Origin of the sequence: Kitasatospora sp. NPDC091207 (assembly GCF_044768625.1) — a bacterium.
GTDB lineage: Bacteria > Actinomycetota > Actinomycetes > Streptomycetales > Streptomycetaceae > Kitasatospora.
This window is the reverse complement of sequence record NZ_JBIVVS010000020.1, coordinates 54,541-110,222: the sequence shown is the minus strand read 5'-3', so window position 1 is coordinate 110,222 and position 55,682 is coordinate 54,541. Positions and strand designations below refer to the sequence as shown.

General features: G+C 74.7%; 49 protein-coding genes and 1 pseudogene (1 of these 50 running past the window's edge). 24 read left to right on the top strand and 26 right to left on the bottom strand.

Annotated features, from left to right (window positions below; genetic code table 11):
• The 9 genes and pseudogenes from ACIQTO_RS28295 to ACIQTO_RS28255 form a co-directional block, all read right to left on the bottom strand.
• Window positions 1–7 (bottom strand): annotated as a pseudogene (locus ACIQTO_RS28295) ((2Fe-2S)-binding protein) (its annotated part extends 440 nt beyond the left edge of the window); the annotation flags it as partial.
• Window positions 8–91: 84 nt separating this feature from the next.
• On the bottom strand, window positions 92–2,449 hold the full coding sequence (locus ACIQTO_RS28290; protein ID WP_402393605.1) for a molybdopterin cofactor-binding domain-containing protein: 2,358 nt from the start codon (window positions 2,447–2,449) through the stop codon (window positions 92–94).
• A 297-nt stretch (window positions 2,450–2,746) separates the two neighbouring features.
• On the bottom strand, window positions 2,747–3,412 hold the full coding sequence (locus ACIQTO_RS28285) for a cysteine hydrolase family protein (protein WP_402393602.1): 666 nt from the start codon (window positions 3,410–3,412) through the stop codon (window positions 2,747–2,749).
• On the bottom strand, window positions 3,409–3,648 hold the full coding sequence (locus ACIQTO_RS28280; protein ID WP_329491118.1) for an acyl carrier protein: 240 nt from the start codon (window positions 3,646–3,648) through the stop codon (window positions 3,409–3,411). The genes ACIQTO_RS28285 and ACIQTO_RS28280 overlap by 4 nt, the downstream gene beginning before the upstream one ends.
• Window positions 3,649–3,746: 98 nt before the next feature.
• Complete coding sequence (locus ACIQTO_RS28275) at window positions 3,747–4,760, bottom strand: class I SAM-dependent methyltransferase (RefSeq protein WP_402393599.1); 1,014 nt, start codon at window positions 4,758–4,760, stop codon at window positions 3,747–3,749.
• A 4-nt stretch (window positions 4,761–4,764) separates the two neighbouring features.
• Entirely contained in the window at window positions 4,765–5,823 is a 1,059-nt protein-coding gene (locus tag ACIQTO_RS28270) for an NAD(P)H-dependent flavin oxidoreductase (protein ID WP_402393597.1), read from the bottom strand.
• A complete protein-coding gene (locus ACIQTO_RS28265) occupies window positions 5,810–6,664 on the bottom strand; it encodes an aminoacyl--tRNA ligase-related protein (RefSeq protein ID WP_402393594.1) in 855 nt (284 codons plus the stop codon). Before ACIQTO_RS28265 ends, ACIQTO_RS28270 begins: the two co-directional genes overlap by 14 nt.
• A gap of 176 nt (window positions 6,665–6,840) precedes the next feature.
• Window positions 6,841–7,728, bottom strand: a complete 888-nt coding sequence (locus ACIQTO_RS28260; protein ID WP_402393591.1) for a diiron oxygenase — start codon at window positions 7,726–7,728, stop codon at window positions 6,841–6,843.
• A gap of 185 nt (window positions 7,729–7,913) precedes the next feature.
• On the bottom strand, window positions 7,914–9,332 hold the full coding sequence (locus ACIQTO_RS28255; protein ID WP_402393588.1) for a condensation domain-containing protein: 1,419 nt from the start codon (window positions 9,330–9,332) through the stop codon (window positions 7,914–7,916).
• Between the two features lie 886 nt (window positions 9,333–10,218).
• On the opposite strand from ACIQTO_RS28255, the gene ACIQTO_RS28250 reads away from it, so the two are divergent.
• From ACIQTO_RS28250 to ACIQTO_RS28230, 5 genes are all read left to right on the top strand, one after another.
• Window positions 10,219–12,180 carry an ABC transporter ATP-binding protein gene (locus ACIQTO_RS28250; RefSeq protein WP_402393587.1) on the top strand — a complete coding sequence of 654 codons (1,962 nt, stop codon included), beginning with the start codon at window positions 10,219–10,221 and terminating at the stop codon, window positions 12,178–12,180.
• A complete protein-coding gene (locus ACIQTO_RS28245; protein WP_402393584.1) occupies window positions 12,177–13,958 on the top strand; it encodes an ATP-binding cassette domain-containing protein in 1,782 nt (593 codons plus the stop codon). The genes ACIQTO_RS28250 and ACIQTO_RS28245 overlap by 4 nt, the downstream gene beginning before the upstream one ends.
• A gap of 226 nt (window positions 13,959–14,184) precedes the next feature.
• A complete protein-coding gene (locus tag ACIQTO_RS28240; RefSeq protein WP_402393581.1) occupies window positions 14,185–15,453 on the top strand; it encodes an MFS transporter in 1,269 nt (422 codons plus the stop codon).
• Window positions 15,454–15,707: 254 nt separating this feature from the next.
• Window positions 15,708–17,315 carry an alpha/beta hydrolase gene (locus ACIQTO_RS28235; RefSeq protein WP_402393579.1) on the top strand — a complete coding sequence of 536 codons (1,608 nt, stop codon included), beginning with the start codon at window positions 15,708–15,710 and terminating at the stop codon, window positions 17,313–17,315.
• A 148-nt stretch (window positions 17,316–17,463) separates the two neighbouring features.
• On the top strand, window positions 17,464–18,156 hold the full coding sequence (locus ACIQTO_RS28230; protein WP_402393576.1) for an O-methyltransferase: 693 nt from the start codon (window positions 17,464–17,466) through the stop codon (window positions 18,154–18,156).
• A gap of 36 nt (window positions 18,157–18,192) precedes the next feature.
• On the opposite strand, the gene ACIQTO_RS28225 is transcribed toward ACIQTO_RS28230, so the two are convergent.
• From ACIQTO_RS28225 to ACIQTO_RS28205, 5 genes are all read right to left on the bottom strand, one after another.
• Entirely contained in the window at window positions 18,193–19,452 is a 1,260-nt protein-coding gene (locus ACIQTO_RS28225; protein WP_402393573.1) for an NAD(P)/FAD-dependent oxidoreductase, read from the bottom strand.
• A gap of 139 nt (window positions 19,453–19,591) precedes the next feature.
• Window positions 19,592–20,023: a nuclear transport factor 2 family protein gene (locus ACIQTO_RS28220; protein ID WP_402393570.1), complete on the bottom strand. Its 432-nt coding sequence runs from the start codon at window positions 20,021–20,023 to the stop codon at window positions 19,592–19,594.
• Between the two features lie 6 nt (window positions 20,024–20,029).
• On the bottom strand, window positions 20,030–20,833 hold the full coding sequence (locus ACIQTO_RS28215; RefSeq protein ID WP_402393567.1) for an MBL fold metallo-hydrolase: 804 nt from the start codon (window positions 20,831–20,833) through the stop codon (window positions 20,030–20,032).
• Window positions 20,834–21,021: 188 nt separating this feature from the next.
• Window positions 21,022–21,609 (bottom strand): hypothetical protein, encoded by a 588-nt coding sequence (locus ACIQTO_RS28210; protein ID WP_402393565.1) that lies wholly within the window; start codon window positions 21,607–21,609, stop codon window positions 21,022–21,024.
• 27 nt (window positions 21,610–21,636) lie between these two features.
• Window positions 21,637–23,136, bottom strand: coding sequence for an MFS transporter (locus ACIQTO_RS28205; protein WP_402393563.1), 1,500 nt, complete (start codon window positions 23,134–23,136; stop codon window positions 21,637–21,639).
• A gap of 100 nt (window positions 23,137–23,236) precedes the next feature.
• Here ACIQTO_RS28205 and ACIQTO_RS28200 point away from each other — a divergent pair, with 100 nt between their 5' ends.
• The 4 genes from ACIQTO_RS28200 (at window position 23,237) to ACIQTO_RS28185 (ending at window position 27,766) form a co-directional block, all read left to right on the top strand.
• Window positions 23,237–24,331 (top strand): DUF5937 family protein, encoded by a 1,095-nt coding sequence (locus tag ACIQTO_RS28200; RefSeq protein ID WP_402393560.1) that lies wholly within the window; start codon window positions 23,237–23,239, stop codon window positions 24,329–24,331.
• A 184-nt stretch (window positions 24,332–24,515) separates the two neighbouring features.
• Entirely contained in the window at window positions 24,516–25,415 is a 900-nt protein-coding gene (locus ACIQTO_RS28195) for a PhzF family phenazine biosynthesis protein (protein ID WP_402393558.1), read from the top strand.
• 141 nt (window positions 25,416–25,556) lie between these two features.
• The gene (locus tag ACIQTO_RS28190; protein WP_402393556.1) at window positions 25,557–26,303 is read left to right on the top strand and encodes a phosphotransferase family protein; all 747 of its coding nucleotides are present in this window, start codon (window positions 25,557–25,559) and stop codon (window positions 26,301–26,303) included.
• Window positions 26,304–26,404: 101 nt separating this feature from the next.
• On the top strand, window positions 26,405–27,766 hold the full coding sequence (locus ACIQTO_RS28185; RefSeq protein WP_402393554.1) for a phosphotransferase family protein: 1,362 nt from the start codon (window positions 26,405–26,407) through the stop codon (window positions 27,764–27,766).
• Between the two features lie 81 nt (window positions 27,767–27,847).
• Here the strand turns inward: ACIQTO_RS28185 and ACIQTO_RS28180 are convergent, their stop codons facing one another.
• A complete protein-coding gene (locus ACIQTO_RS28180; protein ID WP_402393552.1) occupies window positions 27,848–28,183 on the bottom strand; it encodes a ferredoxin in 336 nt (111 codons plus the stop codon).
• Window positions 28,180–29,475, bottom strand: a complete 1,296-nt coding sequence (locus tag ACIQTO_RS28175; protein ID WP_402393549.1) for a cytochrome P450 — start codon at window positions 29,473–29,475, stop codon at window positions 28,180–28,182. Before ACIQTO_RS28175 ends, ACIQTO_RS28180 begins: the two co-directional genes overlap by 4 nt.
• Window positions 29,476–30,001: 526 nt before the next feature.
• Here ACIQTO_RS28175 and ACIQTO_RS28170 point away from each other — a divergent pair.
• The 4 genes from ACIQTO_RS28170 (at window position 30,002) to ACIQTO_RS28155 (ending at window position 32,538) form a co-directional block, all read left to right on the top strand.
• Window positions 30,002–31,087: an S-(hydroxymethyl)mycothiol dehydrogenase gene (locus ACIQTO_RS28170; protein WP_402393547.1), complete on the top strand. Its 1,086-nt coding sequence runs from the start codon at window positions 30,002–30,004 to the stop codon at window positions 31,085–31,087.
• Window positions 31,084–31,716 carry an MBL fold metallo-hydrolase gene (locus ACIQTO_RS28165; RefSeq protein ID WP_402393545.1) on the top strand — a complete coding sequence of 211 codons (633 nt, stop codon included), beginning with the start codon at window positions 31,084–31,086 and terminating at the stop codon, window positions 31,714–31,716. Before ACIQTO_RS28170 ends, ACIQTO_RS28165 begins: the two co-directional genes overlap by 4 nt.
• A 125-nt stretch (window positions 31,717–31,841) precedes the next feature.
• Window positions 31,842–32,243, top strand: coding sequence for a pyridoxamine 5'-phosphate oxidase family protein (locus ACIQTO_RS28160; protein WP_402393542.1), 402 nt, complete (start codon window positions 31,842–31,844; stop codon window positions 32,241–32,243).
• Window positions 32,244–32,379: 136 nt separating this feature from the next.
• Window positions 32,380–32,538, top strand: a complete 159-nt coding sequence (locus tag ACIQTO_RS28155; protein WP_402393540.1) for a hypothetical protein — start codon at window positions 32,380–32,382, stop codon at window positions 32,536–32,538.
• A gap of 198 nt (window positions 32,539–32,736) precedes the next feature.
• On the opposite strand, the gene ACIQTO_RS28150 is transcribed toward ACIQTO_RS28155, so the two are convergent.
• From ACIQTO_RS28150 to ACIQTO_RS28140, 3 genes are all read right to left on the bottom strand, one after another.
• Window positions 32,737–33,942 (bottom strand): alpha/beta hydrolase family protein, encoded by a 1,206-nt coding sequence (locus ACIQTO_RS28150; protein ID WP_402393537.1) that lies wholly within the window; start codon window positions 33,940–33,942, stop codon window positions 32,737–32,739.
• Between the two features lie 201 nt (window positions 33,943–34,143).
• The gene (locus ACIQTO_RS28145; protein WP_402393683.1) at window positions 34,144–35,490 is read right to left on the bottom strand and encodes a DUF5685 family protein; all 1,347 of its coding nucleotides are present in this window, start codon (window positions 35,488–35,490) and stop codon (window positions 34,144–34,146) included.
• A 228-nt stretch (window positions 35,491–35,718) separates the two neighbouring features.
• Complete coding sequence (locus ACIQTO_RS28140; RefSeq protein ID WP_402393535.1) at window positions 35,719–36,339, bottom strand: hypothetical protein; 621 nt, start codon at window positions 36,337–36,339, stop codon at window positions 35,719–35,721.
• Here ACIQTO_RS28140 and ACIQTO_RS28135 point away from each other — a divergent pair.
• The 4 genes from ACIQTO_RS28135 (at window position 36,329) to ACIQTO_RS28120 (ending at window position 39,907) form a co-directional block, all read left to right on the top strand.
• Window positions 36,329–36,643, top strand: coding sequence for a hypothetical protein (locus tag ACIQTO_RS28135; protein WP_402393533.1), 315 nt, complete (start codon window positions 36,329–36,331; stop codon window positions 36,641–36,643). The genes ACIQTO_RS28140 and ACIQTO_RS28135 overlap by 11 nt on opposite strands.
• 348 nt (window positions 36,644–36,991) lie before the next feature.
• Window positions 36,992–37,555, top strand: a complete 564-nt coding sequence (locus ACIQTO_RS28130; RefSeq protein WP_402393531.1) for a helix-turn-helix domain-containing protein — start codon at window positions 36,992–36,994, stop codon at window positions 37,553–37,555.
• Window positions 37,552–39,117, top strand: coding sequence for an MFS transporter (locus tag ACIQTO_RS28125; RefSeq protein WP_402393528.1), 1,566 nt, complete (start codon window positions 37,552–37,554; stop codon window positions 39,115–39,117). The genes ACIQTO_RS28130 and ACIQTO_RS28125 overlap by 4 nt, the downstream gene beginning before the upstream one ends.
• Before the next feature lie 88 nt (window positions 39,118–39,205).
• A complete protein-coding gene (locus ACIQTO_RS28120; protein WP_402393525.1) occupies window positions 39,206–39,907 on the top strand; it encodes an alpha/beta fold hydrolase in 702 nt (233 codons plus the stop codon).
• A 75-nt stretch (window positions 39,908–39,982) separates the two neighbouring features.
• Here the strand turns inward: ACIQTO_RS28120 and ACIQTO_RS28115 are convergent, their stop codons facing one another.
• Both ACIQTO_RS28115 and ACIQTO_RS28110 read right to left on the bottom strand, forming a co-directional pair.
• Window positions 39,983–41,425 (bottom strand): DUF2252 domain-containing protein, encoded by a 1,443-nt coding sequence (locus ACIQTO_RS28115; protein WP_402393523.1) that lies wholly within the window; start codon window positions 41,423–41,425, stop codon window positions 39,983–39,985.
• Window positions 41,426–41,654: 229 nt separating this feature from the next.
• A complete protein-coding gene (locus tag ACIQTO_RS28110; RefSeq protein ID WP_402393521.1) occupies window positions 41,655–42,164 on the bottom strand; it encodes a hypothetical protein in 510 nt (169 codons plus the stop codon).
• On the opposite strand from ACIQTO_RS28110, the gene ACIQTO_RS28105 reads away from it, so the two are divergent.
• Window positions 42,148–42,435 carry a hypothetical protein gene (locus ACIQTO_RS28105; RefSeq protein WP_402393518.1) on the top strand — a complete coding sequence of 96 codons (288 nt, stop codon included), beginning with the start codon at window positions 42,148–42,150 and terminating at the stop codon, window positions 42,433–42,435. The two genes, ACIQTO_RS28110 and ACIQTO_RS28105, sit on opposite strands and share 17 nt — an antisense overlap.
• A gap of 93 nt (window positions 42,436–42,528) precedes the next feature.
• Window positions 42,529–42,975, top strand: a complete 447-nt coding sequence (locus tag ACIQTO_RS28100) for a DUF2809 domain-containing protein (protein ID WP_402393513.1) — start codon at window positions 42,529–42,531, stop codon at window positions 42,973–42,975.
• Window positions 42,976–42,982: 7 nt separating this feature from the next.
• On the opposite strand, the gene ACIQTO_RS28095 is transcribed toward ACIQTO_RS28100, so the two are convergent.
• Window positions 42,983–43,765: an SGNH/GDSL hydrolase family protein gene (locus ACIQTO_RS28095; RefSeq protein WP_402393510.1), complete on the bottom strand. Its 783-nt coding sequence runs from the start codon at window positions 43,763–43,765 to the stop codon at window positions 42,983–42,985.
• 486 nt (window positions 43,766–44,251) lie between these two features.
• Here ACIQTO_RS28095 and ddaH point away from each other — a divergent pair, with 486 nt between their 5' ends.
• Window positions 44,252–45,079 (top strand): dimethylargininase, encoded by an 828-nt coding sequence (ddaH, locus tag ACIQTO_RS28090; protein WP_402393508.1) that lies wholly within the window; start codon window positions 44,252–44,254, stop codon window positions 45,077–45,079.
• An 84-nt stretch (window positions 45,080–45,163) separates the two neighbouring features.
• Here the strand turns inward: ddaH and ACIQTO_RS28085 are convergent, their stop codons facing one another.
• The 3 genes from ACIQTO_RS28085 to ACIQTO_RS28075 form a co-directional block, all read right to left on the bottom strand.
• Window positions 45,164–46,378 (bottom strand): globin domain-containing protein, encoded by a 1,215-nt coding sequence (locus ACIQTO_RS28085; protein WP_402393505.1) that lies wholly within the window; start codon window positions 46,376–46,378, stop codon window positions 45,164–45,166.
• Between the two features lie 88 nt (window positions 46,379–46,466).
• Complete coding sequence (locus tag ACIQTO_RS28080) at window positions 46,467–46,910, bottom strand: RrF2 family transcriptional regulator (RefSeq protein ID WP_402393503.1); 444 nt, start codon at window positions 46,908–46,910, stop codon at window positions 46,467–46,469.
• Between the two features lie 747 nt (window positions 46,911–47,657).
• Window positions 47,658–49,142 carry an MFS transporter gene (locus ACIQTO_RS28075; protein WP_402393500.1) on the bottom strand — a complete coding sequence of 495 codons (1,485 nt, stop codon included), beginning with the start codon at window positions 49,140–49,142 and terminating at the stop codon, window positions 47,658–47,660.
• A gap of 318 nt (window positions 49,143–49,460) precedes the next feature.
• On the opposite strand from ACIQTO_RS28075, the gene ACIQTO_RS28070 reads away from it, so the two are divergent.
• The 4 genes from ACIQTO_RS28070 (at window position 49,461) to ACIQTO_RS28055 (ending at window position 53,352) form a co-directional block, all read left to right on the top strand.
• Window positions 49,461–50,024: a TetR/AcrR family transcriptional regulator gene (locus ACIQTO_RS28070; RefSeq protein WP_402393680.1), complete on the top strand. Its 564-nt coding sequence runs from the start codon at window positions 49,461–49,463 to the stop codon at window positions 50,022–50,024.
• 85 nt (window positions 50,025–50,109) lie between these two features.
• The gene (locus ACIQTO_RS28065; protein ID WP_402393497.1) at window positions 50,110–51,939 is read left to right on the top strand and encodes a protein kinase; all 1,830 of its coding nucleotides are present in this window, start codon (window positions 50,110–50,112) and stop codon (window positions 51,937–51,939) included.
• Window positions 51,940–52,291: 352 nt separating this feature from the next.
• Window positions 52,292–52,954, top strand: a complete 663-nt coding sequence (locus ACIQTO_RS28060; protein WP_402393494.1) for a hypothetical protein — start codon at window positions 52,292–52,294, stop codon at window positions 52,952–52,954.
• Window positions 52,951–53,352 (top strand): winged helix-turn-helix domain-containing protein, encoded by a 402-nt coding sequence (locus tag ACIQTO_RS28055; RefSeq protein ID WP_402393491.1) that lies wholly within the window; start codon window positions 52,951–52,953, stop codon window positions 53,350–53,352. The genes ACIQTO_RS28060 and ACIQTO_RS28055 overlap by 4 nt, the downstream gene beginning before the upstream one ends.
• Before the next feature lie 55 nt (window positions 53,353–53,407).
• On the opposite strand, the gene ACIQTO_RS28050 is transcribed toward ACIQTO_RS28055, so the two are convergent.
• On the bottom strand, window positions 53,408–55,444 hold the full coding sequence (locus ACIQTO_RS28050; protein ID WP_402393489.1) for a SpoIIE family protein phosphatase: 2,037 nt from the start codon (window positions 55,442–55,444) through the stop codon (window positions 53,408–53,410).
• Window positions 55,445–55,682: the final 238 nt, after the last annotated feature.

Sequence of the window (55,682 nt, the reverse complement as noted above, 5' to 3'; positions counted from 1 at the left end):
TGGGCATGGGGAGTTGGGCCCTTCGAGAATGTCGGGGGAGGTCGGGCGGGGTCAGCGGGGCCGGAGCCGCCGGGGGAGCCGGGCGGCGGGCTCAGAAGTCGAGCGGGAAGGAGCGCGGGGCGGTGCCGGTCGCGCGGGCATAGGCGTTGGCGACCGCGGCCGAGGCCGCCGGGACGCCCAACTCGCCCGCGCCGCCCGGTGGTCCGCTCGGCGGCAGCAGATGGATCTCGACCGAGGGCGGGGTGTGCCGCTGCCGGGCGTAGCGGAAGTCGGCGAAGCTGCCCTCGCGGACGGCGCCGTGGTCGATGTGGTTGCCGGCCTGCAGGATCACCGAGATGCCGTCGATCAGCGCACCGGTCAACTGGGCCTCCAGGCCGCTGGGGTTGATCACGCGGCCGAGGTCGGCGGCGATCACCGCCCGGGTGACCCGCGGCAGGTGGGGGTCGGCGGTGTCGATCTCGACCAGGTAGGCGACCCGCCCGCCGTTCTCGTCGTGGTAGCCGATGCCCTGGGCCTGGCCGGCGGGCATCGGGCGGCCCCACCGGCCGGCCTGGGCGACCTTGTCCAGGACGGCCCGGCCCCCGGCGTCGCGCAGCCGGGCCCGGCGGAAGGCGACCGGGTCCTGGCCGAGGCGCCGGGCCAGTTCGTCCATCATGATCTCGTCGGCCACCCGGACGGTGCCCGAGTAGACCGAGCGCCAGCTGCCGGTGTGCATCTCCAGCGGTACTTCGGAGAGCAGTTGGGTCGGGATGCCGACGTTGTACGGGTTCTTCTCGCTGAGCAGGAAGAAGGCCTGGGCGAGGCTGATCCCGGCCACCGAGAGGCTGAACCCGGCGGCGGTGAGGGCCTCCCCGAGGCCGTGCCGGAAGTCGGTCTGCACGGTGGCGACCCGGTGCTCGTAGCTGAGCACCTGGCCCAGCCCGTAGGTGGCGCGGACCCGGTGGTGGCTGGCGGGGCGCATCCGGCCGTGGCGCATGTCGTCGTTGCGGGTCCACATCAGCTTGACCGGGCGGCCCGCCGCCCGGGAGATCTGGGCGGCCTCCAGCGCGGCGTCGAAGAACAGCCGCCGGCCGAACGAGCCGCCGCCGCGCACCACGTGGACGGTGACGGCGTCCTGCGGCAGGCCGAGTTCGGCGGCGATGCTCTGCTGGGCCACGATCGGGGTCTGCGAGGCGAACCAGATCTCGGCGCGGTTGGGGCGCACGTCGGCGACGGCCGTCAGCACCTCCATGGGCGCGTGGTTGACGAAGGCGAAGTCGAACTCGCCGTCCACGTACTGGGTGAGCAGCGGGGGGACGAGGAACGGGGCGTGGGCGGCGCGCAGCCGGGCCCGGATGTCGGGGTCGGAGAGCGCGGCGACCGGCCCGGGGTTCCAGGAGGTGCGCAGCGCGTCGCGGGCCTTGAGCGCTTGGTCAAAGGTTTCGGCAAGCACCGCCACGCCGGTGGGGATCTGCACCACGCCGAGGACGCCGGGCATGGTGCGGGCGGCGGAGGCGTCCAGCGTCTTCAGGGTGCCGTTGATGGTGGTCGGGCGGGCGACCACGGTCGGTACGGCGCCGGGGACGGCGAGGTCGCCGGCGTAGGTGGCGCGGCCGGTGACGATGTCACGGGCGTCGATCCGTCCGGTCCGCCGGCCCACCAGGCGCTGCTGGTCGGGGGACTTGGGGGTGGCGGGCACGGCCGGGACGGCCACGGTGGCCGCCGCGGCGGCGAGTTCGCCGTAGCCGGCCCGGCGGCCGTCGGGGGCGAGGACGGCGGAGTCGGCGGTGCGCAGCGTGTCGGCCGGCAGTGACCAGCGGCGGGCGGCGGCCGTGACCAGCCGGGCCCGGGCGGCGGCGGCCGCCGCGCGGACCGGGTCGTACAGCGAGCGTACCGAGTTGGAGGCGCCGGTGAGCTGGTTGAACAGCAGGTCGGGGCGGCCGTCGGAGAGCGGGACGTCGACATCGCCGAGCCGGGCGTCGAGTTCGTCGGCGACGAGCATCGCGATGGTGGTGGTCAGGCCCTGGCCGACCTCCAGTCGGGGGAGGTGCAGCGCGGCGCGGCCGTCGGAGCCGATCTCCAGCACCAGCAGGTGGGCGGTGGGCAGGCCGGCCACGATCAGTGCGTCGCCGAGGTCCAGGATGTCGGGGATGCCGGGCAGGCCGAGCAACTGCGGTGCGGCGGACGCCTGTTCGGCGGCGGCCGCGTGGGCGGCGGCGGGTGCGGCGGCGTCCAGGCCGGCCCGCGCGGCGATGGTGAGGGTGGGGGCGGCCAGCAGGTAGGTGAGGAAGCGGCGGCGGTCGGTGGGCGCGGCGGCACGGTCGGGGGCGGCCGGGGCGGTGTCCCGCAGGCGGTCCGAGGGTGCGACGGAGGTGCTGATGGCAGGAGCCCTTCGAGCCGGGGTCGGCTCCGGTCGGGCGGGCCTCGGCAGCCCCGGCCCCGGTGCCGGATCACGAACGCGGTCGAGCATAGGAGGGGGTTACTGGCCGGTCAACACGGGCACTTCGGTCCGGAACGGGCATCTGTGGGGATGTCGGATGGGGCGGATACGGACGGCACCGCACCGTGCGGTGGCCGCTTCGGTACCGCCGACCGGGTGAAGGCCGGTCCGTGCTCGCACGGAGGTTCATCCCTCGGGTGCGGGTGCGGTCCGGGGGCTTCGCGGCCCGGCCGGCGGTGGGTGGGCGGCCCGCTCCGGGGCGTGGGGTGCGCGCGGTCGGAGCGGTCTCGTCCGGGTGGACGGGTCCGCTCCGACCGCGCGCGGGCGTCAGCTCTCCTCGGCCACCGGGAACCCGAACCGCGCGAGCAGTTCGGCGGTGTCGAGCAGTTGGACGCCCAGGCCGGCGACCTCCGCCAGGCCCTGCTCACTGGTGCGGGAGATCGCGTCGGGAACGGCCACCACCCGGTAGTCCCGTTCGCTGGCCTGGATCAGGGTGGCCCGGGGGCAGTTCGGGAAGTTGCAGCCGACGAGGACCACGGTGTCCACGCCGTGCCGCTCCAGCAGCTCCTGCAGCGGCGTCCGGTAGAACGCGCCCCAGCGCGGTTTGAAGATCGCGTACTCGTTCGGCCCCAACTCCTGGGCCTGCCCGGCCAGCAGGAGCTCGGGGTCGAGCGGGGGCGCGTTGTCCGGAGCGAGCGCCGGGGCGAGCCGGCTCCCCTCGGAGCCGGGGGAGACCAGCTCGGTACCGGAGGCCAGCAGCGTACGGCGGACGAGGTCGGCGTTGCCGCCGCCCTTCTCGTACAGCCGGACGATGTGGACGACCGGGCGGCCGGCGGCGCGGAAGGCCTCGACCGTCCGGCGCACCTGCGGCAGGACCTCGGTCGTCCCGGGGATGCCGTAGGGGCTGTCGGAGAGGAAGTCCCGCTGCAGGTCGATGGTGACCAGGGCGGAGGACTCCGGGTGCGGCGCGAGGTGCGGGTCGGGCGTCGTCATGCCGCCTCGATGAGGTCGGCGAGGAAGCGCTGCTCGATCCGCTCGACGGTGCGGAAGTCGTCGACACTGACCTCCTGGAGGTCGATGGTGCGGCCGGAGATGCTCTCCAGCAGGTAGATGAACTCCAGGAAGTCCAGGGAGTCGATGAGGCGGCCCTCGATCAGGTCCTCCTCGCGGTCGATCTCCCGGTCCAGCTCCGGGTTCTTGGCGTTGATCCACTCGATGATCTGCTGCATGACAGCTCCTGGGAGGTTCGAAGGGGTCCGACGGCGGCGTCCGCGGTGAACGTCCGCGGTGCCGACGGCGACGGTGGAGGGACGGGGTGGCGCCGGGCTCAGTCCGCGCCGGGGGCGGTGCGGCCCACCAGCAGGCGGGCCGACTGCTCGGCCGTCGGCAGCACCTCGATGTCCGACAGGCCGGCCGCCGTCATCAGTTCGGCCATCTCGTCGGTGGTGTAGCTGCGGCCGCCGCTCCAGAGGGCGAGGGCGGAGAGGTTGTGCAGGGTGGTGAACACCGGCGCGGTGCGCGACTCCTCCAGGAAGTGGCCGTGCACCAGCACCCGGCCGCCGGGGCGCAGCGCCGCCGCCGAACGCCGGAGGATGGAGAGGCAGTTCTCCGGGCTCTCCTGGTGCAGCACGTTGGAGAGCAGGACGACGTCCGCGTCGGTGCCGAAGGCGTCCCGGTAGTAGTCGCCGGTCCGGGCGGTGACCCGGTCGGCCAGGCCGGCCTCGCCGATCACCTTGCCGGCCAGCTCGACCACCGGCGCGAGGTCGACCACCTCGGCCCGCAGCCCCTCCCAGACCCGGCAGAACGCGATGCTGTAGCTGCCCGCACCGCCGCCGACGTCGATCAGCCGGCGGGCGTCCTCGCTCGGCAGGGCCCGGGCGACGGCCTCCGCGGTACGGGAGTTGTACTCGTGCATGCCGAGGATGAAGTCCTCGACGTACGCCGGGTCGTCGGTCAGCCGCTCGCTGCGGTCCTCGACCGCGTGGCCCTGCTCCAGGGCCTGGCCGAGCCGGCCCCAGGGCTGGTACCAGCGGCCCATCACCCGCACCCAGCGCACCAGCGACTCCGGCGAACCGGTGGTCAGCAGGCGCTCGGCGGTCCGGGTGTTGCCGTACCCGCCGTCGGCGTCACGGGTCAGCAGCCGCAGGGCGGTCGCGGCGTCGAGCAGCCGCAGGGCGGAGTCCGCGGGGACGGCGCAGCGCTCGGCGACCTCCTCGACGCTCAGCGGGCCGTCGGCGAGCGCGTCGAACACCGCGAGCTCGACGGCGGCGATCAGTACCTGGGAGTGCCAGTAGCCGAACGCCAGCTGGCTGACCTGGGTCAGTCCGAGATCCAGGGCCATGAGGTCACGTCCTTTCGGAGGGGTGGGCGGGGCCGGCGGAGGCGGGGACGGCGGGCGGGTCGCCGGCCAGGGCGGCCCGGAACTCGTCGCGGAAGCGGGCGACCACCCGGCCGGCGGGCTCGACGGCGGTGATCCGGCCGGTGCCGAGGCCCGCGTACCGGGCCATGGCGTCGATCTGTCCCTCCGCCTCGACGGTGGGAGCGGCCGCGGAGCCGCGCGGCACCGGCCGGCGCACCCCCATCACGGTGGTCCAGGCGATCAGGGTGGCCGGCGGCGGCTCGGGCGTGTCGGTGACCGGGCCGCGCAGCACCCGGTGCGGGCGGCCGGGCCAGCCGATCGAGAAGCGGTCGGTGATCAGCGTGTCCGCGCCGGTGGCCGCGACGACGGCCCGCTTGTAGTCGTCGTGGGCGGCGGACTCCGCGGTGGTCACGAAGACCGTGCCGCAGAGCGCCCCGCCCGCCCCGGCCCGGAGCGCGGCCAGCAGCCCGGCGCCGTCGGTGACGGCACCGGACACCAGCGCGGGCACCTCCTGGTCGTAGGCGGCCAGCAGCTCGTCCAGCGGCCGGTCACCGAGGTGGTGGCCGCCGGCCTCGGTGCCCTGGAGGACGACGGCGTGGGCGCCCAGCGCCGCGGCGGCGGCCGCGTCGCCGGGGGTGCCGACCTGGACGAGCAGCCGGTGACCGGCGGCGAGCACCCGGCGGGCCTCGGCCTCGGGCGGCAGGCCGTAGCTGTTGAGGACGAGCTGCCGGTCGGCCGCCTCGATCAGCGCGTCGATCTGCTCCCGCAGCAGCCGGCCCGAGACCTCGGGGATCAGGTTGACGCCGAAGGTGCGCGTCGTCCGGCGGGCGGTGTCGCCGATCAGCTCGACGACCAGGGCCCGGTCGCCCTTGTAGAGCGCGACCGTGCCCAGCGCGCCCGCCCCGCTGACGGCGGCGGCCAGGGCCGGCCCGGCGATGCCGCCCATACCGGCCTGTACCAGGGGGAACTCCACCCCGAGCGCGGCGGCCCCGCGCTCGGCCGCGGCGAGCACCCCGGCCCGCTCCCCGGTGTCAGCCGCGGACATCGCGCACCCGGGCCAGGGCCTGGTCGGCGCTGCCGTGGGCGAGCAGCATGGCGTGCACCCAGCGCTCGACGCCGAACGCGGTGCAGCTGCTGTGCGCGGTCTGCCCGCCCGCGGTGATGCCGAGCCGCTCACCGAAGAAGTTGCGGTGGCGGTTGACCGAGGCGATCGCGGTGCCGTCGGTGGCGACGAACTCGTACTTCACCGGGTCCAGGGCCATCAGCTTCGCCCGGGAGCCGGTCCGGTCGTAGAACGGGTCGTTGGCGGGCTGGTAGGACAGCTCGACGCCCAGGCGCTCGGCCAGCTCCTCGATGAAGACCCGGGAGGTGGCCAGGTGGTCGCGGGCGCCGTCGGCCGAGCCGAAGTAGACGACCTCGCGCATGTGGAAGCCCCAGAGCCGGCGCAGGCCGTCGTAGTGGTCCTCGTTGCGGAAGCAGCGGCCGACGGCGGTCAGCCGCAGCTCCTCGCCGACCTCCTGGCCGGCCAGCGAGAGCAGCACGCCGTAGCAGGTGGCCGAGGGCAGTACGTAGCCGGTGGGCTCGACGGGCTGCCGGCCGGCCTCCGCACCGGCCGCCAGCTCGTCGACGGCCTGCTCGGACAGGCGTGCCGCGAGCACCCCGAGGTGGGGGAAGTTACGGAAGTAGTCGAGCTTGGCCAGGCCCTGCACGGGCAGCAGCGGCGGGCCCACCACGGCGGGTGCGGCGACCTGCTCGGCGAGGTCGGTGAAGAGCGCGTCGAGCTCCAGCAGCAGGGCGGCCCGGTCGGGTTCGAGGGCGACCAGGCCGGGGCCGGGGTCGCGCAGCCGGACGGCGGCGGGCGGGGCGGGCTCTACGGTCGATGTCATGCGGGCGGGACCTCGTTCTCGTGGCTGATCCGGTGGGTGTTCCGGTTTCGGGTGTCGCGCGTGCCGTGGCGGTCCGGCGGCCTTCGGCGTTGGGTGGCCTTCGGCGTCCGGACGGTCCTCGGCGTTCGGTGTTCGGTGGTCTTCGGTGTTCGGTGGTTGTTCGGTGGTCTTCGCGTTCAGGCGGTCTTCGGCGCGAGCACGCCGATCCGGCGGTAGAAGGCGGTGGTGCGGCTGACGATGGCGTCGTGGACGGGCCCCCGGGCCGGGTCGGCGAGCAGCCGGGTGCGGAAGGCGAACGGCTCGGGGATGCCGGCGTCGCGGTAGACGTCCACGCTGTACAGCTGCTGGATCGAGGCGTTGATGTACTTCTCGATGTACTGCCGGGCGGCGGCCAGCTCCTGCTCGTCGCCGGCCTCGCGCAGCCGGTCCCAGAGCGCCCGGACCAGCTGGGCGCCGAACGCGATGTGCCGGGACTCGTCCTGGTGGTGGACCCGGTTGATCGCCCGGATCGTCTCCGGCAGCGCGGTGTCGGCGGCCATCTTGCTGTTGAAGTGGTCGACGATCTGCTCGAAGATCAGGATCCGGCTGAAGACGATGAAGTTGTCGAACAGCGCGGAGTGCTTCTGGTCGCCGAAGCTCATCGCCCGGTTGGGGTAGAGCTTGCCGCCGTAGCGCAGGCAGAACTCGGCGAAGAACCACATGTGCTCGTTCTCCTCCCCCAGGAAGTGGTGGAAGAACGGCGTGGGGATCTCGTAGCCCGGGGCGTGGATGCGCGCCACGACCTCCTGCATCAGCTCGCGGATGCCGTGCACGTTCAGGCTGTAGAAGTTGACGCTCTCCCACTGGGCGAGTGCCAGGTACTGCTCCCGGGTGAGCTCGGCGGCGGCGTCGGTGCCGTGGACCGTCATCAGGTCCTCGCTCATCCACAGGGCGCCCTCGGGGATGCCCTCCGGCCAGTCGAAGGTCTGGTACGGGTTGTAGTACTCGTTCTCGGCGGCGGTGGTCAGGCGCTCGACGGCGGCGCTGACCTCCTCGTCCCAGATGGCGGGTGCGGTGCTGCTCATGGGTGCTGCTCCTGTGTGACGGTGGGGCTTCGGACCTTGGGCGGACGTACGCCCGGAGTGCTGCCGGGACCTTCCCGGGGAGTACGGGGAGTACGGGGACGTACGTCGGGCGTACCGGTGACGCGCTTCGGGAGGACCGGGGCGCGCCGCGGTGTGGCTTCGGGAGGAGGGTGGGGAAGGGCGGGTCAGGATCCGGCGACCGGGAGGGTGTCCAGGGCCGGCCGGCCGGCGGCGCTCTCCACGAGCAGTCGCTCGAAGGCGCGCAGCAGCCGTTCGATCTCCGGTCGGGGGATCAGCGCGGTGTCGGCCATCAGATAGAGCAGGCAGGTGTCGGGCTCATAGGTGGTGTGCAGGAAGAAGTCCGCGTCCTGGCGTTCCCAGCTGCCGATCAGCGAGACCTCGGTCTTCCCGGTCAGCGCCCGCAGCTGTTGCGCGGAGCCGTCGGTGGCCGGCAGTTGCTCCCAACGGTCGTGCAGGCGAACGTCGTTGAAGAAGGAGGAGAGTCGCAGGACACCGCCGCTCGCCTCCCGGGCCGCGTCGATCACCCCGTCGACCACCAGCGGGTCGTACTGGGCAAAGCGGTAGGCGTTCATCCCGGCGAGGAAGGTGGCGCGGATGACCTCCTCGAAGGTCGGCCTGGCCACGTCGAGCGAGAACAGCGCGTTGGCGGTCATCGCGGCCACCAGCCGGCGGCTGCGCTCGTCGTGCCGGTTGACGGCGATCAACTGCAGGACGGCGGTGCTGTTCCCGGTGTAGGTGCCGAGCAGCGCGGCGGTCCCGGCGAGCAGCACGGTGCCGGTGCTGACCCCGCAGCGGTCGGCGAGCGCGCTGGCGGCCACGGCGGTGGCGGGCGAGTTCATGCAGAGCCGGACGAAACGCTCGGACCCGCCCTTCTCCCCGCTCCCGCCCTCACTGCCGCTCCCGCCCTCGCTCCCGTCCTCGCGCTGGGCGGGCGGGAACATCGCGGGCGGCACGCTGGCCAGGGTCCGGCGCCAGTACTCGACCGACGCGGTGCCGCGGGCGGCACCTGGGCCCTCGGTCTCGAACCGCGCCTGGTCCAGCGGCTGCCAGGCCGGCGGCTCCGGCTCCTGCCCGGCCAGCAGGTCGCGCAGGTCCTGTTCGACCTGCTGCACGCCCCAGAAGTCGACGCCCAGGTGCGAGAAGACCAGGGCGACCTGGGCCGGTTCGTCCTGCTCCAGCACCAGGGCGCAGCGGAAGGGCCACTCCTCGCGGTGCCGGAAGGGCTCGGCGGCCAGCGCCCGGGAGACCTCGTCGGCGACCGCGGCGCTCTGGCCCGGCGGCGCCTCGTGGACGGGGACGGCCAGCTCGCCGGCGGCCGAGACGTACTGCACCGGCCCCTGCTCGGTCTGCTCGAACCGGGTGCGCAGCGCCTCGTGACGGGAGAGCAGTCGGCCCAGTGCCGCCTCGGCCTGAGCGACCGTCAGTCCGGGTGGCGCGGACACCACTCGGGGGATGTTGTAGTAGTGGGCGCCCTCGTCGAGCCACTGGATGGACTTCCAGATGGCGCGCTGGCCCCAGGTCATCGGGGCGCTCTCGGTCCGGTTCCCCTGGAACCGGAGGGAGCCGACGCGACGTTGTTCCATGCCTTGGCCTCTCGGGGCTGCGCTGCGTCAGGCGGCGCGGTCGGATGACGGCGTGGTGCGGGTGACGGCGTGGTGCGGTCGGGGCTGCCGCGTCCTCGGCCGGGCGCCACGGCAGTGGGGCGCCTCGGGGGTGCGGTGCGTCGTTCGGGGACGTGCGGGCAGGCCGCGCGGCCGCCACGCGCGGCCGGTTCGGCGGAGCGCGAGGCGGGGCTGTGCGGTGGGTGGGGCTGTGCCGCGGTAGGGGGCTGCGGTGCTGGTGCGCTGCGGTGCTGGGACGCTGCGGAGGTGGGGCTGGCTTGTGCGGCCTGGCCCTCGGTCCGGCTTCCAGAGGTGCGGGGCCACCGATCGGGCGGCGGCCCACGTCGACCCCGGTCCGAGGTGAAGGACGGAGGCACCGACCTGCCGGCCGGTTTGCTCCATTCCGCTTCGGACCCTAGCGACCCCCGCTTCCGGTTGTCCAGCATCTTCCGGCGGCCCGGCCGGCCGGGCCGAACCGCCGTGCCCGCCCCGGGCCGGCAGTTCCGCGAATTCCTTGACGTGACTACTGGTCTAGTCCAAGCTGATCGCGGCGCACGATCATGAGCAGCAGCGGAACAAAATCGGATGTCACCCACGCCCGCCCCTTCCGCCGACCGCCCGGGTACCCCGAGGCTCCTGCTCGCGCCGCACCGCACAGCCGCCGGTCCTGCTTCGGGGTGTCTTCCAGCACCGGTACGAACGACCGCGGTCGACGCCGCTTCACGCGTCCGCTCTCCCTGCCCGCCGGCTCGTCGGTTCGCCGGCTCCGTCCGTCCGGTTCGCGTCTCCCAGTTCACCCAGCTCGTCGGTCCAGCGGCACAGCGGCCCGTCGGCTTCGTCAGCACATCTGTCCACGGGGGTTTTCAAGGTGCCGTCTTCCGTTCCGTCTGCCGACGCCGGATGGCTCGGCAGCCGCATCAGGCGCTGGCGCGCCGTTGTCGAGCTGCTGCGCCACGCCGGTGCCGGTCTGCTCGTGCCGGCCGTACTCGTCCACCTCGTGGTCGGACTGCTGCCGATCGCGTTCATCGCCTGGACCAGCCGCGTCATCGCGGAGATCCCGGCCGCCGCGGCGGCCGGGGGCACCGCGGGGGCGGCCTGGGAGAAGGTCGCCTCGGCGCTCGGCATCGCCGTCGGGGCCTTCGTCCTGCAGCAGTTGCTGACCCCGTTCCAGACCGTGATCAGTGAGGTGGTCACCCGCCGGGTCGACGGCGCCTGCATCGGCCGGCTGATGGACGGCGCGCTGAACGACCTGCCCGCGGCGGAGCTGGAACGGCAGGACGTGCTCGACCTGCTCTCGGACGCCCGCAGCGCGTTCGACCGGGCCCGGCCCACCCCGGGCGACGCCGCCGCCGGGGCCCTGGCGCTGGTCGCCCGCTACGCCCAACTGGCCGGTGCCGCCGTCATGGTGACGGTCACGCTCGGTATCGCCCCCGGGGTCATGGTGGCCGTCACCGCGCTGGTCATCCGCTTCGGCCAGCGCGGCTCGCTCGGGCGCTTCGCGACCCTGCTGGGGTCGCTGGCCGGCCCGCGCCGCCGGGTCGGCTACCTGCGCCGCGCCGCCGGCGGGCCCGAACTCGCCAAGGAGACCAGGATGCTGGGGCTGCTGCCCTGGCTGCTGGGCCGCCACGAGCAGGAGGCCCGCGACTACCTGGAGCCGCTCTGGACGGGGCGTCGCCGGCTGCTCTTCTGGCCCTTCGTCGGCCTCGCGGTGGTCGGGCTGCTCGGCGGCGGCGCCGCGCTCGTCGTCCTGGCCCGCAGCGGAGCCGACGGCACGCTGTCGCTGCTCCAGCTCTCGGTGGCCCTCCAGGCCGTCCTGATCCCGATGCGCTTCGGCGTCTACTTCCCGGAGAGCGACGTCCAGACCCAGTACGGGCTGGCGGCCTACGACTCGCTGGTCCGCTTCGAGGCCCTGGCGCGGGCCCGCGTCCCCGTGCCGCGCACCGCCCTGGACGGCCCGGCCGCCGAAGGGCCGCCCGCCGTCGACGGTCCGATCCGCTTCGAGGGCGTGGCCTTCCGCTACCAGGAGGACGGTCCCGATGTGCTGCGCGGGCTGGAGTTGGAGCTGCTGCCCGGCCGGTCCACCGCGATCGTCGGGCTCAACGGCTCCGGCAAGACCACCCTGGTGAAGCTGCTGGCCGGGCTCCACCAGCCCACCGGGGGCCGGATCACCGCCGCCGGCACCGACCTCGCCGGGCTGTCCGCCGCCGACTGGCAGCGCCGGATCGCCGTCATCTTCCAGGACTTCACGCGCTACCAGCTCACCGCCGCCGAGAACATCGGGATGGGCCGCCCGGAGCTGCTCGGCGACCGCGCGGCGCTGCTCGCCGCCGCCGAACGGGCCGGTGCGGCCGAGATCGTCGAGCGGCTCCCGAAGGGTCTGGACACCGTCCTGTCCACCCAGTACGAGGGCGGCAGCGACCTCTCCGGCGGGCAGTGGCAACGCATCGCGCTGTCGCGCGCGCTGCTCGCGGTGGACGCCGGGGCCTCGCTGCTGATCCTCGACGAGCCCACCGCGCAACTCGACGTCCGGGCCGAAGCGGCCTTCTTCGACCGCTTCCTGGAGATGACCGAGGGCATCACCAGCGTCATCATCGCGCACCGCTTCTCCAGCGTGCGGCGCGCGGACCGGATCGTCGTGCTGGCCGACGGCGGCGTGGTGGAGAGCGGCACCCACGAGGAGTTGATGGAGCTCGACGGCCGTTACGCCGAGCTGTTCAGGATCCAGGCGGAGCGGTTCGCGCGCGACGAGGACTCCGGTGGGAGCTCCGGCGACGACCGGGCCGAAGGACAGGAAGAGGACCGCACCATGCGCCCGGTGGGTGCCCGATGACCACACTGTTCCACGCCGTGCGCCGCCTGCTGCGGCTCGCCGCGCACTGCGACTCCCGCCGGCTGACCCACGCCGTCCTGCTGATGACCGTCGGCTACCTGGCCACGCCGCTGATCGCGGTGAGCCTCAAGGAGCTGACCACGGCCGCCATCGAGGGCACCGGACCGGCCGCCACCTGGCTGGCGCTGACCACCGCCCTGCTGCTGGTCGTCGAACTGACGATGAATCACTTCGCCCATCTCTCCTACTTCGAGCTGGGCGAGCTGGAGGAGCTCAGCCTCCAGGCCGAGGTGATCTCGATCGCCCACGGCGACCGCGGTCTGGAGAAGCTGGACCGCGCCGATGTCGCCGACGCCCTCACCCTGATCCGCGAGGAGCTGCCGCGCACCAGGGCCGCGCTCGAAGCGGTGCTCCAACTCGGCGGCCTGGGGCTGCAGATGGCCGTCACCGCGGTGCTGCTCGGCCTGCTCAACCCGTGGCTGCTGCTGCTCCCGCTGTTCGCCGTGGTGCCGGTGCTGGTCGGCAACCGGGCCCAACTCCTGGTCGACCGCGGCAAGGAGGCCACCGCGCCGGAGAACCGGCTGGGCCGGCACCTGCTCGAACTCGCCACCACCCACGCCTCCGTCAAGGAGGTCCGGCTGTCCGGCGCCGCGTCGGTGCTCATCGAGCGCCACGGCCGTGACTGGCGGCGGGCCACCGGCACCCTGGCCCGCGCCCACGCGAAGGCCGGACTGCTGCGCGCCGCAGGCCAGTTGGCCTTCGCCGCCGCGTACGGCGGAGCGATCTACCTGGTCGCCCGGCAGACCGTGAACGCCGGGGTGGGCGCCGGTATCGGCGACGTCATCCTGGTCATCACGCTCGCGGCGCAGGTCAGCCTGCAGGTCTCCAGCGCGCTCACGCTGCTCTCGGTGCTGCAGGGCGCCGGCCGCACCCTGCAGCGGCTGGACGGGCTGCGCGAGCCGCGCCCGGAGGTCGCGCCGGCCGGTGTCGTCCCCGAGGCCATGACGGCCGGCATCCGGCTGGAGGGCGTCACCTTCCGGTACCCGGGCCAGGAGCGACCGGTGCTGGACGACGTCACCCTGGACATCCCGGCGGGCGCCGCGCTCGCCGTCGTCGGTGAGAACGGGGCCGGCAAGAGCACCCTGGTCAAGCTGCTGTGCGGGCTCTACCGGCCCACCGCCGGCCGGATCCTGGTCGACGGTGTCGACCTGGAGGAGTGCGACCCGCAGCTCTGGCAGCGCCGGGTGGCCACCCTGTTCCAGGACTTCGCCCGGCTGGAGCTGCGACTGCGGGACAACGTGGGCATCGGGGACCTGGAGCGGCTGGACGACGACGCCGCGCTCGCGCAGGTGCTGGAGGCCGCCGACTGCGGCGCGGCACTGGCCCGCGTCGACGGCGACCTCGACGGGCTGCTCGGCCGTGGCTACGGCGACGGGGCCGAGCTGTCCGGCGGGCAGTGGCAGAAGCTCGGTCTGGCCCGGGCGCTGATGCGCCGTCGCCCGCTGCTGGTGGCGCTCGACGAACCGGCCTCGGCCCTGGACGCGACCGCCGAGCACGCCCTGTTCGAGCGCTTCGCCGACCTCGCCGCGCAGGCCCGGGCCGACACCGGCGCGATCACCCTCCTGGTGTCGCACCGCTTCTCCACGGTGCGGATGGCGGACCTGATCGTGGTGCTGGAGGGCGGGCGGGTGTCGCAGGTCGGCAGCCATGCCGAACTCGCGGCCGAGGCCGGCCTGTACGCCGAGCTCTACCGTTTGCAGGCGCGCGTCTACCGGTGAGCGGACGGGGGCGGGACCGTTCTCCCGCCCCCGTCGTCCGGGGCCGCGCCCGCCCTCGCCGTCCCCGGCCGTCCCCGCTGTCCCGAACCGGCGGACCGGGCCTCCCGCTCCCAAGTGGCCCACTCCCATAGAAGATCACTGGCTCTTTCCAGCGGTACACCTGCTCCCTAGCATTGATCCTGTCAGTGCGACCGAGCGGCCGACGGCCGCCCGACCCGGGAGAGTTGTGTCGATTCGTTCCATTCCGCCGGCCGGGGCCCGACGGACCCTCGCCGCCGCCCAGCTGATCAGCTCGATCGGCGACGGCGCCTACTTCACCTGCTCGGCCCTCTACTTCACCCGCATCGTGGGGCTCTCGCCCGCCCGGCTGGGCCTCGGCCTCGCCGTGGCCTGGGCGGTCGGGTCGCTGGCGGGAGTCCCGCTCGGCCACCTCGCCGACCGGCGCGGGCCGCGGGGCACGGCGGTGCTGCTGGCCGTCGCCACCGGCGCGGTCGTCGCCTCCTTCCTGGTGGTCCAGTCCTTCGCGGCGTTCCTGGTCGCGGCCTCCCTGTACGCCACCACGCAGTCCGGGCTCACCGCCGCGCGCCAGGCGCTGATCGGCGGCCTGGTGACCCGTGCGGAGCGCACGGCCCTGCTCGCCCGGCTGCAGTCGACGCTCAACGCCGGCCTGGCGCTCGGCGCGGCGCTCGGCGGTGTCGTCCTGACGGTCGGGACGAGGGCGGCCTTCCTCGCCGCCTTCCTGGTCACCGCGCTGGGGTTCCTGTCGGCCGGGCTGATGCTGCTGCGGCTGCCCGTGGTGGCGCCCGGCCGCGACCTGACGGGCGCCGCGCCCAAGCTGGAGGTCCTCTCCGACCAGCCGTTCGCCGTCGTGACGCTGCTCAACACCGTGCTGCTGCTGCGGATGCCGCTGCTCAGCCTGGTGATTCCGCTCTGGATCGCCGACCGGGCGCCCGGGCTCGGCTGGCTGGGTTCGGCCCTGTTCGTCCTCAACACGCTCGGGGTGATGCTGTTCCAGGTGCGGGTGGCCCGCCGTGTCACCGGGCTGCGGACGGCCTCGCGATCCGTGCGCGAGGCCGGGTTCGTCCTGCTCGCCTCCTGCGGGGTCTTCGCCCTGGCGGCGGCCGGGGGTCTGCCGCTCTGGGCGCTGGGCGCACTGCTGGTCGCTGCGGCGGTGCTCCAGGTCGCCGGTGAGCTGCGGCAGTCGGCCGGCTCCTGGCAGATCGCCTTCGACCTGGCGCCGGCCCATCAGACCGGCCAGTACCAGGGGTTCTTCGGTTCGGGTGTGGCGGTGGCCCGTACGGTCGGACCGCTGCTGCTCACCACGCTGCTGCTGACCTGGGGCGTGCCCGGCTGGCTGCTGCTGGGCGGGCTCTTCGCGGCGGCCGGCTGGGCGATGGGGCCGGCGGTGCGGTGGGCGGAGCGCCGGCGCCCGGGAGCGGCGGCGGCGAGCGAGGCCGGGGGCGAGGCGCCGGAGGCCGTGCCCGCGCGGGCCTGACCGGCGCCTGACCGGCCGTCACCGGTCCCGTCGCGCCCGCCTGTACCGCTCCCGCCTGTCCTGTCCTGCCGGTCCCGTCGCGAGGTGGCGATGTACGGTCACGGTGCGGTGGATTTTGCGCCAGATCCTGCTCCGATACCGGAAATCGCCGGACAGATGACGTCACGTCAGAAGAATCTACGACCGTACGTGGTCTTCCCCTCCCGAGCACCGGCTGCCAGGCTGACCGGGTTTGCAGAACCGGAGGAGGTTACGTGTCCCGTATCACCAGTCTTGCGCTGGCGGTCGCCAGCGCGTTCGCGCTCGTCGCCGGTACCGCCGTCGCCGCGTCGGCGGCGCCGGATCCGGGTCCGGCGGCCGCCGAGGCCCGGGTCGATCCGGTCGCCTGGACACCGTGCAATCCCGACCCGTCCCAACCGGACCCGGGAATCTACGACTGTGCCGTCTACCCCGTGCCGCTGGACTACGCGGACCCGTCCGGCGAGAAGATCGGCATCGCCATGCTGCGCCGGCGCGCCGGCGACCCGGCGAAGCGGATCGGCTCACTGTTCCTCAACCCCGGCGGCCCGGGCGGCAGCGGCTACCTCTGGGCGACCACCAGCCGCTTCGAGCCCGAGGTCCAGGCCCGCTTCGACCTGGTCGGCTTCGACCCGCGCGGCGTCGGCCGGAGCAACCCGCTGAAGTGCTTCACCACCGACGAGGAGGCCAACGGCGTCTTCGACCGGCTGGTCGGGGTGCCGGTCACCAAGGCCGAGATCGACGGCACGCTGGCCGCCACCCGGGAGTACACCGACGCCTGCGACCGCAACGCCGGCCCGCTGATCGAGCACATGTCGACCGAGAACGTGGTCCGCGACCTCGACCGGATGCGCCGGGGGGTCGGTGACCGTCGGCTCAGCTTCGCCGGGTTCTCCTACGGCACGCTGATCGGCGCCACCTACGCCAACATGTACCCCGACAAGGTCCGGGCGCTGATCATCGACGGCAACGTCGACCCGAATCTGCGGCTGCACAACGGCCTCGAGTACGACAAGCAGCGCGCGGACGGCTTCGAACTCGCCCTGGACGAGTACCTGAAGCGGTGCAAGGCGGCCGGCGCGCCGCGCTGCGCCTTCGGCACCGGCGACACCCGGGCCAGGTTCGACGCGATCCGCGACCACCTGCGCACCTCCCCGGTCACCCTGCCGAACGGCACCCAGGTGACGCTGTCCAGCTTCACCAGCCAGGTCGCCAACGCGCTCTACGCGCAGAGCCGGCAGGCACCGCTGGCCATCTCGCTGCAGGCGCTGGACGACGTGCTCCGGCAGCAGAAGGCCCCCGCCCTGGCGGCGCCGAAGAACGCGGACGACGCCAACGTCCTGGCCGTGACCGTGCCCGCGGCGCTGCGCGAGGCCCCGGCGGACACCCCGTACTCGGCCGACGACTCCTACTACGGCGTCAACTGCCAGGACAAGCCCTACCCGTCCAACCCGCGGGTCTTCGCCAACGCGGCCCGCTCCTGGGAGCGCGACGCGCCGACCTTCGGCCGCTACCAGGCCTTCGACGCACCCGCCTGCGCGACCTGGCCGGCTCCGGCGCGCGACGTCGAGCGGTACACCGGCCCGTGGAACCGGCGGACCGCCACCCCGGTGATGGTGATCGGCAACACCTTCGACCCGGCCACCCAGTACACCTTCGCCAAGCGCATGCAGCGCCAGCTCGGCAGCGCCGTCCTGGTCAGCGTCGACGTGATCGAGCACTGCGCGGTCGGCCGCAGCACGGAGCTGAACAAGCTGGTCACCTCGTACCTGGTGAACCAGGCGGTGCCGGCCCCCGGCAGGCTCCTCAAGCCGGATGCCGACGCCTTCCCGCCGGTGGCCTGACCGCACCCCGACGGCCGGTCCCTGACGGCCCGCACCCGACCGATCGCCGGCCCCCTGCCCCCGTGGCAGGGGGCCGGTGCTCCGTCCGGCCCGGACACCGGGTAAGTTTCTCTTCGGAACTCACTCAGTACGGAAAGGGAACCCGCAGATGACCACGGAGACCGGCCGACCGGACCCGCAGCAGACCTGGACCGCCGTCGACAGCTACTTCAACGGCCTGCTGGTCGAGGAGGACGCCGCCCTGCTCGCCGCCGTCGCCGACAGCGAGGCGGCCGGTCTGCCCCCGCACCAGGTGGCGCCCAACCAGGGCAAGCTGCTCGCCCTGCTGGCCCGCGTGCACGGCGCCCGCCGGGTGCTGGAGATCGGCACCCTCGGCGGCTACAGCACCATCTGGCTCGCCCGCGCGCTGCCCGAGGGCGGCCGGGTGGTCACCCTGGAGGCCGACGAGCGGTGCGCCGCCGTCGCCGGCCGGAACATCGAACGGGCCGGCCTCGCCGGGATCGTGGAACTCCGCACCGGCCGGGCCCTGGACACCCTGCCGCAACTGGAGCAGGAGGTCGGCGAGCCCTTCGACCTGGTCTTCATCGACGCCGACAAGCCCAGCAACCCGGCCTACCTGGAGTGGGCGCTGCGCCTCACCCGGCCCGGCAGCCTGATCATCGGCGACAACGTGGTCCGCGACGGAGCCGTCACCGACCCGGCCAGCACCGACCCGCGCGTCCAGGGCGTCCGCACCTTCACCGAACAGATCGCCGCACACCCCCGCCTGACCGCCACCGCCGTGCAGACCGTCGGCGAGAAGGGCTACGACGGCTTCGTCCTCGCCCTGGTCACCGCCTGACGACGACCGGGGCGGCGCGCCGCCGGGCGTCCCTCGTCAGAGGTCCGTCAGGGGAACGGACGGGTCGGCGAGCGTCTTCGGGTCCACCGTCCGGCCGGTGCGGACGAGGTCGCGGATCGGGTCGGTGACGTCCCAGACGTTCACGTTCATGCCCGCGAGCACCCTGCCGTCGGTGAGCCAGAACGCGATGAACTCGCGGGTGGCGGGGTCGCCGCGGAAGACCACCCGGTCGTAGCCGCCGGGCTCGACGTAGCCGGTGTACTCCATGCCCAGGTCGTACTGGTCGGTGAAGAAGTACGGAACCCGGTCGTAGGCCGCGTCCTGTCCGAGCATCGCGCGGGCGGCGGTCTGCGGCTGGTTCAGCGCGTTGGCCCAGTGCTCGACCCGGATGTGGCGGCCGAACAGGGGGTGGAAGGCGTTGGCGACATCGCCCGCCGCGTAGATGTCCGGGTCGGAGGTGCGCAGGTGCTGGTCGGTCTTCACCCCGTTGTCGAGCTCCAGCCCGGCCGAGGCGGCGAGCGCCGTGTCGGGGGCGATGCCGATGCCGACGATCACCGTGTCCGCCGCCACCGTCGTGCCGTCCGCGAGCCGGACGCCGGTGACCGTGCCGTCCTTGCCGGTCAGCTCCTCGACCTGGGCGCCGAACCGCAGGTCCACCCCGTGGTCGCGGTGCAGGTCGGCGAAGACCTGCGCGACCTCGCGGCCGAGCACCCGCAGCAGGGGGAGCTCGGCCGCCTCCAGCACGGTGACCTCGGCGCCCGCCGTCCGCGCCGCGGCCGCCGTCTCCAGGCCGATCCAGCCGGCCCCGATCACCGCGACCCGGGCACCCGGCGTCAGCGCCGCCCTGATCCGGTCGCTGTCCTCGACCCGGCGCAGGTAGTGCACGCCCTCCTGGTCCGCGCCGGGCACGGGCAGCCGGCGCGGCACCGAACCGGTGGTGAGCAGCAGCTTCGCGTACTCGATCCGGCCGTCGTCGGCGAGTGTGACGGTGTGCGCGGCCGGGTCGACCGAGGTGACGGCGGTGCCCAGACGCAGCGTCACGTCGTGGTCGGCGTACCACTGCGGCGGGTGGACGTAGATCTTCTCGCGCGGCGTCTTGCCCAGCAGGTAGCCCTTGGAGAGCGGCGGCCGTTCGTAGGGCCGCTCGTGCTCGGCGCCGATCAGGACGATGCCGCCCTGGTGACCGGCCTCGCGCAGGGCCTCGGCCGCCTTCGCACCGCCCAGGGAGGCGCCGACGATGACGTACGGACGCTCGCGCCCGCTGCCGTCGGCCGTTCCTGCAGTGTCCGTGGTCATGCTGAACCCCTCGCTCTCCGGCTGGAATCACGGACAGCCTGCCGCCGGTCGAAGGGCCTGTCGAGGCCACGCGGGGCGCGCCGCGACAGGCTCCCCCGAACGGGTGAAGTAGGGGTGAGTTGGGTTTTACGTTAAGAGGTCAGGGCGTCGCTGCGTCGCGGACCAGTGCGGTGTCGACGAACTGCTCGAAGCGGACGATCCGGCCGCCGCGCACGGTGAAGTGGTGGGCCACCCGCACGGCGAGCGGCCGGCGGGTGGCCCGGTTGACCGCGGTGTAGCGGGCCAGCACCACCACGTTCTCACCGGCCACCACGTAGCTGTCGTCGTGCGCCGTCCAGTCCTCCCAGTCGGTCGCCAGCCGCTCCATCACGCCGTTGGTGACGCCCTTCGGGGTCCGGTACGTACCGGCCAGCGGGAAGCCGGCCATCTCCGTCCACTCGACGTCCTCGGCCAGGGTGGCCCGCAGCGCGGCCAGGTCGCCGCGTGCCGAGGCCAGGTACTGGCGGCGGACCACGTCGGCGGGTGCGTCGGACTCGGCGAACGACATCTCGGACCTCGGAATCTCGATCATCGCGGCTCAGCCCCAGACCATCTCGCCCTTGGCGACCTTCGTCCCGAGGTCGACCGCCAGCGTCATCCCGAGGCCCGGGTAGCGGCGCTCCAGCGCCGCCTTGGCCGCCGCCGCGTCGGCCCCCTGGCCGATCTCCGTCTCGAACGCGCGCAGATAGTCACGGGTGTGCACGATCGCGGTGCCGTCGGTGGGCGCGTCGGCGGTCCGGTGACCGGCCACCACGAACTCCGGTTCCAGCGCCTCCATGCCGTCCAGCAGGTCGATCCAGGCGGCCCGCTGCGCCGGGGTCGGGGTGTCGGCGGTCCAGACGTGCAGGCCCTCGAAGAGCAGCACCCCGCCGAGGAGTGCCCGGTGGTGGTGCTGCCAGAGGTAGTGCCGGTCCGGCAGGTGGAAGTCGGTGCCGCGCAGCTCGAACCGGTGCCCCTCGAAGACGATCTCGTCGCCGTGCAGCACCTCCGGCCGGACCAGGCGGGTCGGCAGCTCCGGTCCGAGGCGTGCCCAGGCCTTGAGCTTGCCCTCGTACGACTCCTGGATGTGCTCGACGGTGGACGCCGTGGCCAGGAACCGCGCCTGCGGGAAGGCGTCCTGCACCTCCTGGGCGCCGAAGTAGAAGTCCGGGTCACCGTGGCTGACGAACACCGTGGTCAGCCGCTTGCCGGTGGCCCGGATCCGCTCGACCAGCCGGCGCCCGTCGGAGCGGGTGAACCCGGCGTCCACCAGCAGGGCGTCGGTGGGCCCGGTCACCAGCACGGAGGTCTTGTTGAGCGAGCTGTCGGGGCTGTCGACGACCTCGAAGTCGAGGGAACTCATGCGGGGTGTCCTTCCTCGGGCCGGCCCGGCCGCCGTACACCGGGCACGCGTCGCCGCCCAGCATCGGCGACCGGAGGACGGCCCGCACCTCGGGCGGCGCGGACGGGGGACAGCGGGAGGGGAGCAGTGGGAGGGAGCAGGGGGAGGGGCGCGGGTCGCTCACCGGCTCCGTGGGCCGCCCGTCGGCTTCACGACCGGCTCGTCGGCTCCCCGGCGAGGGTCCACAGGGTGAGGTCGCTGCTGGTCGCCACGGCCAGGGTCCGCCCCGACGGGGAGAAGCCGGCAGTGCGGAAGGTCGACCAGGAGGAGTGGTGGACGTGCCACCAGGTCTCGCCGTGCTCGCCCTCGTACGGGCCGCGGCCGGTGCAGAGCAGGACCCGCTCGTTCGGCCACTCCGGGACCACGACCTCGACGTGCCAGCCGTCGTCGGTGCCGGTGTGCAGCCCGCCGCCGTAGAGGCCGGCCACCGGGACGCGGACGTCCGCGACCGGACCGATGCCGGGGCAGGCGAGATCCGGGCCGTCCGGCTCCTCGCCCGGGTCGTACACCCGGGCGAGCTTCTCGCCGGTCGTCGCGTCGAAGAGGCCGTGCCCGCTGTGGGAGACCACCAGGACGAGGTCGCTCCCGGTGGCCGGGTCGGTGGCGAAGCCGATCCCGAGCAGCCCGCCGACCGGGATCAGGCCGGGCCCGACCGGCCGCCACGGCGGGGGTGGCGCCGTGACGGCCGCGGCGAGGAAGCGGTCGCGGAGTCGCTGCTGGTACGCGGTGACGGCCATGGGGACGATCATCCCACCGGCGTTCGGTCACCCCGTCGGTGCCAGCCTGGACACCGCCGCCGCCGCGAGCAGGGTGGCGACCGCCAGCACGGGCCAGAGCGCGCCCGGTCCGACGGCCAGCAGTGTGGTCAGCACCACCGGGGCCAGCGCGCGGCCGATGCCCATCGAGAACTCCCAGCGGGCGAGCGCCCGCCCGAGCAGCCCGGGCGGCGCGGTGGCGGCGACCAGGGCCGTCCCCGAACCGCTGTAGAGGATCTCGCCCAGCGTGAAGAGCACCGAGACGGCGGCCAGCGTGGCCGCTCCGGCCGTGCCGCCGATCGCGGCCGCCGCCCAGAAGCCCAGGTAGGAGAGGGCGAGAACGACGCCGGAGGCGGCCAGGACGGCCCGCCGGGACCGGTCGGCGAGGCGGAGCACGATCGCCAGCTGGAGCGTGATCACCAGCACGGTGTTGCCCACGAACACGCCCGAGGACCAGGCCGGGGAGGCGTGCAGGTGAAGGACCAGCAGGGCGGGCAGGGCCACCTCCAGGACGTCGAAGCAGAACGCGTAGGGGAGGCCGGCGGCGCTCAGCAGACTGATCCGGCGCAGCGCGGGGCCGGCTGCCCGGCGGGAGTCCGCCGCCGGGCGGGGGTCAGGGCTGGGCATGGGACCGGTCGCGGTGACCCGGAGCGAGTGCACCAGACCCGCCGCGACCAGGCACGCGGCGGCCGTCACCCCGGCCAGCAGCCGGATCGCGCCCGATCCGCCGGCTACGGCGAAGGTGGCGAGCAGCGCGCCCGCGCCCAGGCCGGCGTTGCGCAGCGTGCGGCCGGCGGCCAGCGCCGCGTCCCGGACCCGCCCCTCGGTGAGCGTGCTGACCACGGCCGCGTGCGTGGTCGGCCAGGACTGGCTGCCGATGCCGAGCAGGACGGCGGCGGCCGTGAACCCGCCGAGGCCGTCCGCCGCGAGCAGTGCCACCGCGCCGGCCGCCCGGACCAGCAGGGTCGCCGCCGCCGGGAGGCTGCGCGCGCCGCGGTCGATCCAGCGTCCGGTCAGCGGGAGCACCAGCAGGCCCGCCACCATGCCGGTGGACATCGCCAGACCGACCGTGCCCGCGTCGAGCCGCAGCACCCCGATGCCGTAGAGCAGCAGGAACGGGCGGAGCAGACCGGTCCCGAGCGCGTCCACCAGCAGCGCGGCCGCGTAGCGGCGGCCGCCGGCGGCGGTGAGCAGCGCGAACAGGGCGGCGGGGTCGGTGAGCAGCGCGAACAGGGCGGCGGGGTCGGTGAGCAGCGCGGCGGCCCTCGCCCGCGGCGGACCGCCGGGCCCGGTGCCTACCGGACCGCCGGGCTCGGCGCGTACTTGGTCGTCAAGCCCGGCGCCTACCGGACGGCCGGGCTCGGCGCGTACCGGGCTGTCGGACTCCGGTCGCGGCGGGCCGTCGGGCTCGCCGTACGGCCGGGCGTCCGGTGCGACGAGCGGGTCCGACGGCCGGCCGTCACGGGCGGTGCTGCCACCGGTGCGGGATGTCTGCTGGAGCGGGGTCATGGCCGGTACCGTGCGCCCGGGCACCGTCCATGAGCACGTCGATTGACGACTCCCGTCAATCGACGGCGGAGCCCCCGCGACCGGCTGGCAGGATCAGGGGGTGAGCCTCAGCATCGACATCACCGCGCTGCCCGACGGGCACCTGCACTTCACACCCTCGCCGCTGGCCGAGCTGAGCGCGATGCTGCACGTCCTCGGCGAGCCCGGGCACCACCCCGGCCTCCACGGCTGGGTGGCGAGCACGGCGGCCTCGATCGCTCCCGAGCTGTCCGAGCGTCTGTCGGAGGCCGACTTCCTGTGGCGCTCCTCGCGCGCCGACTTCCTCGTCCCCGGTCTGCCGGGGGCCACCCTGGCCGACGAACTGGACGCCGTCGACCGGATCGACGACGAACTGTACGTCCGGGCCGCCGTCATGATGAGTTGCGGGACGTCCCGGCTCAGCCACCGGCGCGACTCGCCGCTCGCCGACCCGGTGGCGCAGGAGCGCGCCCGGGAGCTGGCGCTGGCCCGGGGCCCCCGGCAGGCCGACTTCACCGATCGGCTGTTCGCCGACCCGCCGGCCGTCCGGGCACTGGTCCGGCGGATGCTGGAGGACTGCGGGGAGGCCTTCTTCACGCAGGCCTGGCAGCGGGTGCTGCCGGACCTCGCGGCCGACGCCCGGCACAAGGCGGACCTGCTCGCCCGGCACGGCGCCGAAGAGGCGCTCGCGGCGGTGTCCCCCTCGGTGGCGCTGGAGGAGCGGGCGGACGGCCGGCGGCGGATCGTCGTCGACAAGCTGCAGGACAACGCGACCAGGGCCGCCGCCGGGGGAGTGACGTTCATCCCGACCGCCTTCGGGTACCCGCACCTGCTGGTGGTGCACGCGGCCGGGTGGCGGCCGGTGGTGCAGTACCCGATCCCGGAGGGCGGGCTGCCCGAACCGGTCTCGCTCGCGGTGATGCAGCAGCGGTTGGAGGCGCTGGCCCATCCGGTCCGGCTCCGGCTCGCGCGCACGATGGCGCGCGGCCCGCACACCACGGGCGAGCTGGCGGCGGCCTGGCACCTCAGCGCACCCGAGGTGTCGCGGCATCTCGCGGTGCTGCGCCGGGCCGGGCTGCTCACCACCCGGCGGCGCGGGCGGTACATGCTGTACCAGCTCGATCTGACGAGCAGTGCCCGGCTGGGCTCCGACCTGCTGGAGGCGGTGCTGCGGTGAGGGTGCCGCGGTGACGGCGCGCTGCGGTGACGGCGCTGCGGTGGGGGCGCTGGTGCGACGGCGCTGACGCGACGGTCCTGCGGTGGGAGCGCTCTGTGCGACTCCAGGGCGTGCGGCGCCCGGCGCACCACCGGTCGGGGCGGCGGCCGGGAACAGGAGGACGAGGGGAGGTGTTCGAGCGATCATGATCAATCACGATGTACCGACGGCCGTACCCGAGACCGACATCCTGCGCTACGCCGCCTTCGCCGGCGACCCGGCCGGCGGGAACCCGGCCGGTGTGGTGCTCGACGCCTCCGGTCTCTCGGCCGGGCGGATGCTCGCCATCGCCGCCGAGGTCGGTTACTCCGAGACGGCGTTCCTGGTACCGGACGCGGCGGCCGCCGCCGTCGCGGGCCGGCCCGGCGCCGGCTACACCGTGCGGTACTTCAGTCCGCTGCTGGAGGTGCCGTTCTGCGGCCATGCCACCGTCGCCTCCGCCGTCGCGCTCGCCGAGCGGTCGGGCCCCGGCCGGTACGTCTTCGCCACCGCGGCCGGCGAGGTGCCGATCGAGGTGGACAAGGGCGCGGACGGCACGCTGCGCGCCACCCTGACCAGTGTCGAGCCGCACGTCGAGGAGGTGAGCGAGAGCGACGTCGCCGAGGCGCTCGCGCTGCTCGACTGGTCGGCCGAGGAACTGGACGCGGCGCTGCCGCCCCGGATCGCCTACGCCGGTGCCCGCCACCTGGTGCTGGCGGCCGCCACCCGTGACCGGCTGGCCCGGCTGGACTACGACTTCGACGGCCTGGCCGGCTATATGACGGCCCGCGGGCTGACCACCCTCCAGCTGGTCTGGCGCGAGAGCGAGCACGTCTTCCACGTCCGGAACCCGTTCCCGGTCGGCGGCGTGGTGGAGGACCCGGCGACCGGCGCGGCCGCCGCGGCCTTCGGCGCCTACCTGCGGGAGCGGGGCGCGGTGACCGTACCGACCACCCTGACCCTCCATCAGGGCGACGACCTCGGCCGCCCGGGCGTGCTCGGCGTCGAACTCCGCGAGGGCGACAGTCGCGTCCGTGTGTCGGGCGCGGGTGTGGCGATCCCTTAGGTCCTGTCCGGCCCGACAGCAGTGGGGGCCGGTGAGGGGTCGGTGCCGTGCACGGGGCCGACCCGCGGGACGCGGTCAGCCGCGTCACCGCGGGCGAAAACCCGGCGACGTCGGCGAGCGTCCCCGGGATACTGGTCGCCCATGGATGAGGTCAAGGTCGTCGTCGCCCATTCCGAGCGTGCGACGCTGCGCGTCGGCGACGTGTTCCTGAAGGTGGACGCCGATCAGGCGCGGATCGACGCCGAGGTCGAGGCGATGTCCCTGGCGCCGGTCCCGACCCCGGAGGTCCTGTGGCGCAAGCCGCCCGTGCTCGCGATCGCCGCGGTCCCGGGGGCGACGCTCGGGCGCCTCGGTGGGCCGTCGACCGGGTCGCCGGCGGCGTGGGCGGCGGCGGGCGCCGCCATCCGGGAGCTGCACGACGCCCCGCTGCCGTCCTGGCCGGGCCGGGCCGGGCGGAGCGTCGTCGCGCTGGCGGCGGAACTCGACGACGAGTGCGGGTCGCTCGTGACGAGCGGCGTCCTGCCCGCCGACCTGGTCACCCGCAACCGCGAGGTCGCCGAGGCCGCGCTCCGGCCGTGGACTCCGGCGTTCACGCACGGCGACCTGCAGATCGCACACGTCTTCGTCGACGGCGACGAGGTCACGGGCATCATCGACTGGTCCGAGGCGGGCCGGGGTGACGCCCTGTACGACCTCGCCACCTTCACGCTCGGACACGAGGAGCACCTCGACGACGTGATCGCCGGCTACGGCACCGGCGTCGACCTCGACGTGATCCGCGCGTGGTGGTCGTTGCGGAGCCTGCTGGCGGTTCGCTGGCTGGTCGAGCACGGCTTCGACCCCTTCGCGCCGGGCTGTGAGGTCGACGTGCTGAGATCCCTGATGTGAGGCTGCCCGGGTCCGACCGCCAGGTAGGCGTTCGCCCGGGGCGGTGCAGGGCGCGGGAAATCCGGTTGTGCTGGGGGAGCGCGATGCGCGAGCCTGCCCGAATGGGACAACAGGGCGGTCGGACGGTCGGCATCCATCTCACCCACGACGGTGAATACCTCGGGTTGGTGGGGCCGTTCGAGGTCGACGGGGCGTGGTGGTCCGCCGCGGCTCCGGTTGTCGAGCGGGTGTCGGAGGAGGTGGGGGTGCCCGTGCTGGTGCTCCGGCTCGCCGAGGTGGCCGAGGGGGGCGGCGGCAGCGGCGGGCATGTGGTCTACCACGTCGAAGCGTTGGAGCGCCCGGCCGGACTGATGCCGCGTCAGCAGGGCGCCGACATCGCCGCCCTGCTCGGGCCGGCCGAGCGCCGGGCCGGCTGGGCCACTCCGTCCGGGCTGCGGGCCACGCTCGACTGGGCGGAGCGGACGCTGCACGGGGTGGGGCGTCCGGTGGCCGGTCCGGTCGAGCAGGTCCGGACGTGGAACCTGTCCGGTCTGTTCCGCTACCGGACGGCGACCGGCGTCGACGCCTGGCTGAAGGCGATCAACCCGGCGTTCAACTCCCGTGAGGGGGAGGTGATCGCGCTGCTCGGCAGCGTCGATCCCACACTGGTGCCGCCGGTGCTCGGGGCCGACCCCGCGCACGGGCGGCTGCTGCTCGACCACGTGCCCGGGGACGACTGCTGGGGCCCGTCCGCCGAGGTGGTCGCCGACGTGGTGCCGCGGCTGGTCGCCGCCCAGACGGCGCTCGCCGCCGACGGCCGGGCGGCCGCGTCCGGGCTGCGCGACCGCACCCCGCGCGCACTGCTCGCGCAGGTGGACGCGTTGCTCGACCGGCTGGAGAAGGCGGCCGAGCCGAGCGGTGCGGAGCCGAGCGGTGCGGAGCCGAGCGGTGCCGAGCCGCTCGGTGCGGAGTCGAGTGCTGCGGACGGCCCCGGCCCGGCCGGGGCGTCGCTGACGGTCGAGGAGCTCGCCGCCGCCCGGGAGCTCGCCGGCCGGCTGCCCGCGCTGGTCGCCGACCTGGCCGCCTGCGGACTGCCCGAGACACTGGTGCACGGGGACTTCCACCCCGGCAACTGGCGCTCCGACGGCGCCCGGACGGTGGTCGTCGACTATGCCGACTCCTGCCTCGGGCACCCGGCGCTGGACGGCCTGCGCCCCCGGCAGTACGTGTCCGAGGAGCGGTGGACGCAGGTCGCCGAGGTGTGGTCGCGCGCCTGGCGGGAGCACATCCCCGGGTCGGACCCGGAGCGTGCGCTGAAGCTGGTCGAGCCGCTCTACCACCTGGCCTACGCGGTGCGGTACCAGGAGTTCCTGGACCACGTCGAGACCAGTGAGCGCCCGTACCACGAGGAGGATCCGGTGAACGAGATCCGGGCCGCGCTGGCTTGTGCGGACGCGGGACCCGGGGGCACGGCGCGGGTCTGAGCGGCGATCCGGCCGGAGCCATCGCGTCCGGTGGACCGCCGGCGCCGCCCTCCGTCCTGCGGAGCGGCGGCGCCGACGGCCTCACCCGGACGGGGCGATCAGCCGGCCGTCGCGGGCCGAGTGCAGCGCGAGCGCCTCGACCGGACAGAAGTCGACGGCCTCCAGGAGCTCCTCCGTCAGCCGCTCGCCGGCCGGCTCACCGTCGGGCCCGGACGCCCGCACCGGGTGGGACAACCCGTCGGCGCCCAGCGCCAGCGAACCGGGGGCGGTGAGCGCGCACATGCCCGAGCCGATGCAGCGGCCCCGGTCGACCCGGACCACCACCGGCTCGTCCCGGGGGGTCGGGCCGGCGGCCGCCGTGCTCACCGCGTCCGCCCCGTGGGTGCCCGGGGCGGGGCCGGTCGCGTCCGGCGTCACCAGGCGACCTGGAGTGCGTTCGGGCTGCGGGTCAGCAGCCCGCGCCGCCAGTCGATGGACCCCGCCGGTCCGGCCAGCCGGAGCGAGGGCAGTCGGCGGGCCAGCCGGTGCAGGGCCAGCTCCAGCTCCATCCGGGCCAACCAGGCGCCCAGGCAGTGGTGCGGCCCGGCGCCGAAGGTGTACATCGGCGCGGCCAGCGGCGAGAACAGCTCGGTCAGCAGGTCGCCGGTGAAGACCTCGGGGTCGTGGTTGGCGGTCCGGGTGTCGGCGGCGACCACACTGCCCGCCGGGATGACCACACCGCCGATCTCCACGTCCTCCACGGTGCGCCGGAACAGGCCGGGGAGCACATCGCCGTCCCCGAGCGGGACGGCCCGCAGCAGCTGCTCCGTGGCGGCGGCGGCGCTCTGCTCGTCGGAGGAGAGCCGGTGCCAGGCCTCGCGGCCGTCGCTCAGCAGATAGACCAGCGCGTTGCCGAGCATGGTCATGGTCGTCTCGTGCCCCGCCACCACCAGGCCGATCACCAGCGAGACCAACTGCTGCTCGGTGATGCCGTCGCTCTCCCGGGCCGCTTCGAGCAGGCCGCTGACCAGGTCGTCGCCGGGCGCCGCCCGGCGTTCGGCGATCAGCTCGGCGCCGAAGCCGGCGAACTCGTCCATCGCCACCCGGACCGCCTGGGTGGAGTGCGCGGTGGTGGAGAGGGCGTGGTCGCTCCAGTGCGCGAGGCGCTTGCCGTCCAGGCCGTCGAGGCCCATCAGCCGGCTGATCACGGCGACCGGCAGGGGGCGGGTGTAGCCGGCGATGATGTCGGCGGGGGAGCCCTGGTCGATCAACTCGTCCAGCAGGGCCTCGACCACGGAGGCCACCCAGGGGCGCCAGCGGGCGATCGCGCGCGGGGTGAACGCCCGCTGCACCGTGCGGCGCAGCCGCTGGTGGCCGGCGCCGTCGAGGTTCAGGATGCCCTGCGGGTCGTCCAGGAGGTTCGGGGCGAGGGTGAGCGGGGGCGCGTCGGGCGCGTACAGCGGGGCGCGGCCCAGGCGCGGGTCGGCGAGCACCTGCCGCACGTCGGCGTGGCGGCTGACCAGCCAGACCGGGGTGCCGGTGGGCAGTGCGCCGAGGCGCGGCGGACCCGGTTCGAGGCGGCGCAGGCAGTGCAGCGGCGGCAACGGGGGCAGCGCGGTCGGGGCGGACGGCGTGGTCGGGTGGGTCAGCGTGGCCGGGCGGGGCGGGCCGGGCGCGTGGGTCTCGGCGGGGCCGGTCGTGGCACGGGTGGCACTGTTCTCGGCGGACATCCGTACTCCAGACTCCAGGGCGGTGGGCCGCAGGGGGCGGCCCGACGGGGGGTGGATCCGGGAAGTGCGCGGGGAGGGGATGGGTCGGTCGGTCTGGCCGGGGTCGATCCGGTCAGTCCGGGCCGATTCGGTCAGGTCGGTCAGGTCGGTCAGGTCGGTCAGGTCGGTCAGGTCGGTCAGGTCGGCCGGGGCGGGGTCGGGTCCGGGGGCGGGGCCCGGGGCGAGTCGAGTCGGCGAGTTCGGGTGCGTGGGCGGACGGGGCGGGTGAGTCGGACGGGTCGTTACGACCGTACGTGGGCACCGAGCCACAGTCAGCAACGATTCCAGCCAACGCAGGGTGGTTGGGGGGCCGATGACGGGCGCTCGGCTCCGTCCGCGCGCCCCTGACGCCCGGACGGCGGTGAGCGGGATCACCGGGACCGTTCGCCGGGCGCGGCCCCGCCCGGGCGATACGCTTCGTGGGCAAGTCGTTTTGTCGCAGGTCACGCCGGTGCAGAGCCGCATCGGCCGACGGAGGTGGAATCGGATGGCCCAGCAGGTGAAGGCAGTCATCGCGCGTGCCAAGGGCGCGCCCGTGGAGGTGACGACGATCGTCGTACCCGACCCCGGGCCGGGCGAGGCGGTGGTGCGGATCCAGGCCTGCGGCGTCTGCCACACGGACCTGCACTACCGGGAGGGCGGGATCAACGACGAGTTCCCGTTCCTGCTGGGCCACGAGGCGGCGGGCATCGTGGAGTCGGTGGGCGAGGGCGTGACCGAGGTCGCCCCCGGTGACTTCGTCGTCCTCAACTGGCGAGCGGTCTGCGGCCAGTGCCGCGCCTGCCGGCGCGGGCGCCCGCAGTACTGTTTCGACACGCACAACGCCAAGCAGCGGATGACGCTGCTGGACGGCACCGAGCTGTCCCCGGCCCTGGGGATCGGCGCGTTCGCGGAGAAGACCCTGGTCGCGGCCGGCCAGTGCACCAAGGTCGACCCGGCGGCCGAGCCGGCTGTCGCGGGCCTGCTGGGGTGCGGGGTGATGGCGGGCATCGGTGCCGCGATCAACACCGGCAACGTCGGCCGGGGCGACTCCGTCGCGGTGATCGGCTGCGGTGGTGTCGGCGGCGCGGCCGTGCTCGGTTCGCGGCTGGCCGGCGCGGCGAAGATCATCGCGGTGGACATCGACGACCGCAAGCTCGCCACCGCGCGCAAGCTCGGCGCCACTCACACCGTGAACTCCCGTACCACCGACCCGGTCGAGGCGATCCGCGAGCTGACCGACGGCAACGGCGCGGACGTCGTGGTCGAGGCGGTCGGCCGCCCGGAGACGTACAAGCAGGCGTTCTACGCCCGCGATCTGGCCGGCACGGTCGTCCTGGTCGGTGTCCCGACGCCGGAGATGCAGCTGGAGCTGCCGCTGCTGGACGTGTTCGGCCGGGGTGGCGCGCTGAAGTCCTCCTGGTACGGCGACTGCCTGCCGTCGCGGGACTTCCCGATGCTGATCGACCTCCACCTCCAGGGCCGCCTGGACCTCGGCGCGTTCGTCACCGAGACCATCGGACTGGACAGCGTGGAGCAGGCGTTCGCGCGGATGCACGAGGGCGATGTGCTCCGTTCGGTGGTGATCCTGTGAGCGGCGCACGGATCGACCGGCTGGTCACCGCCGGCAGCTTCGACCTCGACGGCGGCAGCTGGGAGGTGGAGAACAACGTCTGGATCGTCGGTGACGACCACGAGGCCGTGGTGATCGACGCGGCCCATGACGCCGAGGCGATCGAGGCGGCCCTCGGCGGGCGTCGTCTGCTGGCGATCGTCTCCACCCACGCGCACAACGACCACATCGACGCGGCCCCGGCCCTCGCGGCCCGCACCGGCGCTCCGATCCTGCTGCACCCGGACGACCTGCCGCTCTGGAAGCTCACCCACCCCGACCGCCTGCCGGACGGTGAACTCGCCGACGGTGGGCGGATCGAGGTGGCGGGCACCGAGCTGACCGTGCTGCACACCCCGGGCCACGCGCCCGGCGCGGTCTGCCTCTACGCTCCGGCGCTCGGCACGGTCTTCACCGGCGACACCCTCTTCCAGGGCGGCCCGGGGGCCACCGGCCGGTCGTTCTCGCACTTCCCGACCATCATCGACTCGATCCGGGACCGCCTCCTGGCCCTCCCCCCGGAGACGGTGGTCCGCACCGGCCACGGCGACCCGACCACGATCGCCGCCGAGGCACCCGGGCTCCCCGACTGGATCGCCCGCGGCCACTGACCCCCGCGGGCCCCGGCTGCTGCCGCCGCCTGCCGTACCGCCAGGTACGACGCCCGCTCGGCCCGCCGGTACGACGCCCGGCCCGGTGCTCTCCGCACCGGGCCGGGCGTCGTACGATCGCGGGCATGGCCCATGATCCGCGCGAGCTCGACGAAGCCTTCCTCGCCTTCTGGCGGGAACGGCACATCTCCACGCTGACCACCCAGCGCCCGGACGGCTCGCCGCACGTGGCGCCGGTGGGCGTGACGTACCAGCCGGAGACGGCGACCGCGCGGGTGATCAGCAGCCGGACCAGCCGCAAGGTGCGCAATGTGCTGGCGGCCGGGGCCGAGGGCTTGCGGGTGGCGGTCTGCCAGGTGGACGGCGCGCGCTGGTCCACGCTGGAGGGCGTGGCCGTGGTGCGGGACGAGCCGGACGCGGTGGCCGACGCCGTCCGCCGGTACACCGAGCGGTACCGCGAGCCCCGGGTGAACCCGGACCGGGTGGTCATCGAGATCACCGTGGGCCGGGTGCTCGGCCGGGCGTAGCCGCCGCGACCGCGCCGGCGGGCAGCTGCTGCCGCAGGTGGTGGTGGGCGCTGCTGGTGGGCTTCGTGGTCCTTGTGGTGCCTCCGTGACGCGGGTGTTTATCGGTCGTTGATCGCCGGCGCCTAGCGTCGGAGGCATGAACGAGGGAACGGTCGAGGAGCAGGGCGTGCGGGCTCTGCCCGAGGGGCGGATGACGGAGCAGGACGCGGAGCAGTTCCGCGTGCTGCTGGCTCGCTTGGGGGACTCGCTGACGGCGGACCGCCGGGCGGCCGCCGAGGCGCGGTCCGATGTTTGAGGCCGGGCCGGTGGCCGTGGGTGGCTGCGGGACGGTCGCGGTGCTGCCGCTCTGGCAGCGCGGGCCGGTAGCGGGTTCGGTGTCGGGCCCGGTGTCAGGGCTGCTGCCGGGCCCGCTGCCCGGCCCGGTGTCGGCCCCGGCCGAACCGGCCCGGGGCGCGGGGACCGGCCCGCTGGGGGGTGTCGGCGCGGACACGGGCTACTTCACGAAGCGGACCTCCGGGTAGTTCGCCGAGGGGCGGTTCAGTTCCGGGCTCGGACGGCCGAGCAGGTGCCGGTCGAAGAAGGCGCCCAGATACGTCCGCGACGCGGCGAGCGCGCGCTCGCCGCCGAGGCTGCCGTACTGGTCGTGCGCGGTCTCCGGCGGGAGCTGGTCGCGCACCCCGAAGGCGTCCAGCAGCCAGGGCATGTCGCAGGAGGACAGGTGACCGCCCTCGGGGAGGTCCAGCCAGCGCTTCCAGCCCGTCAGACGCTTCCAGGTCTCCTCCCAGTTGGCCGCCGCCTCCGGGGCGTCGTTGCTGCGCCGGGCGCTGAGCAGGAGGACCGGGCGGGCGAGGCCGTCGGCGGGCAGTGGGGCGAAGAAGTCGCCGTCCAGGTTGGCGGCGGCGCGGATCCGGCTGTCCTCCCGCATGGCCTCGACCGCGCTCGCGCCGCCGAGTGAGTGGCCGGCCGCGCCGATCCGGGACGGGTCGATCCGGAGGCCGCGGACCGGTCCCGGGCCGGGGGCGGTCAGCCGGTCGATCAGGAACCGGATGTCCTGGGCCCGGCTGAGGGTGACCTCGGTGCCCAGCCGGTCGTCCGTCCGGCCGCAGATCAGGCAGGCCTCCACCCGGCCGTCGGGGAACTGCACGGCCGTCTCGTAGGTGTGGTCGAGGGCCGCCACCGCGTAGCCGCGCGCCGCGAGGTCCTCGGCCAGGCCGGTGAGCGAGGTGCGGCTGTAGCCGAAGCCGGGGGAGAGCACGACCAGCGGGTGCCGCCCCGGGGCGGGCGTCGCACCGGCCGCGGCGCCGGTGCGCACGGCGGCGAGGTCCGGGCCGCCGAACAGCGCGGTGGACAGTTCCGCGGACATGTACGGCGCCCGCGCGCCGCGCGAGGACAGGGCCGGGTACCAGAACGTCACCATCAGTTCGCGCGTGGCCGCGTCGGCCCGCCAGGGGTCGCGCCGGCCGGTGTCCACCACGTGGGCCGAGGTGGTGCCGACCGGCCGGCGGGAGGCGGGCGCGGGTACCTGCGGAGCGCCGGGGGGCGGGGCCGCGGGAAGCGCGGCCCGGCCGGAGGCCGGCCGGGGCGCCGCCGTCGCGGCCTGCGGTCCGACCAGGCCGAGCAGCAGGGCGACGGGCAACAGGAGCGCGAGGGCGAGCGGGAGCGGTGGCGCGGCAGCGCGGTACCAGGGACGTTTCGACATGACGCCACGTTAGATCGTGTGCGGTCGGCGGGTCGTCGTGCGTACGGCGGAACCGCTGTACGCCGCAGGTCGGAGCCGCCACGCCCGGCGGCACGGCCTCGCGGACGACCTCGCCTCCACCTCGGGTCGTCATCTCGGGCCGCTTCAGAAGCCCTGCGCGGGGCGGGAGTCACCCCGGCCCGCGCAGGGCGCGCCAGGGGCTCAGCAGCCGCAGTCGCAGCCACCGCAGTCGCACCCGTCGCAGCACCCGCCGTCCCCGCAGCAGTCGCAGCAGTCCCCGCAGCCGCAGTCGCAATCGCAGTCGTGCCGCCCGCACCACCCGTCCTTGCGCTCGCGCGAGAACGGATCGTCGTGCGAGCAGCACATCAGCTGGCAGGTGCAGGCCATCAGGGCCCAGACCGCGCAGCCGGCCAGCAGGTTGCGGCGCTGCGGGGGCTTGCCGCCGGGCGGGGTGAACCCGGGGCCCTGCGGCACCCAGGGCGGGATCGGCGCGCCCGGACCGGCCGGCGGTGCCTGGCCCGGGTCCTGCCGGGGCGGTGCCTGCTGCGGGTCGGAACCGAGCGGAGGCCGTCCGCCGGCTCCGTCCCCGGCATCCCCGTGCGCGCCGGCCGCGTGCCCGCGGGCCCCGTGCCCGTGCTCGGCGGAACCGTCGGCGGGCGCCGTCCGGGTGCGGCAGGAGGCGGTGTGCGCGGCCGGGCCGAAGACGCGCTCCACGGCACGTTCGGTCTCGTGCCCCAGCAGGGCGTGCACCAGGGCGCGGTCGGTCAGCTCCACCTCGCGCAGCGCGAGCCGGATGCCGTGGACGGCGTCCCGGCAGAGGCGTTCCGCCTCGGCCCGGTCGGTGCCGGTCGCCGTGAGCGGGTTCCAGGCACCGTTCGCGGCGTCCTCGGCCTGGTCCTCGGCGGCGTCCAGGAGGTGGGCGAGGCGGCCGAACAGGCGACCCGCCTCCGCCAGCGGTTCGGCGTTGCCGGGCCGGCCGGCCAGCGTCGCGGTGTGCGCGAACGCCGCCGACGTGGCACTCTCGGTGGGCTCCGTGACCAGCAGGACGGACCCGCCCGGCAGCAGCCCGCGCTCCAACTCGGACTGGCGGGAAGCCGCGTCGAGCAGCACGGCGGTGTCGAAGCCGACGGCCGAGGCGCCGCCCGCGCTCTTGCGGTCCCAGCGCCTGGTCACCGCGCGGGCCCCGGCGGCGACCGGCCGCCGGGCGAACACGCCGTCCCGGTCCTCGACATGGTCGCGCATCTTCACCGAGGCGAGCGCGAGCGAGACGGCGGCCGCCAGTCGGGCCCCCTCGCCCCGGGCGACCGAGGCGGTGCGCATCCCGCGCAGCGGGCAGGGCCCGGCCGTGCGGCGCCAGGAGGCGTCGTCCTTCGCGCTCTGCGCCTCGACCAGGACGGAGATGATCAGACCGTCGTAGTTGGTGGCCGTCCGGGCGAGCTGGCCGTGGTCGTCCCGCAGTGCCAGGCAGAGGCCGCACAGATGGGCCGTCCACGAGGCCCGCAACCGTTCGGAGAGCCGGTGCCGACACGGCCTGATGATGCCGAACATGATCCCCCTCGTCATGCGGGCCATGGCCGGCCCCCAGTCGCAGACATCATATGACCGGCAGTTCATCGTTCCGGAAGGGTCGCGCCCGGGGGAGGGGCCGCCGGTGGAGCGGCCGGCGGGCCGCAACACCTGTGCGTGACATGGGAGTTCGGATGTCGGAGACCCCGGGGCCCGGTGGCGGGCCCGGAGTCGACGGCGGGTGCGGGCGAACGCCTCAGGACCGGCGGGTCAGCCGGTGAGGACGCCGTTGAGCTCGGTCACCGCCGTGGTGTTCTTCGCCGGGGGAGCCGTCACCTTCACCGCCTTGCCCAGCTCGGTGAAGGCCACCGTGGTGACGGAGTGGATCGGGCTCATGTCCAGGACCAGCTGGACCTTCACCACCCGGCCCTGCGGATCGACCCACACCCCGGCGGGGATCTCCAGGTCGGAGCCGCTCAGGCTCCGGTACGTCTCCAGCTTGCTCCGGATCTCCGGTGCCAGGCGCAGGGTGACGGCGTCGGTGGCCAGAATCCCGTTGTAGCGCGTGGCCCGGACCCCGCTCACCTCCTCCTCGCCGCTCCGGGTGACCTGGCCCAGGGCGGAGATCTGCTGGAGGACGTGCTCCGGGTCGTTGGCCGGCGACCGGAGCAGCGCGTGGGCGATGGTCCGCTCCCGGTCGATCGCCGCCCAGAACCCCGCTTGCACACCCGCCGAGCCGCGCACGTACACCTGGCCGTCGGCGAAGATCTCGTCGAGGTGGCTGATCGCCCCGCCGGGGAGGTCGACACCGAGCTGCCCCCGGTCCGCCGCCAGCTCGAAGTCGCCGGCGACCGCCAGCTTGTACGTGCTCTCCCCGTCGGTGAGCTCCACGCTCTGGTCGACCCGGGCGCTGGTGCGGCCCGTGGCGGCCGCGGTCTCGCGCACGACGGCGGCGGACTCGACGGTCGGCGTCGCCGAGGAGGTCGGCGTCGCCGAGGAGGTCGGCGTCGGCGTCGCGGTGGGCGGGGTGCTCGACGCGGCGGCCGAGTTCGACGCCACCGGGCTGCTCGCGGACGACCCGGCCGTGGTCCCGGTGGTGGCGGACGAGCACCCGGCGGCGCACACCAGCGCGAGCACGGTACCGACGAGACCTGTGGAACGACGCACTTCTACCCCTGACGCGGTGACGCGGTGATGACGGCCGGGCCCGCCGCGCACCGCGGCGTCCCCCCGTTGCGGTGCCTGCGTGGCACGCACCCGACGCGCCGACCCTGTCCGGCCAGGTCGGGCGGCCCCGGACGGGGTGGGCCCGCTCGACCGTGGTCGACCGGGTGGTGATGCCGGGACACGGGCCGACGCGGTGGCGGAGCCGGGAAGCCGCTCGCCTCTGCCGGGAGGCAGCCCCGGCCGTCCGGCGCTCGTCCCGTCCGGCGCTCGTCCCGTCCGGCGCTCGTCCCGTCCGGGGCCGCCCCGTCCGGGCCGGTCGTACCCCGTCCCGCAGACACCCTGTAGGTGATCTCATATCCGGGATAGCATCGCGAATATGGGAATCGATACGGCCGCCGACGAGCGGCTGGCCAACCGCCTTGCCGAGCTTCGGGTCGAACGCGGATGGACGCTGGAGGAGTTGGCGCGGCGGGCGGAGGTGAGCCGGTCCACGCTGTCGCGGGTCGAGCGCGCGGAGGTCAGTCCGACGGCCGCCCTGCTCGGCCGGCTCTGCGCCGTCTACGGGCGCACGATGTCGCGGCTGCTCGCCGAGGTCGAGTCGGCCCCGGCCCGGCTGGTCCGGGCCGGTGAGCAGCGGGTCTGGCGTGACGAGGCGACCGGGTTCGTGCGGCGCTCGGTGTCGCCGCCGGACGGCTCGCTGCGGGCCGAGATCATCGAGGGGCTGCTGCCGGCGGGTGCCGACATCGCCTACGACCGGCCGTCCGTCCCCGGTCTGGAGCATCACCTCTGGCTGCTGGAGGGCCGGTTGGAGCTGACCGTCGACGGTGAGCCGCAGCAGCTCGCGGCCGGTGACTGTCTGCGGTTCGTCGCGGACAGCACCCGCTTCCGCAGCCCCGGGCCGGAGGCCGCCCGGTACGCGCTGGTGGTGGTCGAGCCGTGAAGTCGCCGATATCCACGGCGGCGCCCCGGGAGCGCTTCGACGCCACCGGGCGCCGCGTCCTGCTGGTCTGCGTCGCGGGCGGGTTCACCACCCTGCTCGACCAGTCCGTCCTCAACACCTCGATACCGGCCCTGCGGGAGAGCCTGCACGCCCAGCCCGCCCATCTGCAGTGGATCGTGGCCGGCTACTCGCTGGCCTTCGGCCTGGCCCTGGTGCCGGGCGGGCGGCTCGGGGACGTCTGGGGCCGCAAGTGGTTCTTCGTCACCGGCCTGGCCGTGTTCACCGCCGTCAGCGTGCTCTCCGCGACCGCCACCGAGCCCTGGGTGCTGGTGGCCGCCCGGTTGCTCCAGGGCGTCGGGGCCGGACTGGTCAACTCCCAGATGATCGGCACCATCCAGGACGTGTTCCACGGCCAGCTGAGGGCCCGGGCCCTCGGGATGTACGCCGTCACGGGTGGCCTGGCCTTCGCGCTGGGCCCGCCGATCGGGGGCGCGGTACTGGCCGCCGTCGGACCGGAGTTCGGCTGGCGGCTGACCTTCCTGCTCAATGTGCCGTTCGGGCTGGCGACCGTCGTCCTGGCGGCCCGCTGCCTGCCGCGCCCGCGCCCCGGCGCCCGTCATGCCAACCTCGACGTGGTCGGCCTGCTGCTGGTCGCCGCGCTGACCCTGGTGCTGATGCTCCCCTTCGTGCAGCCGCCCGCCTGGACCGGCCGGCTGGCCTTCGCGGCCGGCGCGGCCGTGCTGCTCGGCGCACTGGTGGGCTGGCAGCGCCGTCAGGCCCGGGCCGGCGGCCACCCGTTGATCCACCCGGCGCTCACCCGGTCCGCGCCGTACGCCCTCGGTACGGCGGTCGCGATGGCCCAGTTCGGCTCGGTCGTGGCGGCCGGACTGGTGCTGGCGATGTTCCTGCAGGACGGGCTCGGTCTCTCCCCGATGGTCGCGGCGCTGGTCGCGCTGCCCTCGGCGGTCTCGATGGGGGTCGCCTCGGCGCTCGCCTGGCGGGTGGTGCAGCGCTTCGGCCGGCGGACCGTCACCGCGGGCATGACGGTCTCGGCGCTGGTGATGCTCACCGGCGGCCTCGTCGTGCGGTGGGGACCCACCGGCGCGCTGCCGTGGCTGCTGGCGGCGCTGCAACTGCTCGGCGGCGCCGCCGCCGGGGTGATGAGCGCCACCAACCAGGCGTACGTGCTGCGCCACGCGCCTGCCGAGGCGGCCGGGGTGAGCGGGGCGATCCTGCAGATGGCGCAGCGGATCGCGGCGGCGGTCTGCGTCTCGGCGCTCTCCGGCGTCTACCTGCGCGCCACCGGAGGCGGTGGCGGCCACCGGGCCGCGTACACGTATGCCAGTGTCGTCTGTGCGGCGGTGGCCGCCCTGGCGGTGCTGGCCTCGGTGTTCGCGAGCCGGGCGGTGGCGCGGGAGGACGGACGGCCGGGCCGGTCCGGCGAGGCCACCGAGCCGGGCGGGAAGGCGGAGGTCTCCGGACGGGCGTCGACCGGGGAGGCCGCCGGACCGGGAGCGGGCGGTCGGTCCGGCCAGGGCGGCGAGGTGCGGGCGCGGCGGTAGCGCGGAGCGCGCGGCGTCGGCGCGGCCGGATTGAGCGGTGGGCGAACGGCCGGCCGGCCGGCGGGGACCGGGACATACGGTGACCGTTATGACTGTTCATCGGACTGTCGAGCTGCCGGAGGTCACCCTGGCCTACCGTGAGTCCGGCCCGCCGGGTGGCCCGCCGCTGCTCCTGCTGCACGCGCTCGGCGAGCGGGCCACCGACTGGGACGGCGTCCTGCCGGACCTCGCCCCGCACCACCGCGTCCTCGCGCTCGACCTGCGCGGCCACGGGGACAGCGGGCGGCCCGGCCGGTACGGCCTGGAGCCGATGCGCGACGACGTCCTCGGCCTGCTGGACGCGCTCGGGCTGGACCGGGTCGATGTGGTCGGTCACTCGATGGGCGGTGTGGTGGCGTACCTGCTGGCCCAGGAGCACCCCGAGCGGGTCGGCCGGCTGGTGCTGGAGGACGTCCCCGCGCCCTACCCGCGCCCGGCGAGCCCGGTGGCCGACCCGCCCGCCGAACCGGTCGCCTTCGACTGGGCGGTGGTGAGGGCGGTCAAGGAGCAGATCGACACCCCTGACCCGCACTGGCTGGAGCGGATGCCCGCGATCGGCGCGCCCACCCTGGTGGTGGCCGGCGGCCGGGCGAGCCATGTTCCGCAGGACCGGATCGCCGAGATGGCCGAGCGGATCCCCGACTGCCGGGTGGTCACCATCGAGGCCGGTCACCTGGTGCACCACGCCCGGCCGGCGGACTTCGTCGCGGTGGTCGCGCCGTTCCTGGACCCCGCCGACCGTATCGACTGACCTGCTCACCGGGCCGGCGAGGCTCACCGGCCCGGTGACGCGAGGACGGCCCCGCCACGCGGGGCCGGCCCGGGGTCAGACGCCGTGCTCGGCGGGGAGCCGGCCGGCCCGGACGGCCGCGACCAGGTCGGCGTGGTCCGCCTCGGTCCGGTCCGCGTACGCCACCGCGAAGGCGGCGACCGCCTCGTCCAGGGCCTCGTTCTTGCCGCAGTAGCCGCTGATCACGCCCGGGTCGGCGGTGTGCGCGTGGGCCCGGGCGAGCAGGGCGCCGGTGATCCGGGCGTAGTCGTCGAGCTGGGCGGGCAGCAGCGCGGCCGGGTCCACGCTGCCCTTGCGGTTGCGGAACTGCCGTACCTGGTAGGGCAGTCCGTCCACCGTGGTCCAGCCGAGCAGGGTGTCGCTGACCACCTGCATGCGCTTCTGGCCGAGGACCACCCGGCGGCCCTCGTGGCCGTCCGGCACGGTCACCGGGTAGCCGGCGCGGGCCAGGTGCGGCAGCAGCACCGAGGGGCGCGCCTCCTTCACCTGGAGCACCAGCGGCTGCTCGCGGTGGTCGGTCAGCAGGACGACGTACGAGCGGGTGCCGACGCTGCCGGTGCCCACCACGCGGAACGCCACGTCCTGGACCCGGTAGCGGGCGAGCAGCGGGTGCAGCTCCGCGGGCACGGTGGTGACGTAGTCGCCGAGCGCGGTGGCCACCGCGGCGGCCGTCGTGTCCGGGACCTCGCTGAGCACCGGGGGCGCCGCGGTGAACCGCAGTCCGCCGTCCTGCGCGCGGACGGTGGACTTGGCGGCGAACCGGGCGCTGGTGTTGCCCAGCGCCTTGGCACCGACCTTCTGCAGGGCCTCGGCCAGGTCGTGCGCCTGCGCGAACGAGACCAGCTGGTCGTCGGCGACGGCGTTCCAGGCGTCCAGGACGGGCAGCTTGGCCAGCGTGCGCATGGTGCGGCGGTACGAACCGGCGGCGTCGAACGCGGCCCGCCGCGCGGTGGTCTCGTCGGCGCCGACCTCGCGGCCCGCCAGCACCAGGCTGGTGGCGAGCCGCTTGAGGTCCCACTCCCACGGGCCGGGCACGGTCTCGTCGAAGTCGTTTATGTCCATGACGAGTTGGCCGCGGGCGTCGCCGTACAGGCCGAAGTTGGCGGCGTGCGCGTCACCGCAGAGCTGGGCGGTGATCCCGGTGGTGGGCGTGCCGGTGAGGTCGGCGGCCATCAGACCGGCGGAGCCGCGCAGGAAGGCGAACGGGGTGGCCGCCATCCGGCCCAGCCGGATCGGGACCAGCTCGGTGAGGCGGCCGGCGTTGGACGCCTCGATCGCCTCGACGGCGGTCGGGCGGTCTTCGGGGGTGCCGAACTCGGCGTGCCGCTCACGCGGGACGCGCTCGCGCACGGCCTTGCCGCGCTCGCGGGCCTGACCGTCGTGGCGCGGCGCGAACCCGTCGACGGCGAACCGCCGCCCCCGGCCGGCCGCGTCCGCCCGTGCCCCGGACTCTTCCACCGCTTCGGTGAGCTGCGTCATCGTGCCCCGCCCCGTCCTCTGTCGTTCCCGCCCGCGACCTGCGCGGACCCGGCCCGTCCGCGGGCCGGGCAGCAGGTTACCGGTCCGCTCGAACGGCCCGTCGGGAGGGAGGGACGTGTTCCGGGGAGCGCCGGTTCCGCCGGGCCCGGGACGATCGGAGCGGGCGGGGCGGTGGCGCCCGGGCGGGGCGGTGGACCGCGGCGGGCGGTGGCCGCACCGGCCCGGAAGGTCAGTGGTCGAACCGCGGGTCGGCGGCGTCGTAGCGGTACATCCGGGACAGCACCCGGATGACCTCGTTCTCGCGCCGCGCCTCGGCCCACCCGCCGACCAGGGCCAGCGCGGCGCCGTGGCGCTCGGCGACCTCGCGCAGGGGGACGACCACCTCGGCGCGCACCTCGCCCTCCGCCACCGGGACGGCGTTGCCCTCGGCGTCCGCGGCCCACGTGTCACCGTCGTCCACGGCGGTGACACGGACCCGGCGCGGTGCGCGGGGCTCCGGGGGGAGCGGGGTCAGCCGGACGAAGTAGGAGCCCTCGAAGAAGTAGAAGTCGGCGGTCTCACCGTCGAGCGCGCCGGCGACGGCGCGACCCAGCGAGCCGAGCACCGACAGGGCCGCGTCGCTCCACCGCGCCGCCGGGAACTCCCGGCCGTCCACGGTCAGCCACACCCGGCCGTCGACGAAGAGCGGCTCGCGCGAGTCCACCCGCAGGTCGTCGAGAGGGATGTGCAGATCGAACATTCACCTGACGACCGCGGTCGCCATCTGGACCAGGGCGCCCGGCAATCCCGACAACCGGGTCTGTTTCTCCGCCACCACCACGACCGGCTTCCTCACCCTGGAACTGCCGGACGTCTTCGCCGTGCAGACCGTCGGACGCGCGCTGCACGCCGGCCTCACCGCCGGCGGTGCCTCCCAGGCGGTCGACGTCCCCAAGGACGGCTTCCAGGGTGTCGGCGAGGGGCTGGGGCAGCCGGCCACGACCCTCGTCGAGATCCGGGTCACCGGCTGACCGGAGGCGCGCCGCCGTGCCCCGGCCCCGTGGCCGGCGTCGCCGCGCCCCCGGCTCCGTGGCCGGCGGGGCGGGGACCCTAAGCTGGCCGGTGTGGACGGTCTTCGGGGGAGTGGCGGCGCGCGGGTGGCCGCCGGGGTGGCGGCGGTGCTGACGGTGGGGGCCGGGCTCGGCGTGCGGGCGGTGGCGGGTGGTGACGTCGCCAAGTACGCGGGCGACGCGGCCTACACGGTGCTGCTGTACGCCCTGGTGCTGCTCGTCGCGCCGCGGCTGCGCCCGGTGGCCGCCGCGGTGGTGGCGGCCGGGCTGAGCTGGGCGGTCGAGCTGTTCCAGCTCACCGGCGTCCCCGAGGACCTCGGCCGGCGCGGTGCGGTGGCGCGGTTGGTGCTCGGCTCCACCTTCAATGCGCCCGACCTCGGCTGGTACCTCGTCGGCGCCGGGGCCGCCGCCCTGCTGCACACGGGGGCGCTGCGGCTGGCCCGGTCCGGCCGGGTGCGGTCCGCCGTCGGGTCGACGGGGAGTGCGCCCGGCCGGATCTGACGATGCGTCAGAGTGGGAGCAGCTCCGGCCGCTTCGCCTCGACGTGGTCGCCCGAGGACTCGCCGCGCAGCCGGCGGCCGACCCACGGCAGCAGGAACTCGCGCGCCCACTGCAGGTTCTCCCGGCGCTGGTCGGCGGCGGTCTGGACCGGCAGGGCCGGCCACGGCGCCTCCGGGTCCTGCTCGGTGCGCAGGCCCAGCGAGCGGGCGGCCAGCAGGGCGACCCGCTGGTGCCCCTCGGCCGAGAGGTGCAGGCGGTCCTCGCTCCACGCCCGGCGGTCCTGCACCGCGCGCAGCGACCAGAGGTCGGCGACCTTGCAGCCGTTGCGGTCGGCGACGGCCCGCATGTGGCCGTTGTACGTGGCGATCTTGCCGCGAAGGTGCTTCAGCAGCGGTACGCCCCGGGTGTCGAAGCCGGTGCAGATGAGCACCGTCCCGGCGGATTCGGTGAGTTGGACGATGGCACGCTCGAAGCGCTCGGCCACCTCGTCCGGGTCGCTGCCCGGGCGCAGGATGTCGTTGCCACCGGCGCAGAAGGTGACCAGGTCCGGCTGGATGCGCCGGACCTCGGGCACCTGCTCGGCCGTGATCTGGTCGAGCAGCCGGCCGCGCACCGCGAGATTGGCGTAACGGAACGCGCCCGGCGGGCATCCGTCGGCGAGCAGTCCGGCGAGGCGGTCGGCCCAGCCGGCGAAGGCGCCTCCGACGCCGGGGTCGTTCAGCCCTTCGGTGAAGCTGTCCCCGATGGCCGCGTACGAACTGAGGTCAAGGGTCTCCTGGAGGTTCGGCATGAAGGAGATAGTTCACTGTCTCAAGTGACCTACGCCACCGTAGGTGGCCCGTGCGGGTACGTGAGATGGACCACGTGCGATTTCGGCGGGCGCCGGGAATAACGGGGCGCGGGGTCGATCGCAGGGGCTTCGCCCGGCCGGAGGCTTCTGACAGGCGCTCAAGTACGCTCCGGATCAGCTGACTTCGGCTCCGAATGCGGTGCCCCCGTGCGCCGGTGCGCGCGCCGGGTGCGCGGGGGGTTGCACCCGGCGGGGGCATCCGCGCAGGTGTGCGAACGGCGCGGCGCGGGCAGCCGCCCTCTGGGCTGCGCGCGCACCGGGGGTACTCGGGCGCACCCCGCTGCCTGGCACCCGGGACCGGGCACATCCGGCAGCCGAGTGCCCGGTACGCCGAGCACCCCGGTGGGCCGAGCACTCCCGATACCCCAGCACTTCCGGTACCCCAGCACTCCCGACCCTGACTTCCCGGACGGCGGAGGTAGCCGCATGCCGAACCGAATCCCGGAGCGCACCGCGAGGCCGCGGCGCTACCTGATGTGCCGGCCGACGTACTTCACCGTCGACTACGCCATCAACCCCTGGATGGACCCCGCACGGCCGACCGACACCGATCTCGCCGTCCGCCAGTGGGAGCGGCTGTGTACGACGTACCGGCGGCTCGGCCACACCGTCGAGCTGATCGAACCGCTGCCCGGTCTGCCCGACATGGTCTACACCGCCAACGGTGCCACCGTCCTGGCCGGCCGGGCGCTGGTCGCCACCTTCCGGCACCCCGAGCGGGCCGGCGAGTCCGATGCCCACCAGGCGTGGTTCCGGGCCGCCGGCTATCGGGAGGTCCACCGGGCCGGGCACGTCAACGAGGGGGAGGGCGACCACCTGGTGGCCGGCCGGCGGGTGCTGGCCGGCACGGGGTTCCGCACCGACCCGGCGGCGCACGCCGAGGCCCGGGCCCTGTTCGGCGTCCAGGTGCTCAGCCTGACGCTGGTCGACCCGCGCTTCTACCACCTGGACACCGCGTTGGCCGTCCTCGACGACGACCACGTCATGTACTACCCCGCGGCCTTCTCGCCGGACAGCCAGGCGCTGCTGCGCAGCCTCTACCCCGACGCGATCCTGGCCGACCGCGCGGACGCCGAGGTGTTCGGCCTCAACGCGGTCTCGGACGGGCGGCGGGTCCTGCTGCCGGAGGCCGCCAAGGCGCTGGCCGGCCGGCTGGTCGAGCACGGCTACGAGCCGGTGCCGGTGGACGTCTCCGAGCTGCTCAAGGGCGGGGGCGGCGCCAAGTGCTGCACGCTGGAGCTGCGGCCGGCCTGAGCGGCGTGGCGTCCCGGCGTCCGGGTCCGGGCCGGGACGCCGCCGCGCCGGGCGGGTGCGCGGCGCGGCGGCGTGGCCGGTGGCTCAGGCGTCCTGGCCCAGCCAGAGGTCGGGGCCGAACACCTCGTAGTGGATGTCCGCGGCCGGCACGCCCGCCGCGAGCAGCTGTGCCCGCACCGAACGCAGGAAGGGCAGCGGGCCGCACAGGTACGCGACGGTGCCGGCCGGGACCGGCACCGTGGCGAGGTCGACCAGGCCGGTCCGCTCCTGCGGCCAGTCGCCGAGCGGACGCTCGTAGAAGACGTGGGCGACGGCGTTCGGCAGTTCGGCGGTGAGCCGGCCGAGGTCGGCGCGGAAGGCGTGCGAGAGCTGGTCGCGGTCGCCGTGGACGGAGATCACCGTCCGGGGGGAGCCGGTGGCGGCGAGGTGGTCCAGCATGGCCGTCATCGGGGTGTTGCCGATGCCGGCGGAGGCGAGCAGCACGGGGCCGGTGCCGTCGGCGAGGGTGAGGTCGCCGAGCGGCGGGGCGAGTTCGACGACGTCGCCGGTGCGCAGGTGGTCGTGCAGGTGGCCGGAGACCTCTCCGGCCGTCGCCCCGTCGCCCCCGGAGCCGGCCCGCTTGACGCTGAAGCGCAGTGTGCCGTCGGCACGTCCGGAGAGGCTGTACTGGCGGATCTGCCGGGCGCCGTCCGCCATCGTCGCGCGCACCGAGACGTACTGGCCGGGCCGGGCGGGCGGGACCGGGCCGCCGTCGGCGGGGCGGACCAGGTAGCTGGTCACCTCGTCGGTCTCCTGGTGGCGGGCGACCACGGTGAAGCGGCGCCAGAGGTCCTCCGGGTCGCCCGACTGCGCGGCGGCGGTCCCGGTCCGCAGCCGGTCCTCGATGGCGATCAGCGCGTTCGCCATCAGCCAGTACACCTCGTCCCAGGCGGCGGCGACCTCCGGCGTGACGGCCTCGCCGAGCACCTCGACGATCGCGGCGAACAGGTACTTGTGGACGATCCGGTACTGGTCGTCACGGATGCCGACCGAGACGTGCTTGTGCGCGATCCGGGTGAGCATGGCGTCCGGCCGCTGGTCGGGGTGGGCGATCAGCGCGGAGGCGAACACGGCTATCGAGCCGGCCAGCGCCTGACGCTGGGTGCCGTTGGCCTGGTTGCCCCGGTTGAACAGGTCGCGCAGCAGCTCCGGGTGGTCGGCGAACAGCGTGTCGTAGAAGAGCGGCGTGATCTCGCCGATCGCGCCGCCCACGACGGGCAGGGTGGCTTCGACGATCTCGGCGGACTTGGCGGACAGCATGGGGCTCGCTCCAAACTGGTATCTGAGATGCGTATTAAAGGCCGTGCGGAGGCGCGGGACGGCGGGCGGGGTGTGGGGTCGGGTGGGGTCAGCCGGTGGGTCTGCCGGTGAGGCTCAGTAGGACCGGTCCGGTGGGCGGGGCGACCAGGTCGTCGATCGAGAGCGGATCGAGCGAGGCGAAGAACGCCTCCTGCGCGGTCCGCAGCGCCCCGCGCAGCCGGCAGGCGGCCCGCAGCGGGCAGGGCGGTTCGTCCTCGCAGCCGACCACGTCACCGACGCCCTCCAGCTCGCGCAGCAGCAATCCGACCGAGCCGGTCCGGCCCGCGAAGGTGAGCGCCAGGCCCCCGCCCCGCCCGCGTCGCGCCTCGACCACGCCGAGGTGCTGCAGCCGGCTGACGACCTTGGCGGCGTGCGTGTACGGCACGCCCACGGACTCGGCCACCTCACGGGTGGTCGGGTTCGCGTCCTCGTCGAGGACCGCCAACCGCATGGCGACGCGGAGGGCGATGTCGGTGCTCTTGGTCAGCCTCACGTTCGAAAGGCTAGCGAATGCGAATCCTGGAATCCAATTTCCTGCACGCCCCTGCACGCCCCGGCACGCCCCGGTCCGGGCGGGGGCCGCGGGGCAGGGGCCGGGTCGGCGGGGGCACGGGTCGGCGGGGCGCTCGGTGGCCCGCGGCGCGGCCGGTCCGGGGTCGAACCGTTGCCCGCGGGCGGGGCGCCGGGACCGTCCGAGCTGTCCGGCAACTGCTCTACTGGGCGCGCCTGTTGGCAGGCCCATTCGTCGACGACCGGGGGCGTCATGGACGGTGAAGCCCAGCCGCCACCGCTACTGCCGGCACCGCCGCCGGTTCCGCCGCGGCCACTGCGGCCGCCCGCCGAGGACGGGACGTTCGGGGCCTGTGCGCCGGACCGCCGACCGCTGCCGGAGCGTCGTACGGAGGCGGGTCGTTCGGGGGCGCCTTCCAGAGCGGCCCGCCCGGGATCCTGGAGGAGACGGCGCGGGACCAGCCCCGCGAGGGCGTGCTCCGGCGCCGGGTCGGCACCGTCGTCGACGCCCTCCGGTCGGTCGCCCTGCCGGCGGCGGCCGTGGCCGGACCGGAGGCCACCTTCACGGCGTTGATCGGCTGAACCGGCGCCGGGCGTCGGCGGTGGGTGGTGCACGTCGGGCTGGATCGGCCGGACTGGTGCGGTGGCCGGCGCCGGGCGTCGGCGGTGGGTGGTGCACCCCGGGCGCACGGCGTCGCCCCCGGGTCGGTCCCGGGGGCGACGCCGTGGCTCAGCTCCGGGCGGTCTCGGGCTGCGCCGCCGCCCCGGCGGCCGGAGGCGTGACCGTGACCGCGTCGGCGGCGGTCGCCGAACCGCCGACCACGACGGGGGCGGGCCGCCGGGCCGGGACGAGCAGGGCGGCGAAGGCGGCCGCCAGGCAGAAGACGGCGAGCAGCGTGAACCCGTCGGTGTAGCCCGCGGCGTAGGGCAGGCCGGAGGGCTGGAGGTGGCCGGTGACCAGGCTGGTCATCAGCGCGGCGCCGATCGAGCCGCCGATGGTGCGGATGTTGGCGTTCATGCCGGTGGCCGCGCCGGTCTGCGCCGCGGGCACGCTCTGGACGATGAGGTTGCTCATCGAGGCGAAGGCGAGGCCGATGCCGAGCCCGAAGACACCCGCCGCCAGGGCGACCTGCCACGGCCGGTCGTGCCAGGCCGCGAGCATCGCGCAGGACACCGAGCCGAGGGCGGCGCCGGTGATGAGCTGGGCCTTGGCGGGGAACCGGCCGGCCAGCCGGCCGCCGAGGATGCCGGCCACGAACATGGTGACCAGCATGGGCAGCATCAGCAGTCCCGCGCCGGTGATGCTCGCCCCGAAGCCGTAGCCGGCCGAGGAGGGCGTCTGCGCGAAGCCGGGGAGGAACGCCCAGACCGCGTACATGCCGCCGCCGAACAGCAGGGCGGCGGTGTTGGTCGTCCAGACCGCCGGGAGGCGCATGATGCGCAGGTCGATCAGCGGGTTGCGCGAGCGGGCCTCGACCAGGGCCCAGAGGGCGAACAGGACGACGGCCGCGAGCAGCAGGCCGAGTACCCCGGCCGAGTCCCAACCCCACTTCGAGGCCTGGCTGATGGGGAGCAGCAGCGCCACCAGCCAGCCGGAGAGCAGGACGGCGCCGAGCCAGTTCACCCGGCCCGAGCCGTCGGCGCCCGCGGGGCGCTCGGGCGACTCCGGGATGTAGCGGTGCGCGATCACGGCGGTGATGGCGACGATGATCACCGGGAACCAGAACAGCCAGCGGTAGTCCAGCGCGCCGACGATCGGCCCGGCCAGGACCATGCCGAGGCCGCTGCCCACCGCGATGACGGCGGACAGGTTGCTGATCCCGGTGGCCACCCGCGCGGCGGGGAACTCGTCGCGGATGATCCCGAAGGAGAGCGGGAAGAGCGCGCCGGCGATGCCCTGGATGACCCGGGCGATGATCAGGACGGTGATGTTGGGGGCCAGGGCGGCGATCAGGCAGCCCACCAGGAGGGCGCCGAGCGCCGCGACCAGGGTGCGCTTCTTGCCGACCAGGTCGCCCACCCGCCCGAGGATCGGCGTGAAGATCGAGGCGGAGAGCAGATAGGCGGTCATCACCCAGGTGACGGTGGCCTGGGAGGTGTGCATCGCGTGCTGGACGGTCGGCAGGGCGGGCGTGATCAGCGACTGGAGCAGGGCGAACACGCCCGCACCGGTCGCGAGGACGCCGAAGGTGAGGCGATTGGACGGGCGGCTCATCGGACCTTCTCGGGGCATGGGGGCACGAAGGAAGTGCGTGCCCACGGGATGCGTGCGGTACGGGAGTACGGGCGTACGGGAGTGGAGCACGGGCGAGCAGGTGCGAACGGGTGCGCGCGGAGGTGGAGCGGGCCGGCGGGCGGCGCTCGGGTCCGGTGGGGGGGGCGACGGAGGTGCTGATGGCAGCCCTGCCGGACCTGTGGCAGGGGCGGGGTCGGGGCCCCACTGCTAAAGTTGAGGCATGCCTCCAGATTATCGGAGGCATGCCTCCGCTTCAACCCGGTGTCCGAAAAGAGATCCCCAGTGACGGAACAGGTCATGGTCGGCGAGTTCATCGCGGCCCAGCGCCCGCGCCGCGCCGATGCCGCGCGCAACTTCGACGCGCTGCTGGTCGCCGCCCGCGAAGCCTTCGCCGAGCACGGTGCCGAGGCCTCGCTGGAGGACATCGCCCGCCGGGCCGGCGTCGGCATCGGCACCCTCTATCGCAACTTCCCCACCCGCAGGCACCTCTTCGAGACGGTCTACGCCAACGAGGTCAACGAACTGAGTCTGGTGGCCGGGGAGTTGTCGGAGGACGCGCCCTGGGAGGCGCTGACCGGCTGGCTGCGCCGGTTCGCCGCCTACACCCTGACCAAGCGGGCGATCCGTGAGGCCCTGGAGGGGGAGGAGTCGGACATCTTCCTGGCCTGCCGGCAGTCGATGTTCGAGGCCGGTGCCCCGCTGCTCAAGCGCGCGCAGGACGCCGAGGTGGTGCGGGCGGACATCTCCATCGACGACCTGCTGCGCCTCGTCTCCGGCGTCAGCTCGGTCGCCTTCCCCGACGAGGGGCAGCGCGACCGGGTCCTGGGCATCGCCCTGGACGGGGTGCGGACCGGGGTCTGACCGGCCACCCCCGCCACCGGCTCCGGGTCCGGCGCCCGCGGGCCCGGCCGCAGGGGTGTCGGCGGCGTCTCCTACCATGACGGCCATGAACGCTGAGGGGTCGGATGCACGGCTCATCGACGGCCGCTTCGAACTGCTGCAACGGCTCGGCGGTGGAGGCATGGGCCTGGTCTGGCGCGCCCGGGACAACGCGCTCCACCGCGAGGTGGCGCTGAAGGAGGTCCGTCCGCCCGATCCGGCGATGGCGGCCGCCGACCCGGAGGGCGCGCGGGAGCTGCGCGAGCGGGTGCTCCGCGAGGCGCGTGCCCTGGCGCGGCTCCAGCACCCCCATGTGGTGATCATCCATCACATCGTCGACACCGCCGACCATCCGCACCCCTGGCTCGTCATGGAGCTGGTCACCGGCGGCAGCCTCGCCGACCGGCTGGCCCGGGGCCCGCTCACCGTGCCGGAGGCCGCCGGGATCGGCCGCGGGGTGCTCTCGGCGCTGCGCGCCGCCCACGCCGCCGGCATCCAGCACCGCGACGTCAAGCCCGGGAACGTCCTGCTGCGGCCGGACGGCACTCCCGTCCTCACCGACTTCGGCATCGCCGCCATGCGGGACGCCACCGCCCTCACCAGTACCGGAGCCCTGATCGGGTCGCCCGAGTACATCGCCCCGGAGCGGATCCGCGGGTCCGAGGGCGATCCGTCCTCCGACCTGTGGTCGCTCGGCATGATGCTGTACGTCGCGGTCGAGGGGCACCACCCGCTGCGCCGGGCCACCACTCTCGCCACCCTCGCGGCCGTGCTCGACGAGCCGCTGCCGCCGCCGGTGCGGTCGGGGCAGCTCGGCCCGCTGCTCGCCGCCCTGCTCGCCCGGGACCCGGCGCTCCGACCGGACGCGGAGCAGCTCGACCGCGCGCTCGCGGCCGCCGAGGCCGGGGCCGCTCCCGGTCCGGCGCACGGTCCGGCCGTCGGCGCGGTGGCCTGGTCGCCGACGGGGCTCGACACGCCGCGGCCCGCGCCGGCTCCGTGGCCGGGCGCCGACCGGGCGACGTTCGGACTGTCGCCCGGCACCGGCGCCGCCACCGGTCCGGCGTACGGCTACGGTCAGGGCCACGGCGGCGGCCCGGTCGACGCGGTGGCCCACCCGGGCGCCACCGGTCCGGCCCACCCGGGGCACCCTGGGTACCCGACCGACGCGACCCCGCCCGGCCGGGTGGTGCCCGCGCCGCGCGGCAGGCGGGTGCGGGCGGTGCTGTTCTCGGTCGCCGCCGTCACGCTGACCGGCGTGCTCGCCTGGAACCTGCGGCCCGGCTCCGGCGCCGACGGCGGCTCCGGAGCCGCCCCGCCCCCGGCGGCGTCCAGTACGGGGGTGACCGGCACGGGGACGACCGGGGCCGCGGACCCCGCCGCCTCGACCGCCGCCACGCCCGGGCCCGCCGCCTCCTCGCCGGGTACGGCCAAGTCCGCGCCCCCGTCCGCCGTTCCGCCGGACTTCCTCACCCCGGCCGGTGTCCGCACCACGGTCGACGCCGTCCGCCCGTACCTGGCCGACTCCAAGATCACCGACCTCACCGTCTACCCCACCTACGCGAGTGCCACGGGGCCGACGACCGCCGACGCCACGGTGTACGACCGGCTCAGCTACCGCGACGGCAAGGTCACCCGCTCCCCGGGGGGCACGATGACCTCCCGGGACAAGACGGTCGACCTGCGGAGCTTCGACTGGGAGATCATCCCGGCGCTGCTCCAGAAGGCCCAGGACACGCTGAACGTCCCCAATCCGACCAGTCGTTACCTGATCATCGGCCCGGACAGCGTCGACGGTACGCCCAGCATCCGCGTCTACCTCTCCGGCCCGTACGGCGGTGGCTACCTCGCCGCCGACACCAAGGGCAAGGTGAAGCGGTCGTTCCCCCGGGGCGGCTGAGGCGGACCTGAGCCGGCCGCGCGGGTGCCCCGTCGCGGCCGGCTCGGTGTGCCGTGGACCCGGTCCGGAGCCACCGGTCGAACGTCAGGAGGAGAGACGTCCGCCCGGGTCGGCCGCATGCCCCACGGTCCGCGCCGGACCCGGCGCCCCCGAGTCAACCGCGCCCGCCGGCCAACCGCGCCCTTGGGCCAACCGCGCTCCGCTGGCAGCCGCCCCCCGCCGGTCCGCCGGGGCCGGCCCGCCGTCTGCGCGGGCTCGCTCGTCCGCGATGGGTGCGTCGCCGAACACACCGCAGTACGCATCGCCAATGGGTCTCTGGACACAACTGGTTTGTCATGCAAACCTGTTTCTCATGACGACCCACCCTGTCCCGTCCCCGGGCGACCCCCGCACGCTGCTGGCCATGAAGCGGGCCCTGGTCCACCAGGTCCGCCGTGAGCAGCGCGGTGCCTGGTTCCCGCTCCTCGTCTTCGCCGCCGTGCGGTTCGGCGCGGCGCCGGTGGTCCGCTACGGCCAGGGCGACCACAGCCGCGGCGACCTGCCGCCGGCGATGTGGTACTGGCCGGTGGCGCTGCTGCTCGCCTACGCCGCGATCGGCTGGTTCTACCTGCGCCGTTCCAGCCGGCTCGGCCTGGGGACCCGGGTCGGACCGTACGTGGCGCTGGGTATCGTGCTGGTCGTGCTCATCACCTTCTACGTCGCGTGGGCAGCCACGCACTCGGACGTCCTCTCCGGCATCCACGGGCCGGCGCCCGTCGTCCTGCTCCTCGACACGGTGGTGAGCCCGGCCGGCACGATCGGCCTGGCCCTGCTGCTGCTCGCCCGGATCGAGCGCAGCCGGCCGCTCCTCGCCGTCACCTGCGGGTACCTGGCCGTCGTGGTCGCCTCCGGCAGCCGGCCCGACCCGTCGCCGTGGGGGTTCCTCCCGAACCTCCTGCTCGGCGGAGGCGTGCTGCTGCTCGGCGGTGTCGGCCTGGCCCTGCTGCAACGCCTCCAGGGGCGGTCGGCGGCATGACCGAACACCCCACCGAGCACCCCACCAACAGCCTCGACGACGTTGTGCACCAGCGCGTCCGCCTGGGCATCCTCGCGGTGGTCAAGGAAGCGCGCCGGGTGGAGTTCACGTTCCTCCGCGGCACGCTCGGTCTCACCGCCGGCAATCTCTCCCAGCACCTCGGGGTCTTGGAGAAGGCCGGTCTGGTCACGATCGACAAGGGCTACGAGGGGAAGCGGGCCCGCACCTGGATCCAGCTCACCAAGGCGGGCAAGAAGGCCCTGCACGACGAGATCGCGACGCTCAAGGCCCTGATCCACCAGCTCGAAGGACCCGGAGGGCTCGCCGGCCCCGGGGAGCACGAAGGCGGCGACGGGGAGTCCGGCCCGGGTACCGCGGCCGCTCCCGCACCGGGCTGACCGATCACCGGCTCCCGAAGCGGCCGCCCCGGGGCCGGAACGTGCGCAGCGGGGCTCAGCCGGGCGTGGGCAGCGTGCGGAAGGCCAGCAGGGCGATGTCGTCGCGGGTGTCGGCGACCTGGGAGAGCACGTGGTCGCAGAACTCGTCCAGCGGCCGGTGACCGGCCTCGCCCGCCGCCAGCGCCAGCCGCTCCAGTCCGACGGCCAGGTTCTCCCCGGGGACCTCGACCAGCCCGTCGGTGTAGAGCAGCAGGGTGTCCCCGGGCGCGATGTCCGTCCAGTGGGTGTGCCGCTGCTCGGCGGGGGCGACGCAGAGCGGCACGTCGCTGTCGCTCTCCTCGGTGCTCAGGAACCGGGGCTCGCCCGAGGCGGGTACCAGCAGCGGCGGCGGGTGCCCGGCGTTGGACCAGGCCGCCAGCCAGCCGTTGCCGTCGCGGGTCAGGTTCAGGTGGACGGCGGTGGCGAAGGTGGCCACGCCGAGGCCGTCGGCGGCCGTGTCGAGCGCGGTGAGCGTGTCGGCGGGGGTGTGCAGGTGGGTGCGGTTGTAGGCGACGGACCGCAGCATGCTGCGCAGCTGCCCCATGGTGGTGGCGGCGGTGAGGTCGTGCCCCGCCACGTCGCCGATGGTCAGCGCGAGTGAGCCGTCGGGCAGGAGGAACGCGTCGTACCAGTCGCCGCCGACCTCGGCGGCCCGGTTGCCGGGCTGGTAGCGCGCGGCGAGCTCGGCGCCCGGCACGATCGGCGGGGCGGTGAGCAGGGCCCGCTGGAGGACGAGCGCCACCTGCCGGGTGCGCTGCAGTTCGAGGGTCTGGCGCAGCGCCGCCTGGGCGCGCTGGAGGACCTCCTGGAGCAGGTCGATGTCGGGCCGGCCGGGTGGCGGGGTGTCCTCGCAGCTGGCCGCCGCGGCGAGGGCGACGGTGATGCCGTCGATGACGATGGGCAGCAGGGTGAGGCTGGTGGCGCGGGCCCGGGTGAGCCAGTGGGCGGACTCGCGGGGGACGACACCGGGCGGGACGCCGCCGACCGGGAAGGTGAGCAGGGCCGGGGCCTGGCGGGCGACCACCCGCAGGGCGGCGGGGCCGAGCCGGTAGCTCTGCTGGCGCAGCGCGGGCAGCGGCGGCAGTCCCGGCCGGGCGGCGGAGGCGATCCGGGTGCCGAGGACCTCGTCGGGCCGGGTGGTGTGCTCGCGCGTGGAGAGCAGGAACACCGTGCAGGCGTCGGTGAGCTCCGGGACGACGAGGTCCGCGACGGCGGCGAAGGCGTCGTCGGGGCGGGCGGTCTCGGTCACCGCGAGGGCCCCGGCGAGCAGTCGTTCGCGCAGCCGGTTGCGCCAGCGGTCCTCGATGTCGGAGGTGGCCCCGACCCACTCCACCGGCCGGCCCTCGCGGACGATCGGCACCGCGCGTGCGGCGACGTGCCGGTACTCCCCGGTGGCGGTGCTCACCCGGAAGGTGTGCTCGAACATGGACGGCTCGCCGGCCGCCGCCTTCGTCCACTGCTCGGCCAGCCCGGTGCGGTCCCGGGGGTGGATGAGCTCGAACCAGGCGGCGTCCATGGTCTCCAGCCAGGGCTGCCCGGTGAGCCGCTGCCAGCCGGGCACGAGTTCGGCCATGGAGCCGTCCGCGCGGACGATCCAGACCAGCTGGGAGACGGCGGAGATCAGCGCCTCGTACCGCTCCAGGGTGCGCAGGCGGTCGGTGGAGAGCTGTTCGGCCTGCTGGGCGGCGTGCACCTCGGTGGTGGTGTCGATCGCGGCGATCAGGATGCCGGGGCCGAAGCGGGAGGAGATGGGCGAGCAGCTGTAGACGAAGTGCCGGTGGTCGTCGCTGTCGTCCCCGGGCCGTTCCACCGTGCGGGGTGTGGTCACCTGGCGGGCGGTGCCGTCGGCCAGGACGAGGTCGAGCGTCTCGAAGAACCGCTCCACGCCGTGCTCGGTGAACAGCTCCCGGACGGGAACGCCGATCGAGCGCGGGCCGAACAGCTCGCGGAAGGCGTCGTTGAGGTAGACCAGGCGGTGTTCCCGGCCCGCGGTCAGGGCGATCGCCACGATCGCCCGGTCGAAGACCTCGGGTGTCAGCTGCGGCTCGACCACCCCGTGGTGCCCCCTTGTCCGGTGTTGTGTCCTGCGGCGGCGCCCCGGGTGCCTCGGGGCCGGGTGCCTCGGGGCCGGGTGCCTCGGGGCCTTCCCGCCGGTGGACGGTGCGGCCGTCCCACCGGTCGGCGATCGCCCGCGGCCGTCCTTGGCACGATACGTTCTGGCCGGTGCCTCTGTACCGTTATGCCACGATTGTCGCGCTTGAAGGGGGTGGCGGGGGAGCCTGCGGCGACGG

Bases quoted from the DNA above. Each gene is read 5' to 3' on its own strand.
- ACIQTO_RS28085 (WP_402393505.1), bottom strand. From the start codon at position 46,378: ATGCTGTCCGCCAAGTCCGCCGAGATCGTCGAAGCCACCCTGCCCGTC.
- ACIQTO_RS28190 (WP_402393556.1), top strand. From the start codon at position 25,557: ATGGATGAGGTCAAGGTCGTCGTCGCCCATTCCGAGCGTGCGACGCTG.
- ACIQTO_RS28150 (WP_402393537.1), bottom strand. From the start codon at position 33,942: ATGTCGAAACGTCCCTGGTACCGCGCTGCCGCGCCACCGCTCCCGCTC.
- ACIQTO_RS28245 (WP_402393584.1), top strand. From the start codon at position 12,177: ATGACCACACTGTTCCACGCCGTGCGCCGCCTGCTGCGGCTCGCCGCG.
- ACIQTO_RS28270 (WP_402393597.1), bottom strand. From the start codon at position 5,823: ATGTCCGCGGCTGACACCGGGGAGCGGGCCGGGGTGCTCGCCGCGGCC.
- ACIQTO_RS28060 (WP_402393494.1), top strand. From the start codon at position 52,292: ATGACGACCCACCCTGTCCCGTCCCCGGGCGACCCCCGCACGCTGCTG.
- ACIQTO_RS28210 (WP_402393565.1), bottom strand. From the start codon at position 21,609: ATGGCCGTCACCGCGTACCAGCAGCGACTCCGCGACCGCTTCCTCGCC.
- ACIQTO_RS28120 (WP_402393525.1), top strand. From the start codon at position 39,206: ATGACTGTTCATCGGACTGTCGAGCTGCCGGAGGTCACCCTGGCCTAC.
- ACIQTO_RS28070 (WP_402393680.1), top strand. From the start codon at position 49,461: ATGGTCGGCGAGTTCATCGCGGCCCAGCGCCCGCGCCGCGCCGATGCC.
- ACIQTO_RS28105 (WP_402393518.1), top strand. From the start codon at position 42,148: ATGTGCAGATCGAACATTCACCTGACGACCGCGGTCGCCATCTGGACC.
- ACIQTO_RS28275 (WP_402393599.1), bottom strand. From the start codon at position 4,760: ATGGCCCTGGATCTCGGACTGACCCAGGTCAGCCAGCTGGCGTTCGGC.
- ACIQTO_RS28115 (WP_402393523.1), bottom strand. From the start codon at position 41,425: ATGACGCAGCTCACCGAAGCGGTGGAAGAGTCCGGGGCACGGGCGGAC.
- ACIQTO_RS28175 (WP_402393549.1), bottom strand. From the start codon at position 29,475: ATGTCCGCCGAGAACAGTGCCACCCGTGCCACGACCGGCCCCGCCGAG.
- ddaH (WP_402393508.1), top strand. From the start codon at position 44,252: ATGCCGAACCGAATCCCGGAGCGCACCGCGAGGCCGCGGCGCTACCTG.
- ACIQTO_RS28230 (WP_402393576.1), top strand. From the start codon at position 17,464: ATGACCACGGAGACCGGCCGACCGGACCCGCAGCAGACCTGGACCGCC.
- ACIQTO_RS28280 (WP_329491118.1), bottom strand. From the start codon at position 3,648: ATGCAGCAGATCATCGAGTGGATCAACGCCAAGAACCCGGAGCTGGAC.
- ACIQTO_RS28225 (WP_402393573.1), bottom strand. From the start codon at position 19,452: ATGACCACGGACACTGCAGGAACGGCCGACGGCAGCGGGCGCGAGCGT.
- ACIQTO_RS28205 (WP_402393563.1), bottom strand. From the start codon at position 23,136: ATGACCCCGCTCCAGCAGACATCCCGCACCGGTGGCAGCACCGCCCGT.
- ACIQTO_RS28160 (WP_402393542.1), top strand. From the start codon at position 31,842: ATGGCCCATGATCCGCGCGAGCTCGACGAAGCCTTCCTCGCCTTCTGG.
- ACIQTO_RS28290 (WP_402393605.1), bottom strand. From the start codon at position 2,449: ATGCTCGACCGCGTTCGTGATCCGGCACCGGGGCCGGGGCTGCCGAGG.
- ACIQTO_RS28260 (WP_402393591.1), bottom strand. From the start codon at position 7,728: ATGAGCAGCACCGCACCCGCCATCTGGGACGAGGAGGTCAGCGCCGCC.
- ACIQTO_RS28215 (WP_402393567.1), bottom strand. From the start codon at position 20,833: ATGAGTTCCCTCGACTTCGAGGTCGTCGACAGCCCCGACAGCTCGCTC.
- ACIQTO_RS28065 (WP_402393497.1), top strand. From the start codon at position 50,110: ATGAACGCTGAGGGGTCGGATGCACGGCTCATCGACGGCCGCTTCGAA.
- ACIQTO_RS28075 (WP_402393500.1), bottom strand. From the start codon at position 49,142: ATGAGCCGCCCGTCCAATCGCCTCACCTTCGGCGTCCTCGCGACCGGT.
- ACIQTO_RS28170 (WP_402393547.1), top strand. From the start codon at position 30,002: ATGGCCCAGCAGGTGAAGGCAGTCATCGCGCGTGCCAAGGGCGCGCCC.
- ACIQTO_RS28265 (WP_402393594.1), bottom strand. From the start codon at position 6,664: ATGACATCGACCGTAGAGCCCGCCCCGCCCGCCGCCGTCCGGCTGCGC.
- ACIQTO_RS28220 (WP_402393570.1), bottom strand. From the start codon at position 20,023: ATGATCGAGATTCCGAGGTCCGAGATGTCGTTCGCCGAGTCCGACGCA.
- ACIQTO_RS28285 (WP_402393602.1), bottom strand. From the start codon at position 3,412: ATGACGACGCCCGACCCGCACCTCGCGCCGCACCCGGAGTCCTCCGCC.
- ACIQTO_RS28155 (WP_402393540.1), top strand. From the start codon at position 32,380: ATGAACGAGGGAACGGTCGAGGAGCAGGGCGTGCGGGCTCTGCCCGAG.
- ACIQTO_RS28110 (WP_402393521.1), bottom strand. From the start codon at position 42,164: ATGTTCGATCTGCACATCCCTCTCGACGACCTGCGGGTGGACTCGCGC.
- ACIQTO_RS28095 (WP_402393510.1), bottom strand. From the start codon at position 43,765: ATGCCGAACCTCCAGGAGACCCTTGACCTCAGTTCGTACGCGGCCATC.
- ACIQTO_RS28130 (WP_402393531.1), top strand. From the start codon at position 36,992: ATGGGAATCGATACGGCCGCCGACGAGCGGCTGGCCAACCGCCTTGCC.
- ACIQTO_RS28195 (WP_402393558.1), top strand. From the start codon at position 24,516: ATGATCAATCACGATGTACCGACGGCCGTACCCGAGACCGACATCCTG.
- ACIQTO_RS28055 (WP_402393491.1), top strand. From the start codon at position 52,951: ATGACCGAACACCCCACCGAGCACCCCACCAACAGCCTCGACGACGTT.
- ACIQTO_RS28145 (WP_402393683.1), bottom strand. From the start codon at position 35,490: ATGTTCGGCATCATCAGGCCGTGTCGGCACCGGCTCTCCGAACGGTTG.
- ACIQTO_RS28255 (WP_402393588.1), bottom strand. From the start codon at position 9,332: ATGGAACAACGTCGCGTCGGCTCCCTCCGGTTCCAGGGGAACCGGACC.
- ACIQTO_RS28185 (WP_402393554.1), top strand. From the start codon at position 26,405: ATGGGACAACAGGGCGGTCGGACGGTCGGCATCCATCTCACCCACGAC.